The 57671-nt window shown below is 38.1% G+C and carries 48 protein-coding genes, 1 tRNA gene and 1 pseudogene; 20 read left to right on the top strand and 30 right to left on the bottom strand.

Features of this window, described 5'->3' with window-relative positions:
• Nucleotides 1-325: 325 nt before the first annotated feature.
• The 18 genes and pseudogenes from ACH2AZ_RS07120 to wecC form a co-directional block, all read right to left on the bottom strand.
• Nucleotides 326-568 carry a hypothetical protein gene (locus ACH2AZ_RS07120; protein WP_394907272.1) on the bottom strand — a complete coding sequence of 81 codons (243 nt, stop codon included), beginning with the start codon at nt 566-568 and terminating at the stop codon, nt 326-328.
• A complete protein-coding gene (locus tag ACH2AZ_RS07125; RefSeq protein ID WP_394907273.1) occupies nt 565-1158 on the bottom strand; it encodes an acetyltransferase in 594 nt (197 codons plus the stop codon). The genes ACH2AZ_RS07120 and ACH2AZ_RS07125 overlap by 4 nt, the downstream gene beginning before the upstream one ends.
• 198 nt (nt 1159-1356) lie before the next feature.
• Complete coding sequence (locus ACH2AZ_RS07130) at nt 1357-2400, bottom strand: GNAT family N-acetyltransferase (RefSeq protein ID WP_394907274.1); 1044 nt, start codon at nt 2398-2400, stop codon at nt 1357-1359.
• Nucleotides 2393-3421: a hypothetical protein gene (locus ACH2AZ_RS07135; RefSeq protein ID WP_394907275.1), complete on the bottom strand. Its 1029-nt coding sequence runs from the start codon at nt 3419-3421 to the stop codon at nt 2393-2395. Before ACH2AZ_RS07135 ends, ACH2AZ_RS07130 begins: the two co-directional genes overlap by 8 nt.
• Nucleotides 3411-3974 (bottom strand): GNAT family N-acetyltransferase, encoded by a 564-nt coding sequence (locus tag ACH2AZ_RS07140; RefSeq protein WP_394907276.1) that lies wholly within the window; start codon nt 3972-3974, stop codon nt 3411-3413. The genes ACH2AZ_RS07135 and ACH2AZ_RS07140 overlap by 11 nt, the downstream gene beginning before the upstream one ends.
• Nucleotides 3955-4617, bottom strand: coding sequence for a sugar transferase (locus ACH2AZ_RS07145; protein ID WP_394907277.1), 663 nt, complete (start codon nt 4615-4617; stop codon nt 3955-3957). Before ACH2AZ_RS07145 ends, ACH2AZ_RS07140 begins: the two co-directional genes overlap by 20 nt.
• A 137-nt stretch (nt 4618-4754) precedes the next feature.
• Nucleotides 4755-4826: pseudogene (locus ACH2AZ_RS07150) on the bottom strand (four helix bundle protein); the annotation flags it as partial.
• 15 nt (nt 4827-4841) lie between these two features.
• Entirely contained in the window at nt 4842-5105 is a 264-nt protein-coding gene (locus ACH2AZ_RS07155) for a GIY-YIG nuclease family protein (RefSeq protein WP_394907278.1), read from the bottom strand.
• 12 nt (nt 5106-5117) lie between these two features.
• A complete protein-coding gene (locus ACH2AZ_RS07160) occupies nt 5118-5282 on the bottom strand; it encodes a four helix bundle protein (RefSeq protein WP_394907279.1) in 165 nt (54 codons plus the stop codon).
• Between the two features lie 32 nt (nt 5283-5314).
• Entirely contained in the window at nt 5315-6484 is a 1170-nt protein-coding gene (locus tag ACH2AZ_RS07165; protein WP_394907280.1) for a glycosyltransferase family 4 protein, read from the bottom strand.
• Entirely contained in the window at nt 6484-7815 is a 1332-nt protein-coding gene (locus ACH2AZ_RS07170) for a polysaccharide pyruvyl transferase family protein (RefSeq protein WP_394907281.1), read from the bottom strand. The genes ACH2AZ_RS07165 and ACH2AZ_RS07170 overlap by 1 nt, the downstream gene beginning before the upstream one ends.
• Complete coding sequence (locus ACH2AZ_RS07175; protein WP_394907282.1) at nt 7812-8717, bottom strand: glycosyltransferase family A protein; 906 nt, start codon at nt 8715-8717, stop codon at nt 7812-7814. Before ACH2AZ_RS07175 ends, ACH2AZ_RS07170 begins: the two co-directional genes overlap by 4 nt.
• On the bottom strand, nt 8714-9802 hold the full coding sequence (locus tag ACH2AZ_RS07180) for an EpsG family protein (RefSeq protein ID WP_394907283.1): 1089 nt from the start codon (nt 9800-9802) through the stop codon (nt 8714-8716). Before ACH2AZ_RS07180 ends, ACH2AZ_RS07175 begins: the two co-directional genes overlap by 4 nt.
• Entirely contained in the window at nt 9795-10901 is a 1107-nt protein-coding gene (locus ACH2AZ_RS07185) for a glycosyltransferase (RefSeq protein WP_394907284.1), read from the bottom strand. The genes ACH2AZ_RS07180 and ACH2AZ_RS07185 overlap by 8 nt, the downstream gene beginning before the upstream one ends.
• A 1-nt stretch (nt 10902) precedes the next feature.
• On the bottom strand, nt 10903-11952 hold the full coding sequence (locus ACH2AZ_RS07190; protein WP_394907285.1) for a polysaccharide pyruvyl transferase family protein: 1050 nt from the start codon (nt 11950-11952) through the stop codon (nt 10903-10905).
• A gap of 5 nt (nt 11953-11957) precedes the next feature.
• The gene (locus tag ACH2AZ_RS07195; RefSeq protein WP_394907286.1) at nt 11958-12950 is read right to left on the bottom strand and encodes a glycosyltransferase family 2 protein; all 993 of its coding nucleotides are present in this window, start codon (nt 12948-12950) and stop codon (nt 11958-11960) included.
• Between the two features lie 17 nt (nt 12951-12967).
• Entirely contained in the window at nt 12968-14488 is a 1521-nt protein-coding gene (locus ACH2AZ_RS07200; protein ID WP_394907287.1) for a lipopolysaccharide biosynthesis protein, read from the bottom strand.
• 14 nt (nt 14489-14502) lie between these two features.
• Nucleotides 14503-15711, bottom strand: a complete 1209-nt coding sequence (gene wecC / locus ACH2AZ_RS07205) for a UDP-N-acetyl-D-mannosamine dehydrogenase (protein WP_394907288.1) — start codon at nt 15709-15711, stop codon at nt 14503-14505.
• A 1355-nt stretch (nt 15712-17066) separates the two neighbouring features.
• Here wecC and ACH2AZ_RS07210 point away from each other — a divergent pair.
• Entirely contained in the window at nt 17067-17462 is a 396-nt protein-coding gene (locus tag ACH2AZ_RS07210; RefSeq protein WP_394907289.1) for an HU family DNA-binding protein, read from the top strand.
• A 1563-nt stretch (nt 17463-19025) separates the two neighbouring features.
• The gene (locus tag ACH2AZ_RS07215; protein ID WP_379048150.1) at nt 19026-19187 is read left to right on the top strand and encodes a DUF1328 domain-containing protein; all 162 of its coding nucleotides are present in this window, start codon (nt 19026-19028) and stop codon (nt 19185-19187) included.
• A 42-nt stretch (nt 19188-19229) separates the two neighbouring features.
• On the opposite strand, the gene ACH2AZ_RS07220 is transcribed toward ACH2AZ_RS07215, so the two are convergent.
• Together ACH2AZ_RS07220 and ACH2AZ_RS07225 are read right to left on the bottom strand one after the other, a co-directional pair.
• Nucleotides 19230-19409 carry a CPXCG motif-containing cysteine-rich protein gene (locus ACH2AZ_RS07220; RefSeq protein WP_394907290.1) on the bottom strand — a complete coding sequence of 60 codons (180 nt, stop codon included), beginning with the start codon at nt 19407-19409 and terminating at the stop codon, nt 19230-19232.
• 10 nt (nt 19410-19419) lie between these two features.
• Complete coding sequence (locus tag ACH2AZ_RS07225) at nt 19420-21345, bottom strand: ABC-F family ATP-binding cassette domain-containing protein (protein WP_394907291.1); 1926 nt, start codon at nt 21343-21345, stop codon at nt 19420-19422.
• 67 nt (nt 21346-21412) lie between these two features.
• On the opposite strand from ACH2AZ_RS07225, the gene ACH2AZ_RS07230 reads away from it, so the two are divergent.
• Entirely contained in the window at nt 21413-21814 is a 402-nt protein-coding gene (locus ACH2AZ_RS07230) for a DUF983 domain-containing protein (protein WP_147861068.1), read from the top strand.
• Here ACH2AZ_RS07230 and ACH2AZ_RS07235 read toward each other — a convergent pair.
• Nucleotides 21780-22826, bottom strand: a complete 1047-nt coding sequence (locus tag ACH2AZ_RS07235) for an NAD(P)/FAD-dependent oxidoreductase (protein WP_394907292.1) — start codon at nt 22824-22826, stop codon at nt 21780-21782. The genes ACH2AZ_RS07230 and ACH2AZ_RS07235 overlap by 35 nt on opposite strands.
• A gap of 1518 nt (nt 22827-24344) precedes the next feature.
• Here ACH2AZ_RS07235 and ACH2AZ_RS07240 point away from each other — a divergent pair.
• On the top strand, nt 24345-24578 hold the full coding sequence (locus ACH2AZ_RS07240) for a hypothetical protein (RefSeq protein WP_394907293.1): 234 nt from the start codon (nt 24345-24347) through the stop codon (nt 24576-24578).
• 1850 nt (nt 24579-26428) lie between these two features.
• Here ACH2AZ_RS07240 and gldN read toward each other — a convergent pair.
• The 6 genes from gldN to topA form a co-directional block, all read right to left on the bottom strand.
• Nucleotides 26429-27328, bottom strand: coding sequence for a gliding motility protein GldN (gldN, locus tag ACH2AZ_RS07245; protein ID WP_394907294.1), 900 nt, complete (start codon nt 27326-27328; stop codon nt 26429-26431).
• A gap of 19 nt (nt 27329-27347) precedes the next feature.
• Nucleotides 27348-28904: a gliding motility protein GldM gene (gldM, locus tag ACH2AZ_RS07250; RefSeq protein ID WP_394907295.1), complete on the bottom strand. Its 1557-nt coding sequence runs from the start codon at nt 28902-28904 to the stop codon at nt 27348-27350.
• 37 nt (nt 28905-28941) lie between these two features.
• Nucleotides 28942-29589: a gliding motility protein GldL gene (gene gldL / locus ACH2AZ_RS07255; protein ID WP_379048123.1), complete on the bottom strand. Its 648-nt coding sequence runs from the start codon at nt 29587-29589 to the stop codon at nt 28942-28944.
• 62 nt (nt 29590-29651) lie between these two features.
• Nucleotides 29652-31031, bottom strand: a complete 1380-nt coding sequence (gene gldK, locus ACH2AZ_RS07260; RefSeq protein ID WP_379048120.1) for a gliding motility lipoprotein GldK — start codon at nt 31029-31031, stop codon at nt 29652-29654.
• 111 nt (nt 31032-31142) lie between these two features.
• Nucleotides 31143-32303, bottom strand: coding sequence for a formimidoylglutamase (locus ACH2AZ_RS07265; RefSeq protein WP_394907296.1), 1161 nt, complete (start codon nt 32301-32303; stop codon nt 31143-31145).
• 15 nt (nt 32304-32318) lie between these two features.
• Nucleotides 32319-34874 (bottom strand): type I DNA topoisomerase, encoded by a 2556-nt coding sequence (gene topA, locus ACH2AZ_RS07270; RefSeq protein ID WP_394907297.1) that lies wholly within the window; start codon nt 34872-34874, stop codon nt 32319-32321.
• A 262-nt stretch (nt 34875-35136) separates the two neighbouring features.
• Between topA and miaB the strand changes: the two genes are divergently transcribed.
• The 7 genes from miaB to groL all read left to right on the top strand — a co-directional run bounded on the left by miaB (nt 35137) and on the right by groL (nt 41777).
• Entirely contained in the window at nt 35137-36582 is a 1446-nt protein-coding gene (gene miaB / locus ACH2AZ_RS07275; RefSeq protein ID WP_394907298.1) for a tRNA (N6-isopentenyl adenosine(37)-C2)-methylthiotransferase MiaB, read from the top strand.
• Between the two features lie 94 nt (nt 36583-36676).
• Nucleotides 36677-37951 (top strand): sigma-54 interaction domain-containing protein, encoded by a 1275-nt coding sequence (locus ACH2AZ_RS07280; protein ID WP_394907299.1) that lies wholly within the window; start codon nt 36677-36679, stop codon nt 37949-37951.
• A 2-nt stretch (nt 37952-37953) separates the two neighbouring features.
• Entirely contained in the window at nt 37954-38460 is a 507-nt protein-coding gene (locus tag ACH2AZ_RS07285; protein WP_379048833.1) for an LptE family protein, read from the top strand.
• Between the two features lie 6 nt (nt 38461-38466).
• Nucleotides 38467-39318, top strand: a complete 852-nt coding sequence (locus ACH2AZ_RS07290; protein ID WP_394907300.1) for a hypothetical protein — start codon at nt 38467-38469, stop codon at nt 39316-39318.
• A 2-nt stretch (nt 39319-39320) separates the two neighbouring features.
• A complete protein-coding gene (gene secG / locus ACH2AZ_RS07295) occupies nt 39321-39674 on the top strand; it encodes a preprotein translocase subunit SecG (RefSeq protein ID WP_394907301.1) in 354 nt (117 codons plus the stop codon).
• A gap of 136 nt (nt 39675-39810) precedes the next feature.
• Entirely contained in the window at nt 39811-40086 is a 276-nt protein-coding gene (gene groES / locus ACH2AZ_RS07300; protein ID WP_379048094.1) for a co-chaperone GroES, read from the top strand.
• Nucleotides 40087-40136: 50 nt separating this feature from the next.
• On the top strand, nt 40137-41777 hold the full coding sequence (groL, locus tag ACH2AZ_RS07305; RefSeq protein WP_379048091.1) for a chaperonin GroEL: 1641 nt from the start codon (nt 40137-40139) through the stop codon (nt 41775-41777).
• A 344-nt stretch (nt 41778-42121) separates the two neighbouring features.
• Here groL and ACH2AZ_RS07310 read toward each other — a convergent pair whose 3' ends face one another.
• A complete protein-coding gene (locus ACH2AZ_RS07310) occupies nt 42122-44509 on the bottom strand; it encodes a GumC family protein (protein WP_394907302.1) in 2388 nt (795 codons plus the stop codon).
• Between the two features lies 1 nt (nt 44510).
• A complete protein-coding gene (locus ACH2AZ_RS07315) occupies nt 44511-45278 on the bottom strand; it encodes a polysaccharide biosynthesis/export family protein (RefSeq protein WP_394907303.1) in 768 nt (255 codons plus the stop codon).
• Nucleotides 45279-45525: 247 nt separating this feature from the next.
• Between ACH2AZ_RS07315 and ACH2AZ_RS07320 the strand changes: the two genes are divergently transcribed.
• The 6 genes from ACH2AZ_RS07320 to ACH2AZ_RS07345 all read left to right on the top strand — a co-directional run bounded on the left by ACH2AZ_RS07320 (nt 45526) and on the right by ACH2AZ_RS07345 (nt 54140).
• Nucleotides 45526-47451, top strand: a complete 1926-nt coding sequence (locus tag ACH2AZ_RS07320) for a polysaccharide biosynthesis protein (protein ID WP_394907304.1) — start codon at nt 45526-45528, stop codon at nt 47449-47451.
• A gap of 199 nt (nt 47452-47650) precedes the next feature.
• Nucleotides 47651-52024 carry a DNA polymerase III subunit alpha gene (gene dnaE / locus ACH2AZ_RS07325; protein ID WP_394907305.1) on the top strand — a complete coding sequence of 1458 codons (4374 nt, stop codon included), beginning with the start codon at nt 47651-47653 and terminating at the stop codon, nt 52022-52024.
• 172 nt (nt 52025-52196) lie between these two features.
• A complete protein-coding gene (trxA, locus tag ACH2AZ_RS07330; RefSeq protein WP_379048076.1) occupies nt 52197-52514 on the top strand; it encodes a thioredoxin in 318 nt (105 codons plus the stop codon).
• Between the two features lie 74 nt (nt 52515-52588).
• Nucleotides 52589-53518 (top strand): DUF58 domain-containing protein, encoded by a 930-nt coding sequence (locus ACH2AZ_RS07335; RefSeq protein WP_394907306.1) that lies wholly within the window; start codon nt 52589-52591, stop codon nt 53516-53518.
• A gap of 137 nt (nt 53519-53655) precedes the next feature.
• A tRNA-Asp gene (locus ACH2AZ_RS07340) sits at nt 53656-53729 on the top strand.
• 147 nt (nt 53730-53876) lie between these two features.
• Nucleotides 53877-54140, top strand: coding sequence for a GIY-YIG nuclease family protein (locus tag ACH2AZ_RS07345; RefSeq protein ID WP_394907307.1), 264 nt, complete (start codon nt 53877-53879; stop codon nt 54138-54140).
• Between the two features lie 585 nt (nt 54141-54725).
• Here ACH2AZ_RS07345 and ACH2AZ_RS07350 read toward each other — a convergent pair.
• A complete protein-coding gene (locus ACH2AZ_RS07350) occupies nt 54726-55397 on the bottom strand; it encodes a DUF6252 family protein (RefSeq protein ID WP_394907308.1) in 672 nt (223 codons plus the stop codon).
• A 134-nt stretch (nt 55398-55531) separates the two neighbouring features.
• On the opposite strand from ACH2AZ_RS07350, the gene ACH2AZ_RS07355 reads away from it, so the two are divergent.
• The 3 genes from ACH2AZ_RS07355 to ACH2AZ_RS07365 are packed head-to-tail and all read left to right on the top strand — an operon-like array spanning nt 55532 to nt 57378.
• Entirely contained in the window at nt 55532-56074 is a 543-nt protein-coding gene (locus ACH2AZ_RS07355; RefSeq protein WP_394907309.1) for a 30S ribosomal protein S16, read from the top strand.
• 17 nt (nt 56075-56091) lie between these two features.
• Nucleotides 56092-56616 (top strand): ribosome maturation factor RimM, encoded by a 525-nt coding sequence (gene rimM / locus ACH2AZ_RS07360; protein ID WP_394907310.1) that lies wholly within the window; start codon nt 56092-56094, stop codon nt 56614-56616.
• A gap of 39 nt (nt 56617-56655) precedes the next feature.
• Nucleotides 56656-57378, top strand: coding sequence for a tRNA1(Val) (adenine(37)-N6)-methyltransferase (locus ACH2AZ_RS07365; protein WP_394907311.1), 723 nt, complete (start codon nt 56656-56658; stop codon nt 57376-57378).
• Nucleotides 57379-57671: the final 293 nt, after the last annotated feature.

The raw sequence follows: 57671 nt of genomic DNA on the forward strand, positions 1-57671 counted from the left end.
TGTATCCGACGAGCGCAGCGAGAGGAATACACCGTAAAGAAAATGAAAATTAGGACATAGCAAGATTGATGAATTGTAAGAAAGTAAGTTATGAAAATATAAATAAGTTCGTTACTTTTCGACTTGTTCTCGATACTTCACATTTTTGTTCTATCGTCCAAAAATCCGAAACTCGAACTGACAAGGCAGGTTTTAAACGCCCTGTTACTTCGAGTGGGCCAGCCTAGCCAACAGGCATTTTTAATGCCGCAGTTGGACTTGCTGGGTTGTATCGAGAAGTGGTTTAGTTGGAACTAAAAAAGTAAAGGATTAAAAAACTCAGATTTTAAGGCTTGCAAACCTTACAAGCCGTATAACCCGCTGCTTTAGCTTCAGCCTTAGTGGTTTTAATCTTACTGCTTTTTAAATATCTACAACCGGATTTATGGTACTTCTTACCGGTATTGGTAATATAAACTACTTCGGTAAAAGGCTGTATGCGCTCTACTTTTACCGGTAAACTGACCGCCGAAAAACTCGGACTTAAGGCACTGACTAAAAATAGTAAAAGGAATAAAAAATTTTTCATGAGGAGTGGTCTTTTTTAATGATACGGCCTGGGTTGCCCACCAGGGTTACCCCATCGGGTACGTCTTTAATAATCACGGTTCCGGCTCCAATACGGCAGTTTTTGCCGATGCTTATGCCTTGTATCACCTGCGCCCCTATACCGATATGCGTTCCCGAACCTACCTCAACACCTCCGGCCAAAGCCGCATTGGGTGAAACATGAACAAAATCGCCTAAACGACAGTCGTGCTCAATTACCGCAGCGGTATTGATGATGGCGTGCCGACCGATATGCGTATCGGCATTGATCACCGCAGCGGGCATCACTACCGTGCCTTCCCCTATTTGGCAACTGGGAGAGCAAATGGCACTGGGATGTATAAGCGCTGCCGCATAATCAACTGCTAAAGTCTGACTCAATCGTCTGCGGGTTTCATTATCTCCAATTCCCAAAATAAGCGGATGCGCTTTTAAACGTTCTGGACTTGGGCTATGTACAGGAAGTCCCATATGGGAAGTGATGCTTGTATTATCATCCAGTAAATACCCCAATTGCCTCTGCTGTTGCGCATAAAGCAGATCTAAAATCACCTTGCTGTGGCCGAACATTGAGAAACCCGCGTATTAATCAAATAATTCAGTTGTTATTTAGTTAATTTGGATTTTTCTTGCGTAAGAAATATTGGTTTACTAGTCACTATCTACCATAATGTTAGATTACACAATATACCTTTTTTTACAGAGTTAGTTAATTCATAATTCGAGAGCAACTATAACCCACCTCCTTCAAATATGCATTTTAGTAACCTATTTAGCCCTATATAACGGAAAAAAATTCGGATAATCTTCCGGTTTTAGATTTTTCTCTGCTACTAAACTATTATAAACTTCCTCATTAACTATCAAATTCCAAACTTTAAATTGATGAAAATCTTTGGAAAAACCGGATTTAAAACGAAATAACGAATCTTCATCGCTACCACCAACGCCACCGCCTAAATTCAGATAATTTAAATTCAAATCATTGCCTAATAAGCGAGCCTCATTTATAATCAATTTCATGGGATGATCACGCATAAAAATATTTTTTGTGCCTGATAAGTGATATTGCATGATAGTATTTGTATAAGTAAATATACCACCCACGGCAGGTTCTCCTTCTTTAAAACCCATCAGTAAAACAGAATTAAAGCACTCATTATTCAAAAAATTATGGAAATACTCAAAATCGAAATAGTAGCTCTTAGCCGCTTTCACTCTATCCATTGTTTCGTGATATATTTCCACGAAGTTTTCAATGAAATTATCATTATTTCTAATGACTTTAACCTCATACCTTTTTTTCTTCTTTAATTGATTAATTTGATTCTTAGTCGATTTCCCATATTGGCGTCTTTGAATAGTCGGATCTGCTTTTAAATTAATCCCTACGACTTTATTGAGGTTTCTTACTACTCCAAAACCATTAAAAAATTCAAAATTATTTATATAAGGATGTAATCTTGAAAATACCGAGATTATTTTGTTTTCACGACAGTAGTTTAAAAAGCATTTTTTAAAAAAAGTAATTATCCTTTCAGAAAGCTTACTAAAATCTTTTGAAGCTATAGGACCTCCATAACCATAAACTGAATTGGCATCAAAATAATTCGTAGAGGGAATTGGGCTAACAATTAATGGTAAGCAAATATATTCATCAAATGACCTAACGACAATTAGAATCGATTTTTCATTTTGCTTTTGTTCAATTTTATGGTAACAAGCCGTATGGTAAAAATCATAATTTACGCATCCATTTATATATTCATTCCATATTGGATTATTTACTTCAATAATTTCGAAATCAAACATTTGCTGTAAAAAAATTTAATTGTTTAATTATAAAACGAACATCTTCATTATCGTATCTAAAATCGGAATGTATAAATAACATTTTTTGCTCAAAAAATCTATCTTTTTTAGTTTTTTGGTTTGGCCATAATATTGCGGGATAGATATTGCTATCTATTAAAAACCCTTTCAAAGATTCTCTGGTTTTATGGTTATCACATAACAACAGTAAACCCATTTCAGAATTTTGATTAGAGGAAAGCAATTTAACCTTCCTATTAGACCGCCATTTTCTTTTAGCAAGTTGTATGTTAGATTGTGTTTTCTCAAGCAAATTTTTGTAGTTAAATTGAAAAATCATTTTCTTTAATATATCGGGAATAGCACTATCCGGTTTAATTAATTCAAATAATTTTTCAGATTCAATATATAAGCTCCTAAACATTTTTTTTTCAATATTTTCATCTTTAAGAAATTTTGATTTTAAAAGCATTGCTGTAAGCTTTTGTAAAACGATTTTATCTGAAAGGTTATCTACTTCAAGGTCTACACTCAAGTCTTTATTAGGATCATAGCAAAACCCACCGGCGGGCAACGGCAATTGTTTACGTAGTGAACCAAAACAATAATTAGCGCTAGATGTTTTAAAGCTCAATAGATTATGTGTAATGTCTTCAATGATGATAGATTTTTTTAAAAAAGACGTATCTAACTTTGAAATACCAAAAAAGTTTACGCTAATAAAAACTGATTTTTCGTCGTCTTCCCAGTCTAAGCTTCTATGTATAAAAGGATTGTAATTATAATAATCAACTTCTATCGGAAGATTTCTGCAAAAATCCACTACCTCGTGACAGTAATAAGAAGGAAAACCAACCTTACACCACCCAAATTTTTCTATACCATAATTTAGTAAATTATAAAGCGCAGCTCTGCCAGATAAAAATAAAGAAAGGTGCTCTTCATTAAATATAGAATACTCAGCATTAATTACATTACTTTGATAGTAATGAAAATCTGAACCAAATTCTTTACTTATCATTCCAGTAGTCTGTTTTGTCAATCAGCTTGTTATAGCCTTCTCTCGTAATACCTACAACAACCTGATCCCACCATTGATTTTTCCTAAAATAATGATTTTTTTTAACTCCTTCGACTACCCAGCCACATTTTTTTGTGTAAACTCCAATAGAGGCTTCATTATAAGAAATCATAGAACCATTCAACCTCATTAATCCTAACTCTTCAAAGGCATATCTATTCATTGCCATGATAGAATCGACACCATAACCCTTGCCTCTAATGTCAATATCACCAAGCAACATACCGTGAAAAGCATTCTTATTTTTCCAATCAATATCAACAAGATTGGACATACCTATTAGTCCTAAGTCGTTTGTCTCAATCGCAAATCTTTGGTTATTAGAATTTAGAGATAAAGATTCAAACCACTTTTCCTGATCTTTCATACTAGATGGAAAATGCCACCCCCCCAACATATAATTAATATTAGGATCATTTGACCATTTATGAATCAACGTTAAATCTTCTTTTTCAATTGCCCGAAGCAACACCTTATTTCCTTTTATATTCATTAGTTTTATTTTTAAAATGATTAGAACTTAAATTTCTACTCAAACCTATATCGTCAACTTCATCAACCGTTTGTCCTAAGACAATATCATTTGATTTAAAAAAAATTGTTTTAATTGTCCAAATTAAAATTTTTAGGTCTAATACAAAAGATAAATTGTTAACATATATTACGTCGTTTTTCAATCGTTCACTAAACTTCAACAAATTTCTACCTTTAACTTGAGCTAAACCTGTGATTCCTGGCTTAACATCATGCCTTAATTTCTGTTTAGGCGAATAAATTTCTAAATATTCTGGCAACAAAGGTCGCGGTCCTACCAAACTCATATCGCCTTTTAAAACATTTAGCAGTTGGGGAATTTCATCTAATGAAGTTTTTCGTACAAATTTCCCAATTCGGGTAAGACGTTCTGCATCGGGTAATAACTTACCTCCCGCATCGCGTTTATCGTTCATCGTTTTAAATTTGATAATGCTAAAAATTCGCTCGTTCTTTCCAGGCCGCTTCTGTACGAAAAATGGTTTTCCATTGTTCGCAAGCGCTAAAGCAAGTGTTACCACGATAAAAATCGGACTCAGAATTAGCAAACCCACTAAGGCGGCGAGGAAGTCAAGAAGGGGTTTGATTGCGTTTTTATACATGTTTTACTGGTTGACTGGTTTTGGTTTTCAAAATATTTAATCAAGTTTACTAACTGCTTTCCTATTTTCTGATTCTCCTTTTTTAATTCCGTAGCTATTGCTTCAGACAAAAAATTAAGGTTTTCAGCAATAATCAGTTACGTTTCTAATTCCGAATTACTACCTAAAGCTATATATAGAAAATGATTTCGTTCTTTAACTCCTTTTCTGGAATAACCCTCTGTTTAACCTGTGAAATACGATTTAAGTCTTTTTTTTAGAAACATTTTACCATAATATGCTTTGAGATATTTCTCTCTTTTTAACGCATCTTTTTGAGATAAACAAGCTTCAAAATAAATTAGCTTTAAAGGTCTGCGATTTTTTGTTGATACTACGGAACCTTTATTGTGCTCACTTAATCGTAAATTCAAATCTTTCGTATAACCAGTATAGTTTTTACCTTCAAGTTCGCTTTCCAGAATATAAACATAGAAAAAATTTTCCATAATGATTTGAATTTATTTCACAGGTGAAGAGTTCGACGGAACAGAAACAGCACTTTTTCTTAATTGAGAAGTTAATCCATAACGTTCAGTAGAAAAGAAATGTTGAGTCTTTTGATAAAGTCGAGTAACAAAATTAATGCTATTCTTCCAAACATCTAAATCTTTATGTGTCTTCATATTTACTGGTTGACTGGTTTACTAACTACTCACTACACGTTACTTATCTCCACCAACCCCTCATATTCCTCCAACAGCGCCTCCCAAACCAACTTTTGCTCATACCTTTTACAAATCATTGGTCTTGCATTTTTTTGTAGATGGGTATAGAGGGTTCTATCGTTCATTATTTGCAACATGGCGTTTTGCAAAGCTTCTGTATTTTTTGGTGGAATGATAAGTCCGTTTTCTTGGTTTTTGATGATTTCGTTGCTCCCGTTTATATCCGTCACTATACTTGGTAAATCCATTGCACCGGCTTGTAAAACTACATTGGGGAAGCCTTCGCGATAACTGGGAAATGCTAAGGCATCACTAATTGCAAAAAAAGATCGTACATCTTCTTGATAACCTACTGAAATGATAGCCGGGTTTGTTTCTATTTCGTGAAGTGTTGATTGTTGTAGAGGATCTAATTCTGTTTCGAATGGTCCTACTAATAACAATTTTATCTCTCGACTCCGCTCGAGAGGACATAGGTTTTTAAATGCATCTACTAATTCGTTAATTCCTTTATCGCCTACTAAGCGCCCAACAAAAACAAAAACAAAATCTTCTTGTGCTATGCCGTATTTCTTCCGTAAAGCTTGTTTTTTTATGCTGGTGACTTGCTGTGGAGAAAAGTGCTGGGTATTGATGCCACAAACGCTTCCATTAGCCAGTACTTTCAAAGGTTTGGTTGTAATTTTATAGTCTATTAAATCTTGTTTAACTCCTTCTCCCTCTGGATAAACATGGGTTGCAGCTCTACATAAAAGACGGTCCATTTGTATTAATAACTTCTGCATTGCTCCTGCCTGCGTGGGAAAAATTAGACCAGTAAACGTATGCAAACGGAATGGCACGCCCGCAATCCTTGCCGCTAACATAGATAGCAAGCCTGCTTTAGGAGTAATAGAGTGAACTATTTGTGGCTTTTCTTTACGAAACAGCCTAATCAATTTCCATAAAGCTATTAAATCTTTAAGTGGACTGATACCTCGCTGCATGCGAACAGCTTTTACCACAACGCCTTCTCTGCGTTCTATTTTTTGCAATAAATCCAGTGGCGGTGACGAAACACCCACAATCTCAAAGTATGAAGACAAAAAATGCAACTGACCCTCAAGTAATTTATCAAGAGATATAGGTACAGTAGCGGTGCGGATGAGTTTAGGTTTCATTATTTATAAGGGTATAAGCCTTTAATATCAGAAATTATTCTTTCTCTACTTTCATTTACTATATTTATGAAATTAGATAAAGAATCTGTAATATTATCATAATTCTCAATCGCATCATCAAAAAGTTCAATTAAATTCACGGTAGTGACGTCTTGAATTTGAATTACGTATTTATCTAATCCAAAATCATTCATTATTCCTTTTGCTTTATTTCCTCCATAACCTATTGCAATTGATGGAACTTTAGAAGTTAAAGAGAAAATTATAGAATGAAAGCGGGTTCCCACGTAAAAATAAAAATTTGAATAAACTGCTTTAAGTACATCACAAGACAGATTCTCATTTATCCAAACGACATTTGGATGATTAAATTTTTCGAGTAAATCTAAAATTGCATTTCTATCATCTTCATGTGAATTTGGCCCAAGTGATTGATTGCATAATGCGACTTTATATCCCTTTTCTGAGATACTCTTAACCAGGTCAGCAACAGATTTAATATAATTTTCATATAATTCTTCTGGATTATTTAAGCCCGGGAATCTCCATGGTCGAATTGTAATTCCAACTATCTTATCTTCAACTGATAAATTATATTTCTTTAAAATTTTAAGAGCTTCAACTTGACTTCCTTTCTGTAAAAAGAAGCCTAAATCCATTTCCACAGGTATTTTTTTATTCAACAATTCACCCAGACTTTCTGCTGAAACATTTTCTCTTGCATAAATCAAATCTAACTTGTTAAAAACAGAACGTACTTGTTTTGCTACAGTTAAACCTTTAAAAGGACCAAATGAATTAGGTAAGAACACAACTTTCTTATTCATTTTTTGCGCTAAGCGCACATAAAAAAGGAAGTACCACATTAAATATGGAGCAGTTTTCTCACCATAAGCATGAATGAAGCCACCTCCTTTTACAAAAACAGCATCTGCTTCAGAAAACTCTTTTATCGTACTGTATACCTTTTTTGAAAAAAGCTTTTTAACCAGCGATAGATCATTAGCAATAGAAATAAGAAATTTCGTGTTTAAGAAATCTAAACTCGCATTTTTAACTTGTTTTGCTAATTCAATTTTTGATTCCCGAACATGCTCGTCACTCTTATGTCTACCTCTTCGCGGGTGCTGAAGTATGTTTTCAATCATTTCATAACCGTGCTCCTTTGATTGTGAGCATAAAAGATTTTTCTCTTCTTCATTATCCCCAGAGTTAAGAATGAATATTTCATTGTAAAGACCAGTGTCTTTTACAAGTCTATGACTTTCCCATACCAGAGCTTGATCTCCTTTATTTAGGTCACTAACACCTGGAACAATTATTGCTTTCATTTTTTATTTAGTTTAGTATTTATACTCGTCTTTTTGGTGGCAGTTAGGTATAGCTTTAATAGAACCCCAAAGGGTATAGCAAAAAATGTGGTTAACTTAGCAGGGTTTTCTTTAAACAATCTATAATTTCTGGCCATCAACATGGAGGAAACATAATGAATGGCGTTTTTAAACTTCATTTTAAAATTTAATGCAAATTTCATTCTTGTTTTACGATAATGTGCGAATGATTTCGGACTTTGCTTATACTGATTTATCAAATTGTTTGACAAACCATCTTCTTGATATTCTACTACACAAAGCACTTCGTTAAATGCCAAATACCTATGGTCTTGCTCGATATAGAAATATAAAAAACTTGTAATGGGAAACTTTTCACCCTCAAATTTTGGATAGGGTAAATATTTATTAAATACTGATCTATTATGAACAAACTTTTTATCCCCATATATTGCATTTGCTTCGAGATCGGAGAACTTACAATTCCAATTATCATTCGGAAATTTATCGCCAACAATTTCGCCATTAGGATATTGATCCAAGCCAATTAAACCAGCACAATTATCTGACCCGTATTTGTGCCATAATATACTTATTTTTTCAATTGCATCAAGAGGCATATAGTCGTCGGAATCTATACAAACACAAAGCGGAGTATTCATGAGATGATGAGCAGTATTGTGAGCCGCAACCATACCTTGATTTTCTTGTGAATGGTAATCAATATTAATTTTACTTTCAGTTTTCCATTTTTTTACAAGGTTAAAAGTATCATCCGTTGAGCCGTCATCTATAATAAGCCAAGTGAAGTTTTTTAGGGTTTGCTCACACAAGCTGGCATAAAGTTGAGGCAATAAGTGAGCTCTATTAAAGGTTGGCGTGAATACGGTAATCAAACTCATAAAATTACATTTAAAGTATAGGTAAATAAAAAATATAGTAATATAATATGCGCTATTAGCTTTGACCTTACAGCGTTATCCATTGAGTACTTTAGAATAGGATAGATGACAATAACTCCCATTAGAAACCAAGATAAATATGCAAATCGATTAGAGAAACTAGCTTCAATGATAAGAATCCAAACGCCATTTGCGACAAGGTAGGTCTTATATAATTTTTCAAATTGCTGATTCTGCCATTTTTTTCTAATTAAAAAATACCACCCAACAATTACAGGTATGGCACTGTAAAACAAAAAATCCCAACGAAAACCACTACTGCTAAAAAGTTGATCAAAACGATCATCTGTCAAATAACTCAATCTTTCATCGAAACCTAAATTTGCGAACAAGTTTTCAAAAAAATTACCCCCAACAAGCGAAAGAGGTATACATAAAACCCAAAAGTACAATAGTTTCCTACTCGTAATTTTAGAGTAAGCAAATAGATAACCAAACGTAGGTAGTAACATAGATTTATGAAAACCTATCGCTATGATTAAAAACAAAATTTGGTGCCAAAATTTGTTTCTAGTTAAAGCGAAAATGAAGATAGCACTAGCTAAACCGTTTCTTATACCATTTGTGCCGTAACTCCAAAATGAAAACGAAACAATAAGCATCAAAAATGCGTAAAACCAGTAATTACCAAACCATTTCTTAGAAAGTTTATAGAGCGGGTAAACATAGATAAGGGTACAAATAAAAAAATAACCCGTTAAATTTGTAATCTGTGAACAAATTAATGTAAATAATTCAAATAAGTAATCCGAACCTTTTTCTAATCGTACGAAGTTCCCATGTTGATATTTTGTAAAATTAAATCCATATCCACGCATATCTACGAAGACAGCATGATTAGGCCTCAAACCCATATAAAGCAAAACAAACATCAAATTAAAAATACCAAAGTATTTTAAAAAAATGATATTTCTTCTATTATTATAACCAAACGAAAAAAGATGCAATAAAACCAAAAGTACATTTACGAACATCAAGTGATAATACAACGGTGTATATTGCTGTATGGGTATAAAATCAAACATGAGAAAAACTTAAGTAAAGGTCACTTAAAAGCTTAGCACTTGCCTCTATATCGTAACCGGTCTTTTCAATTTTTATTAATCTTTCATCGTCTGTGTAGCTGTTATCCTTATTTTTCACTTCTAGACATTTCTCTACCCACAGGTTTAATGATTTGTCTCCTGTTATAGGTAATCTATTTATTAATTCCAGCCCGAGATCTACTTCATCAGTTACAGTATTAGAAATTATTGCAGGTAACCCAATCGCTTGCGCTTCAATTAAACTAACTGGCAAGCCTTCAAAAAGAGAAGGCATAATTAAGACATCGGCTTTTACCATTAGTTCTGGTATATCGGTACGTAAACCTAATAGTTTTACCTCATTACCAAGGTTATAATTAATAATATTTTCTTGTATTTCATTCTTCAAGCTTCCTTTTCCAGCAAAGTTCATAGTGAAATCAAAACCTTCTTTCTTTAGTTGTTTGGCAAGTGCCAATGAAAAGGCATAGTTTTTAACTTCCTCAAGACGTCCCACTTGAAGTATATTTAATTTTGAGTCAGATGTATTATTAGTAATTTCTTTCTTTTTTATAGCTAAAAACGCTTTAACATCAACAGCATTTGGCAGGTATAATATTTTCTCATTGGTTTTGAATAAATACTTTGCCGCACTTCGACTGCATCCAATACGGTAGTTAGCAAAATTGGCTATTAAAAACAACATGGAAGCCTCATAAATTTTATGTCGTAAACCAGTGTTATCACCATTTCTTATACTATGCGCATGAGCGATGCGATTAGGGACACCAGCCAATTTGGCTGCAAAAAGATTGAGCCCGCTATTCAATAAAGTATGACTATGCACAATTTTATACCCTCTATTTAACTTAAAAAAGGTAACGAGTTGCCTGAACTGTTGAATGGGATTGGAGGCTAAAATGCGATGTATCTTACCCCCATATTTTAAAATTTCTTTCTCATAATCACTTTCCTTCGTTGTAAAAAAAATAAAATCAAATTGAAATTTACTTCTATCTATATTCCTATACAAATTCATGATCATAGTCTCAGCTCCGCCACGATCCATACTACCAGTAATGTGCAGAATACGTTGCATACTATAAAACTTCCTTTATTGGTTGGTATTTATGTGATAAATCGGAAATAACACCTACATCGAAGTTATGTTGCGCTAAAAAATCTATTATTGCACTCTCAGAAAATGAATCAATTAAATTGATGTTCTTATTTTCTTTAATCCAATCATAAGTCTCTCTCACTTTATGATTGTTATTCTGAAAAACCAAGCACGGTGTATTGGTAATATAGCAAAAAATCATTCCATGTAAGCGATCGGTAACCACTAGCTCTGCGCCCTTAAAGGCATCCCATATCTTATTTAATTCTAACTCTCTTTCTTTAACACTTAACTTATTTCGTTTTATATGCGTATCATAAAAAGTAACCTGAGTAAACCTCTCCTTAATACTATTTAAAATAAAATTAGATTGTTCAGTATTTAAATTTTTCTCTTTATCGCTACGCATGCAAATTACAGCACCTTCCCTAGTCATTTTAGGGTGTTCTTTATTTAAGCTGATGACAATGTCTGGTGTCAACATTACATTGGCTTCGCTAAAATGTTTTTTCATTAGTGCAGAAGAAGTTTTCTCCCTAGCAATGAAGTGTAAATCGGGATGCTTGTTGTAGACCTCTTTTGCTACTTTCAATGCCTCCTGCCCTCTTTTATTTTCACCGAAATCAAAGGTTTGAGGAAATGAAATAAATCTATTTTTTGGAAAAAAACTTACGGCTAGCTGGCGAATAAACTCAATTTGATCGTATAGATCTCCTAAATTTCCACCACCTACACTTGTTACTATATCACCAGGTTTAATGTTCTGTTTAACAAAATGTAAACCTTCTAGACTTTGACTGATGGGAATTTCAACTACTTTAAAATCAGCTCTTAAATTTTCCCTTAAAAATTTTGTTTGGGCGTAAGTTATCGCTACATCACCCAGATTACCGTAATCTGCAGCTAAGAAAATAAAAGCATACTTTTTATTTTCTGAAAGTTGCGTCCCCTTAAAATAATCAAGCGGCTTAAATTTTTGAAAAAATAAGCGAATACGGTATTTAATTCTGAAGTTTACTAATTTTTTCAACATAATTATTTTATTAACCGGGATAAAAGAGCAAGTAAATATGCTTGTTTATACTTTATAAGAAATTTAATAACTAAATCTTTCTTGTTTTTGGGGTCAAAATTAGTTATATTTTCTTTCGTAAAGGAGTGATAAAGCATTTCTTTAATAAGATTCTTTTTTTCTAGGAAAGTTAAATTATTTTGATAATAGAACATATTATGTATACAATACCTTATACCGCTGATATGGCTTTTAGCAAGAATAGCTTTGCTATTTTTAAAATTCCATTCTCTAAATAAATCTTGAAGTACGTAATTTCGTCTTAATTTTAATGCGAAGGATTCAGAGTGATATTGCTTAATTAAGGTAGCGCTAGGGCGGTTAAGATAATGATAGTATGCCTTATTTAAAAAATGAATCTCATCCAGCTTATGATATAGCTGCGTATTAAATAAAATATCTTCAATCAAAGATGTACCTTTTTCGAAAATAATATTATTAGAGGTTAAAAAGTCTCTCCTATACATTTTATTCCATGCATAACCTAATAAACCTAAAATATTGGCGTTTAGTTCAAGATTGGATTGTGATTTTCTTATAATATCGGTGTTTGGCAACACATCAAAAGAATTCAAAATACCTCCATTAATATCTTCATTATCTTGGGTATAGCCAAAAATCACAAGGTTGATTTTCTTATATTCCAAAAAAGATATACCATCTTTTAACAAATCAGGTTCAATCCAATCATCACTATCCATAAAGTAGATAAATTCTCCCTTGGCCCTTTCCATACCATAATTACGCGCATCTGAAAGCCCTCCATTTGTTTTCTCAAATATTTGGATCCGCGAATCGTCAAAACTCTCGGCAATGCCTTTGCTGTTATCTGGGGAACCATCAATTATAATCAACAATTCAAAATCTTTAAAACTTTGATCTAGAACAGACTGAATACTTTTAGCAACGTATTTTTCTACATTATAACAAGGAAGGATTATTGAAACTTTAGGCACTTTTGAAATGATAATTATTAACGATTTATAAGTTTTTTCCCTAATGTTATTAGGCTGTTTTTTTCCGTTTTTGTAAACCCAAAAAACCAGATAGCTGTACTTAATACCAATACACTGGCTGCACTAGAAAATACAAGTACTGCATAATCACTATCCTGAGTAAAATATTGATTCTTTAAAATGTATAGCAAACATGCTATTATCGAGATAATCAATATGGTCCCGTAATAAAGATTGTGCTTTTGGGGTAAAACACCCGTTTTGTTCAGAACATATTTAATTCGATAAATATATCCCAAAAAATTCAAAACCACCTTGACTAGCATAACATATACAGGACTATAATCTAAATACAATATTAAATAGGCAAAAGGTAAATTTAATAAAAGAATAACCCCTATTACAATTTGATAATTTTTAATATTTCCGATAGCATTTGCAGACATCCAAAAAGGTCCAGCCAAGGCATCAATCAAAGCAAAAACTAAAATCAATTTACTAAATTCAATCGCATATTCAGGCACTACTCCTAGCCAAATATTGAGCACTTGTTCCATATTCATCAATAATGGTAACACCAGAACTAAAAGTAGAAAGTAAGAAACTTTAGAGGTTTGAAAAAGAAAATTAATATGAGCTTGAATATTTCCGCTTGCATAGGACTGGATAGCCTGAGGTTTAAATGCAATTTGAAGGTTAGATATAAAAGTAAACAGGGCAGCATTAATTTGATTAGCGATACCCATCGTGGCGTTTATAAAAACACCCAAAAACAAATTCAAAACTATAGCAACTCCCTGATTAGATGACAATAAAGCTACATTACCAAACAAACTCCAACCCGAAAATGATGCCATTTCCCTCCATAAATTTTTATCTTTTTGAAAGTAAAAAAGAACATCTTCGTTAAAGTTTCGCTTGGCATATTTATAATTAAATAAAAGTATTAATCCTGCTAAAAAACAGAGTAAAACGGCATACATTATAAGCTTGTCTGCACCAAAATAAGAGAGAGAAAACACCAAGGCTAGTTTTAAAACAACCTCGATTACACTTAAAATGGCGAAAAACCTCATCCGTTCATAAGCAATTATCATTGCGTTAAACGGTATTTTTAAAAAATTTAAAACTGTTATAAGTAGGGTAAATTGATAAACATAGTTTGCGGCTTTAATTCTAGAAGCTGGTATATTTAATTTATAGTTTAAAAACCAAAGTCCTATACTCTCGGCTAAAACCAGAAATAATATAATTAATAGAAATTGGATTTGTAAACTTGCACTAAACAACTTACTAAGAGTTCCATTTTTATTCTTAGCTAATTCAACATTAAAAAATCGTTGAATAGTGCTATTCATAGCGTTGTTTAGGAAAGTAAACATAATTACCACCCCTGCAATGAGATTAAAAATACCAAAGTCTTCTATCCCTAATTGTTGCAGAATAATTCTCGAAGTATAAAGTGATACCCCCAATACCAGAATCATTCTTACATACAAGAAGAAAGTATTATGTGCGATGGTTCTAGTATTTATCAAATCTATAAAACTCCTTACTCCCTCACCCCACAAAAATCCAATACCACTTGTTGGGGGTTAAGGTTTAGGTTTTTAAATTCTTGATGTGCCACCAGTAGGGCGACGATATCGGCTTGTTGGGCAGCCGTTTGGTAGTCGGTTATTTTAAATACCTGGTGGTCTTTTATATTGGGTTCTACAATAAAGTAGGTTTCGTCTTGGGCTTCTTGCAATACCTTTTGTACAATGTACTTGGCCGGTGACTCCCGCAGGTCGTCTATATTAGGTTTAAACGCCAGTCCCATTAAAGCGATGGCCGGTTGACGCCCGTGCTTTAGCTGAAAGTCGTGCTTGGCTTGTTTGATTTGCTGGGCACACCAGAAGCTTTTATAATTGTTGATCTCCCGGGCTTTGCCTATGATTTGCGATTCCATAGGAAACTCGGAGGTAATAAAATACGGGTCTACGGCAATACAGTGTCCGCCTACCCCACAGCCGGGTTGCAAAATATTCACCCTAGGGTGTTTATTGGCCAGTTGTATGAGTTCCCACACGTTGATATCGGCTTTATCACAAATCAGCGAAAGCTCATTAGCAAAAGCGATTTGCACATCGCGGCTAGCATTTTCGGTGAGTTTACACATTTCGGCCGTACGTGCGTTGGTCGCATGCAAGTCTCCTTTCACAAACTGCCGATAAAAAGCCATGGCTTTTTGGGTACTCGCCTCATCTACCCCACCAATCACGCGGTCGTTGTGTACCAACTCGTGCATCACATTGCCCGGCAGTACGCGTTCGGGACAGTAAGCGATATGTAGGCTCTGCGCCAGTTCGGGACGCTCGGCGATGATGAGCTGCTGCATTTTTTCGGTTGTTCCCACCGGTGAAGTGGACTCGATGATATACAAGTCGCCCGGTTTAAGCAGCGGAATAATACTACGGGTAGCTGCTTCTACATATGAGATATCGGGTTCGTGATTCCCTTTAAAAGGCGTAGGCACCACAACGAGGTAGGTATCGGCTGCTTGAGCTTGGGTACCGGCTTTAAAATAGCCGCTGTGCACTGCCTGTTCTAGCACCTCTTGCAAGCTAGGTTCTACAATATGTATTTTCCCTTGGTTGAGGGTTTCTACCACCTTGGGATTGATATCCACGCCCCATACGGGGATTTGATTTTGAGCGATCAAAGCCGAGGTAGGCAGGCCGATATAGCCCAAACCGATTGTGGTTACAGCAGGTTTCACAAATAGGGTGTTTTTGGTTTATTTTCAGGCTGCTAAGATAGTAGGTTTAAAGGAAATCGAAAGTGTTTTTTCGGCTTTTCTGTTTAACGGTAGTGATTAGGTTTTTAATTGAAAATAAATCCCTAACTTTTCGACTGCACCTCGATACTTCGCATTTTTGTTCTATCGCCCAAAAATCCGAAACTCGGTGTGACAAGGCGTGGCTATTTTATAAAAGAATAAATAGGCATACCATTTTAAATCGGCCTATCGAAAATAGCGCGTAAAATTGGCAGTGCAGTTCCATTAGTTTACATTGCAACAGATAAGAAGAGTAATATCCAGCAGCCCACGTAAAAAAGCGATTCAAAGCAGGGCTTTGTAATCTTTTTCTTCAGTATAACTTGTGTTTTGCGTAGACATTAGGCAGGACAATAGAATTAAAGATAAATTATATACTGCTATCTACTTAGCGCGACCCTTAGGGAGTCCCGAGTATTCGGGAAAGCCTTGGAGCCAATTTAGCAAAATACAAGTGGTTTTCAGCAAAGCTGAAAAATACCTCAGAAAAAGTGTACTTTCTTTTGTTTCGTTTTCTCCTGTATCCGACGAGCGCAGCGAGAGGAATACACCGTAAAGAAAATGAAAATTAGGACATAGTAAGATTGATGAATTGTTAGGATGTAGGTTTTGAAAAAGAAAATAAACTCACTACTTTTCGACTTTACCTCGATACAAGAGTTTTTGCCTATCGTCAAAAACTCCCACTCGGTATGACAAGGCTTGGTTTTATACTACTACGTACTTAGTGTGACCTTTTGGGAGTCCCGAGTATTCGGGGCTTCGATACACGGGTGTTTGCCTATCGCCAAAACCCGCACTCAGCGTGACAAGGCAGGTTTTTTCACCAAAAGAATAAATAGAAATACAATCCAAACTCGGCCTTATTCTTTAGCCTAATTCTAAGTAAGAACAGTTTCTTCAAGCCTATATAAAACATTTTTACTTGTTCTTGATTGATTTATAGCGCTATTTCACTCCTTTGGTCCATTCAGACATTGCTTTATAATCACCTGAATACCAGTCAGTAGGGAATCTTGCGAGTAAACTCGGAAGATTTTCGGGTAGACGCATAAAATTCTGTTTAAAACTCAATGAATTCTGCTTTAAACTCGTAAAATTTAAACCGGTATTCTTTGCTTAAGTCTCTAGTTTAGCGCTAAGTAAATAAAAAAGAAATAGGATGACTTAGCTTTAGAACAACCACCGAGAGACCGAGTAAGAAGCAGTTTCGACCTTTGCTGCCACCACAGCTTACCAACGGTAAGCGCTCTCCCGACCGCAAAAGGTGTATTTTAATTAAAACACATTTTATTATGAGTAAAAATATACTCGCAAAATTAAAAATTAGAACACGTAAGAACCCTCAAGATCCAACGGCTGCGCCGCTGTATTATCTACAGGCCGTAAGCACTGGTACCTGTGATCTTGACCGACTTGCGTATCTAATTTCCAATCAGTCAACCGTGCGTGAACCCGATTGCTTAGCCGTTTTACACGCTTTTGTACATAATATGCTCGATGAGTTAGAGCAAGGGCGTATTGTAGAATTAGGACGCTTGGGCAATTTTCAAATTGGCGTAGGCTCAACCGGTAGTGTTTTAGCCGAAGACGTAAGTTTAAGCAATATCAAGCGTATAGCTTTAAACTACCGTCCCAGCAAACATGTGAAAAAGCGCATTAACAGTATGGACTTCAGTCTAACCGAATAAAGCGCTCACCGCAGCAAGCGGAAGTTGAATAAACCGCTTGGTCCAGCTTGGATCAAGCGGTTTATTTGGTCAAAAAAGCCAAATTTCATCAGCATGATTCATGCAAATCATGCGCATGATTCATGAAAAACATGCTGAAGAATTAAAAAATCATGCTGATGATTTGCATGAACCTTCAGCATGATTTTTAAAAACCACTTCTTTCAATTTTTTTTACATTTTCACCCTCCAAAACAAGCTTTTTCAAGCCCAAAACGGCCTCAAAACCCTAAAAAACCGACTGTTTTTGCTCAAAAAAGCACTAAAACGCTAGCAAACACCCCAAAAAAGCAGGATAAAAAACAAATTCAACCGATGAAATACAGTTGCTCTTCTCTCGAAATGTCGGTTTTTACCTCCAAAAATCAACAAAACCGTAGGTGAAACGGCAGGTTTTAAACCGAATTAGTGCGACCTTTTGGGAGTCCCGAGTATTCGGGATTACTTCGAGTGGGCCAGCCTAGCCAACAGGCATTTTTAATGCCGTAGTTGGACTTGCTGGGTTGTATCGAGAAGTGAATGAAACTACACCCCTCACTCCCAATCAAAATCCAACTTCAAACCAAATGCTACAAATTCTTTCTGTTCATTTTTGCTTGATCAAAAACGAACCAAAAAATCAAGAATAGTTGAGGAAATTGCTTAAAGCTGAATCCTTCAGCTTTAAGCATCTCTCGTTCCTTATCGCTGCATGCTCTTTTTCGCTATCGCGAAACGCACTTCCGCTTGTCACTCGCTATTTCTGAAACTATTCGGGTTTTTATTTAAAAAATAATAAGTAGAGTTACTAATATCCAGCAGCCCACATCAAAAAGCGTTTCAAAGCAGAGCTTTGCAATCTTTTTCTTCAGTATAACTTGTGTTTTGCGTGAAGAATTGGCGAAGCCTTGGAGCCAATTTAGCAAAATACAAGTGGTTTTCAGCTTGCCTGAAAAATACCTCAGAAAAAGTGTACTTTCTTTTGTTTCGTTTTCTTTATACAAGTAAAGAAAATGAAAATTAGGACATAGAAATATCTATGTTTTGTAAAAAAGTAGGTTATGAAAAAGAAAATAAACTCGTTACTTTTCGACTGCACCTCGATACAAGGGTATTTGCCTATCGGCAAAAACTCCCACTCGGTGTGACAAGGCAGGTTTTAAACGCCCTGTCACTTCGAGTGGCGCTGCTTAGCCAACAGGCATTTTTAATGCCGTAGTTGGACTTGCTGCGTTGTATCGAGAAGTGAATGGATTGAAACTATAAAAGTACTCACTACTTTTCGACTCCACCTCGATACTTCGCATTTTTGTTCTATCGCCCAAAAATCCGAAACTCGACATGACAAGGTAGGTTATAAAAGCCTGATTACAAAGTCTTAACGACTTTTAACAAGTGTTAGCTTATTTTGTTAAAAGCAGCCCAAATAAGAATTTATTAAGAATAACGCAAGTATTGTATTTGTACTTTAGTCAAAGATTAAAGCAATGACGTCAATTTTTTTTAATCTGTAAATCAATTAACACAAACTAAAAACTGAATATTATGATACGTTGGATTGTTATTTTTTTAATTATCGCCTTAGTTGCGGCTGTTCTAGGTTTTGGAGGTATTGCCGAAGGAGCTGCTGATATTGCCCAAATCATCTTCTATATATTTATAGTACTGCTAGTAATTTCGCTGGTGATGCGCCTATTGCGTAAATAATAAATCATATCGGGTGCTAATAGTATTCTATTGGCATCCCTTTTATTGCTCGATACTACGGGCATTGAGTTGCACTACCTGCTGATTTTCACAGCTAACCGATAATTCTATAGGGTTGCAGCAGATCTCACAATCTTCAATATAAGTCTGACTCTGTGAAGGGTCTACCAACATACTGATTTCTTCCCAACAATACGGACATTGAAAAAAATGTTCTTCCATTACTTAGGTGTTAATCGCCTTGTTTTTCGTCTATTTCTAGTTGCACCGCTTCCCAATCGTTCATCAAAGCTTGCAAGCGTTTTTTCTTTTTTTCATACCGGTCAAAAAACTGCGTATCTGCCACGGTTTGGTCATAATCGGTTGCTAAAGCCACATCGTCTTCTTTGATCTCCCGCTCCAATTGGTTGATCTTAGATTCTATATTACTCAATTTATTTTGTAATGACTTTAATTGCTTTTGCTCAGCATAGCTTAATTTTTCTTTTGAGGCTACCGCTTGCGCGGATTTTTTCTCGGGCTGACTTTTCTTTTCTACTTCACGAAGGTTTTCTACCTTACGTTCAGCCAAATAATCGTCTATATCGCCCAAATATTCTTTGATCTGATGGTCTTTAAACTCCAATACTCGCTGGGTGAGTCCTTGCAAGAAATCTCTATCGTGCGAAATTACAATCAGCGTACCTTCAAATTGAATCAGCGCTTCTTTAAGCACCTGTTTCGATTGTATATCCAAGTGGTTGGTCGGCTCATCCATTACCAGCACATTGAGCGGTTGCAACAACATTTTGGCTAAAGCCAAACGGTTACGCTCTCCACCCGAAAGTACCTTTACCTTTTTTTCGATATCATCACCACGAAACAAAAAGGCTCCTAGAATATCGCGTACGCGGGTGCGGTTTTTCTCGTTGGCCGCATCGATCATAGTTTGGTGTACGCTAATATCACCATCTAGGTATTCGGCTTGGTTCTGGGCAAAGTAACCGATTTGCACATTGTGTCCCAGTTTGAGTTCGCCCTCATAATCGATTTCTCCCACAATGATTTTGGCTAAAGTGGATTTTCCCTGACCGTTTTGGCCTACAAAAGCCGTTTTACTATTGCGCTCTACAATCATTGAGAAGTCTTTAAAAACTTGATTATCGCCATAAGACTTGCCCAATTGCTTGGCTTCTAAAATGATTTTACCCGGATTTACCGATACCGGAAACTGCAGGTTCATCACACTATGGTCGTCTTGATCTACTTCAATCCGATCGATTTTGTCGAGTTTCTTGATAAGCGACTGCGCCATAGAAGCTTTGGAGGCTTTGGCTCTAAACTTTTCGATCAGTTTTTCGGTTTGCTCGATTTCCTTTTGCTGATTTTTTTGTGCTGCCAACTGCTGCTCTTTGCGTTCGGCGCGTAGTTTAAGGTATTGGGTGTAAGGCTTGTTATAATCGTAGATACTGCCTAAACTGATTTCGATGGTACGGTTGGTCACATTATCTAAGAACATCTTATCGTGCGAAACAATCACCACGCATCCGCTAGTGGTTTTTAAAAAGTCTTCTAACCACAAAATGCTTTCGATATCCAAGTGGTTGGTCGGCTCATCCAATAGCAACACATCGTTGTTCTGCAAAAGCAATTTAGCCAGTTCTATACGCATACGCCAACCTCCACTAAAGCTTTCGGTAGGTTTATCGAAATCGCTTCGGCTAAAGCCCAGCCCCTGCAACACTCTTTCGGTATCGCCTTGGTAATTGTAACCGCCTAGCATTTCGTATTGCTGCTGCACGTCGTTCACCGCCACCATCAGCTCGTGATATTCTTCGCTCTCATAATCGGTGCGTGTAGCCAATTGGTGGTTGATTTCTTCCTGTTGGCGCTCTAGGGCTTTGATTTTAGTAAACGCCTGGTAGGCCTCTTCAAGTACACTGCGTCCCGCCTCAAAATCTATATCCTGTCGCAAGAAACCGATTTGTAAATCTTTGGTTTTAGCCAGTTGGCCCTCACTGGGTTCTAAATCGCCAGCCAAAACTTTGAGCATAGTCGATTTCCCAGCTCCGTTTTTACCGACTAGACCCACGCGATCGCCGGCATTTAAACGATAGGAAATGGACTCAAATAGGTATTCCCCCTGAAAACTGACACTTAATTGATGGATATTTAGCATTTGTGTAACCTTTGTAACCTTAATTATGGCAAAGATGACTAATTTTGTAGTGCAAAAAAAGAAAGCTATGAAATTTCTAAAAGGATCGAAGCTGTACAGCATATTCACGGGTACCTGCCCGGTGTGCCAAGAAGAAAGTATGTATAAAGATAGTAACCCCTATCATTTAAACAAGGTTTTTGAAATGCAGGAGCATTGTGGGCACTGCGGAACTAAATACAAAATAGAGCCTTCGTTTTTTTATGGTGCCATGTATGTGAGTTATGCTTTGGGAGTAGCCTTTTCTGTAGCTGCTTTTATCATCAGCTATGTGTTTATCGGCAGCAGCCTGATGACCAGTTTTTACGTGATAATAGGTACGCTAATTGTCCTGATGCCGATTATTATGCGTTGGTCGCGCAATATTTGGATCAATTTCTTTTTAAGCTATGACCCTAAGGCTGTCGAGAAGCATAAAAACGCTCAATAGCCAATTCGCTAGGTAGGGGCTGTTGTTTTTCGCTATAGGCCACTAACATACGTCCCATTTCGGGTGCGTACAAAATTCCACGGCTGCCAAAACCATTGAGCACATACAATTGCTCGTGCTTTTGATGCCTACCCATAACGGGTTTTCGGTCGCCCAATGTAGGACGTACGCCTGCCAGCTGATCGACAACCTTAAAATCGCAGTTTATAATTTGCTTTAGCTTTTTTATGATTTCGCTTTTTGCGGATGCGCTGGGTTGCTCATCTTCAAATTTACGCGCATAAGTAGCCCCCACTTTATAGCGATTATCGCCTAAGGGAATGATAAAATACCCGGCCTTTACCACTTGCTCTAATTGCAATTGCGGAGAATGGATAATCAAATACTCGCCCTTATTGGGTACAATAGGTAAATCTTTGAAATAGGGATTGTTCTTGATTTGTGCCCCTTCACAAAACACCAGTTTATCGGCTTTTATATTAGCATATTGCACTCCGTCTTCGCGGATTGCTAACTGCTGGTAATCGAAGCTGGCAGCCGTATAAGCCTTTTGTTGCTGCAATTCATTTTTTTGATTTTGGAGTAACTGAGCGATATTCAATAAACCCGTGCCTTGGGTTTGGCCCGCTTGGTGTTCCGCTTGTAGACTGTTAGGCAAGATTTTGACCAACTCACTAGCCAGAAAAGCTTTGGCTTTTGGGCGTTCACAAGCCATAAACCAATCGTTTTGCTCTTGTTTATTTTTAAAAGGCCTCAAGAACGGCATAGGAGTAAACGGATTCGGTTCGAAAGACTGGTACACTTTAATTGCCTGCTCATACCAGTACTCCCCTTTCCAACTCATATTGAATTTCTTTAATACAATCGGATTTACGAGTCCGCCAGCCACCAAGGAAGCCGGATTTTTAGCTGCATCGATTACGTGAAACGACCGCTTTGCTTCTTTAAGCGCTTGATGTACGGCAAAACCTGCCAGGCCGTAGCCTACAATGAGGTAGTTTACTTTTTTCATAGGACAAAGGTAGGATTTTGTCTTGATTATTATGCGTTCTTATTAATCAGGGATTTTGTTAATAGTTTTTTGATTCAAAGAATATAAAAACAACAAGCAGGTTTATATTTATTAAACACGGCCTAACTAAAATAGCGCGTAAAATTGGCAGTGCTTTTTTTATTCACGTAGATTCAGAATTAACAATATCCAGCAGCCCACGTCAAAAAGCGTTTCAAAGCAGAGCTTTGCAATCTTTTTCTTCAGTATAACTTGTGTTTTGCGTGAAGAATTGGTGAAGCCTTGGAGCCAATTTAGCAAAATACAAGTGGTTTTCAGCTTGCCTGAAAAATACCTCAGAAAAAGTGTACTTTCTTTTGTTTCGTTTTCTCCTGTATCCGACGAGCGCAGCGAGAGGAATACACCGTAAAGAAAATGAAAATTAGGACATAGAAAGATTGATGAATTGTAAGAAAGTAGGTTATGAAACAATGAATAAATTCGCTACTTTTCGACTTGTTCTCGATACTTCGCATTTTTGGTTTACCACCAAAAATGCGAAACTCGAACTGACAAGGCAGGTTTTAGAATTATTTTACCCACCAGCAGCCTAATTCAAAAGCGTTTCAAAGCAGCGCTTTGCAATCTTTTTCTTCAGTATAACTTGTGTTTTGCGTGAAGAATTGGCGAAGCCTTGGAGCCAATTTAGCGAAATACAAGTGGTTTTCAGCTTGCCTGAAAAATACCTCAGAAAAAGTGTACTTTCTTTTGTTTCGTTTTCTTTATATAAGTAAAGAAAATGAAAATTAGAACATAGAAAGATTGATGAATTGTAAGAAAGTAGGTTATGAAACAATGAATAAATTCGCTACTTTTCGACTTGTTCTCGATACTTCGCATTTTTGGTTTACCACCAAAAATGCGAAACTCGAACTGACAAGGTGGGTTTTAGAGTTATTTTATACACCAGCAGCCCACGTAAAAAAGCGTTTCAAAGCAGAGCTTTGCAATCTTTTTCTTCAGTATAACTTGTGTTTTGCGTGAAGAATTGGTGAAGCCTTGGAACCAATTTAGCAAAATACAAGTGGTTTTCAGCTTGCCTGAAAAATACCTCAGAAAAAGTGTACTTTCTTTTGTTTCGTTTTCTTTATACAAGTAAAGAAAATGAAAATTAGGACATAGTATTTTCAATGAATTGTTAGGGTGTAACTATTGAAAACAAGTTAGATCAAGTAAATATCGGTTGTTTTAGTCCCTTGCTAGTGCGCAATTGCATCGCGTTTTCTTAACCACATTGCAATCAATGCCTAAATCTTCACTTCATCATTCAAGTATAAAACTAAAACTCACAAAATAAAGCCCTTCTGCATCTCGAACTTGTAATTACGGCTCCTATTTTAAAAATAGTATTTTTTTATCAACCTGCTAATAGGTAGAAGACCACAGGCGGCAATCGTGCGGGAACGTAGGGAAAGCATTGCAACAGTAAAAAATAATATAAAAATTAAAGAATAGGATTTAATTCGTAACTTTGATATTATGGATTTAAGTTTAGAAAATAAAAAAATTGAATTGATTCAATGGTTGTCCACATTAAACGACAAGTCTTTGATTGATCAACTAATGAAAATAAGGGATAAAGAAAAAACCGATTGGTGGAATGAAATTTCTGCTGCTGAAAAAAATTCTATTGAAAAAGGAATTCAAGATGCAGACAATGCAAAATTAACTTCTCACCATAAGGTGAAAGATATATATGAAAAGTGGTTATAAAATTCTATGGACCGATCACGCCATTTCTGAACTTAAAGCAACCATAGAATATCTTGAAGCGAATTGGACTGAGAGAGAACTAAGAAAATTTGCCGCAAAATTAGATCACACTATCCCCCTCGCTGGTGCGCGATTGCATCGCGTTCTCCTTACCCCATTTCAATCAATTGCTTACATTTTCAATTCCTAAATCAACAAAAAAATTAACACCTCGTTTCCAATCAAAATCCAACTTCAAACCAAAAGCTACAAATTCTTTCTGTTCATTTTTGCTTGATCAAAAACGAACCAAAAAATCAAGAATAGTTGAGGAAATTGCTTAAAGCTGAAGGTGTTCAACTTTAAGCATCTCTCGTTCCTTTTCGCTGCATGCTCTTTTTCGCTATCGCGAAAAGCACTTCCGCTTGTCACTCGCTATTTCTGAAACTATTCGGGTTTTTAATTAAAAATAAATTCGCTACTTTTCGACTTGTTCTCGATACTTCGCATTTTTGGTTTACCCCAAAAAAGCGAAACTCGAACTGACAGGGCGTGTTTTGGAATTATTTTACACACCAACAGCCCAATTCAAAAAGCGTTTCAAAGCAGCGCTTTGCAATCTTTTTCTTCAGTATAACTTGTGTTTTGCGTGAAGAATTGGTGAAGCCTTGGAGCCAATTTAGCGAAATACAAGTGGTTTTCAGCAAAGCTGAAAAATACCTCAGAAAAAGTGTACTTTCTTTTGTTTCGTTTTCTCCTGTATCCGACGAGCGCAGCGAGAGGAATACACCGTAAAGAAAATGAAAATTAGGACATAGAAAGATTGATGAATTGTTAAGATGTAGGTTTTGAAAAAGTAAATAAACTCACTACTTTTCGACTGCACTTCGATACACGGGTGTTTGCCTATCGTCAAAAACCCGCACTCAGTGTGACAAGGCAGGTTTTAGAGTTATTTTACACACCAGCAGCCCACGTCAAAAAACGTTTCAAAGCAGAGCTTTGCAATCTTTTTCTTCAGTATAACTTGTGTTTTGCGTAAAGAATTGGTGAAGCCTTGGAGCCAATTTAGCAAAATACAAGTGGTTTTCAGCTTGCCTGAAAAATACCTCAGAAAAAGTGTACTTTCTTTTGTTTCGTTTTCTTTATACAAGTAAAGAAAATGAAAATTAGGACATAGTATTATTTATGAATTGTTATCATGTAGGTTTGGAAAAAGAAAATAAACTCGCTACTTTTCGACTAGCTCTCGATACACGTTCTTATGGCTCTCGCCATAAAATCGCACTCGAGCTGACAAGGCAGGTTTTAGAATTATTTTACCCACCAGCAGCCTAATTCAAAAGCGTTCCAAAGCAGAGCTTTGCAATCTTTTTCTTCAGTATAACTTGTGTTTTGCGTAAAGAATTGGTGAAGCCTTGGAGCCAATTTAGCGAAATACAAGTGGTTTTCAGCAAAGCTGAAAAATACCTCAGAAAAAGTGTACTTTCTTTTGTTTCGTTTTCTTTATACAAGTAAAGAAAATGAAAATTAGGACATAGAAAGATTGATGAATTGTTAAGATGTAGGTTTTGAAAAAGTAAATAAACTCACTACTTTTCGACTAGCTCTCGATACACGTTCTTATGGCTCTCGCCAAAAACCCCCACTTGGTGTGACAAGGCAGGTATTAAACTACTAAGTACCTAGTGCTACCTTTTGAGAGTCCCGAGAATTCGGGATCTCGATACTTCGCATTTTAGTTCTATCGCCCAAAAATCCAAAACTCAAATGATGACAAGGCGTGGTTTCAAAACAATTTAAAGACTTAAGTACGTATCAAAAAAAAAGCATCCGCGTTGGCGGATGCTTTTTTTTATTTTAGAAACGGATTAGTAATTCCACATATCCGATTCAAAGTTACGTATAGACTCTTTGATACGATTTGATTCTAGCAACTGCATCAAGGTATTGTCTGCAATGTACTCATCTACTTCACGGTCACCATAAACGTTATCTTCTTTGTAAACCATGGCGTCGAAACGTCTTGAGTTTAACAAATGATCAAAGGTAAGCGGGTGTGCTGTGTTTTTAGCATTGAATACATAATTGCTATGCAACTGCTTTCTGATTTCGGGATAGTATACCCAGAACAATTCTACGGGTACCACCTCTAAATCTGGATTCTCCTGCTGCTGCAATTTGTTTTGAGCAGAGATTACCACTGGAGCGATAGCCAACAAGCGGTATTTTAACTCGCCTTGTCTTTTATCGAAATACCAGTATCCTCTAATCTTATAAGCGTGAACATCAGCTGGCTTGATTTCGGCCATTGAGTAATGCCACTCTTCTAAAGGCTCTCCTGCATTTTCGGCTGCGATACCCGCATCGTTCAATACCTTTACAGACAAGTTGGTCTCCAACTGGTCCATCGGATATTTCTGATGAAAGTAAGAATCCATATACATGGTTACCTGGTCGGTTTTCACCGCGTCGATAATCACCTCAAACAAAGATTTTCTTCCTTGGCTGGTCTTATCTAAAGGATAAAGCAAAGGGAAGTTCACTCGCTGATTCAAATCTATGTATTCCCAAGTTGTTTTTGCCCACAAGATATCTCTATCGTCTACATAACCGTAGTCTAAAGGTTCCTGGTTGGCATCATTCTGCACTTGAGCCTGACTTTTCTTCCCGATCTCTTCTGGTGATTCTGCATTTAGGATGTTCAGCTGCGCAAAACTCGCAAAGCTAAATCCTAGTGCAGCTAACATAAATAAACAACTCTTCTTCATATACGTTTTTAATTTAATATTAATCTTGTAGTTCTATAATTAATGGATTTACTCGTTGTAATTTATACTTCGAGTTACCGGCTACTTTAGCCTGGATATCAAAAATCTGAACTACCGAACCTCTTTTTGCCGAGTTCAAGGCTGCTTTTGCAGCGGCATTTAAACGGTTACCGTTAACTTGTACTACTGGTTTACCCATTACCTGGAATTTAAATCCAGATACATTTAAATTCAAGTCGAAATCAAAGTCTGGTAATTTGGCTGCGATCGGTGATACTTCAACCGCACGCTTACTCATACGAATAGCACCATTACCACCATCTTTAGCTCCGATAACTCCTAATGGACGTGGAATTTCTTTGATACGGAAAACCTTGCTAGAAGATACTGATTTACCTCCTGGTAAAGTTCCAGACACGTTAATTTTAACCTCTCTTGCTTTTACGTTGGTTACATCCATCACATAAGCTCCAGCTCCGCTTGCTGGAGATAAACCAGGTGCTTGAGCATTTACCTGTGGTACACCAGGAATAGAGATGGTCATTGGGTTTTTAACTCCACGGTAAACCACGTTCATCTTATCGGCTGAAATCACAGCTGAGTTAGGTTCAGGAATTACGGTATAAGCGCTCTTTACAGGAATGCTTACAATCGAATCTCCTTCTTTAAACTGCAACTCTCCTTTGATTTCTTGCTGCCCTACATTTCCGGCTGGGAATTCTAATTCTACCTGACCGGTTTGGTTTTCTAATTCTTTGTTGTTGATTACTACTTTATCAAAAGTAAGTGAGTTATCAAAACGACCCAATACTACTTTACCTTTAAAGCTCTCTCCACTGAAGAATGCTGTTTTCTCGGGTACCACAATTGCCTCGTAATTACTCATCGATAATTGCGAAGTCATTTGACCTTGCAACATAGCCGATAATACTTGGCTTTCTGTAGTTTTAATATCCGCTTGAATCTTAGTTAATTTAGTTACCGATGCGATTAATGGGAAACCAACATAGTGGTAGTTTACCCAGTGCTTCTTAATTCCGTCACGTGTAGCCACTTTATTATCGTCACCACCGGTTGAGAATTTATCGGCAACATCTTTTTTGATATCGTCATAACCTTCTCCTAATTCTCCTATAACCGTTTGGCGATAAGCGATGATTTTATTCATCAACTCCTCCCCTTTAGGTTGTAGTTTTCCACCTTTCCAGAACAACTCATCGAAATAAGCTGTTTTGTCCATAGTTTCGTAATCTTTAGGATCTTTTACTCCTTCTAATGCACCGGCTTTTAATTCACCGATGAAGTTATACAAGTCTGATGAAGCTGCGCTAATTTTAGCCGCTTTTTCTTGTAAAGGCTTGTATTGTTTAGGTTGTTCTGAAGCTTTTTCGGCTAGACCGGCCATAAAGTTGGCATTACGAGCGGTAGCCGCTGTATTGGCCTCATTAAAGCTTTCATTGATTGAACCAAAAGCAGACAATACTTCTTTTGACATATTTAGGGCCATCATTGCGATGAAAACCAAATACATCAAGTTAATCATCTTCTGCCTTGGGGTTTGTTTTCCTCCTGCCATAGTTAAATTTTGTAAATATTAATAATTCAATTTGGACTTAGGCGTTAGGACGCATTGCCGTTAACATTCCTCCGTAAACATTGTTTAAGTTTGATAGGTTGCTAGTTAAGCTTTCCATTTCAGACTTTAACTTCACCGCGTTATCTGCTACCGCTTGGTTTACTTCGGCTTGCTTGCTAGTAGATTCTAATTGTACTTTGTAAAGGTTGTTTAAAGATTCCATTTGAGATGCCGCTAAGGTCATTTCTTCGCTGTATTTCTTTTGCGAAGCAATAGCGTCTACTGTTGGAGCCATATTTTTTGCCGCACCTTCGAAGTTTTTAATGCTTTCTCCTAAGCTTGCCATTAAAGCTCCATCTATCTTAGCTTCTTTCAACATATCGTCTAATTTCTTAGAAAGTGCACCTTGCGCATCTTTAGGATCTTCTACTAAGGTATTTCGCTTAGAACCTGAAGAAGCACCTCCTGCCAATTCTGGGTAAACCAAAGACCAATCTAATTCATCATCTACTGGTTCGAAAGCTGAAATAGCGAATACTAATGCCTCTACTACAAGACCAAGGATTAACATCTCGTTTCCAAAAGGCCAGTGCATAATTTTAAATAGTGCTCCTAAGATTACTACCGCTGCTCCTAGACCATAAACCATATTCATGATTTTCTTTCCTTTTTTTGACTTTGCCATAATTTAAATTTTAGTTGTTTAAGTTAAGTTTAATTAAAATTGAGTTTGTTGTTTGTTTGTTCTTATCTCGGTGGCTGATTCAAGTCTAAATCATTACCTAAATAATCTTGTACTGTTCTGAAACCGATATAACTTCTTGCCGAATCTGCATACTCGTAATCTCTCGAGCTTACTTGTAGGAAATAGGCTACATCTTTCCAAGAACCTCCGCGTACTACTTTACGCTTGTTGTTTTTATCGTTTACGTTCGGGTTCATCGACGAGTAGTAGTCGTATGAATCGTCTGAGTAAGATGAGTTTACCCACTCGGCCACGTTACCGGCCATATTGTATAAGTTAAAATCGTTTGGCTCAAATGACTTGGCTTCTACGGTATATAGCGCCTGGTCTGCTGCATAATCTCCACGCAAAGGCTTGAAGTTTGCCAAGAAGCATCCGCGATCGTCTTTTGCATACGGCCCACCCCAAGGGTAAGTAGCCGATTCAATTCCGCCTCGAGCAGCATATTCCCACTCCGATTCAATTGGCAATCTATAGGTATTCACGTTATGCAAACCTTTTTCTTTACGGTAAGCATTATGCTTTAAAGTTCTCCAGTCACAAAATGCTTTGGCTTGTTTCCAAGAAACACCCACTACTGGATACTCATCATAAGCCGCGTGCCAGAAATAATCGTTATGCATAGGCTCGTTATACGAGTAGCTAAAGTCACGGATCCATACTGTGGTATCTGGATACACCTCAACTTCTTCGGTTTGAATGAAGTTGGAACGGTCGCCACGAGAACGGGCCGCAGCATCCATATCCATAGTTTTATAGCTGTATTTGAATTTAGTTACATCCATAAGACGCTCGCCGTTGTACGACTGGTCTTGAGGCAAGTACATTTCGTCCATTACATAAACGTAAGACTCGTCTGGATACTCATCGGTTTTCCAGATGATATCTACATCCCAGTTCAAACGCTGGTTATTAGGGTCGTAGTGTTTTGAATACTGCTGGTAAGGCGTTTCTTGTGCCTGACCTCCTTTTTTATTGTTGGCATTTGCCGAACCTTTAAAGGCGAAATCGGCAATACTCGCGGTTTTACCACCTTGGCCACCGCCGCCACCGCCGGCTAGCTCTGCCTCCTCGGCAAGTCGTTGTCTGATGATCGAATCTCTTACCCAATGTACAAATTCACGGTATTCTGAGTTCGTAATTTCGGTTTCGTCCATATAAAAGGATCGAACGGTAACCGTTTTGGTTGGGGCATTGTTCAAGCCAGCCACATCATCGTCAGATTTACCCATAATGAATGAACCACCGGGTACCAGTGTCATTCCGTAGGGCTTCTCTGCATGCCACTGCTTTCCTTTTACTCCAACTAATTGACCTTTGTCTCCTCCGCCACAGCTGGCTAAGAATGAAACTAAAGCAAGAACTGAAAAAACTTTCTTCATAACTATATCAGGTTAAGATAATCTAATTTTAAGGGCGTAAACCTATTTAATAATTTCCAAAAAAACAATTTTTTATTTAAAAAAAAGTTAAAATTGGTGACAAATTGCTGACTATAACTCGTTTTTTATTCTTGCTTTCCACCAAATGGCTGGTAATTTTTGGTTGCAAGCGCTCTCATAGTCTTCATAAGTACATGGCAATAACGTCGTATTTTCTAATTTATTGTTAATTTTTTTTGCAATTGGTACCTCAAGCCACCATCTACCGGTAAGCTGACTCTTATAAAACGTTAAAACATCGGTATCTACCGGGACTTGGTACTTGATAAAATCTTTTTTAGCGCTGGGTGAATTTTCATCCTTTCGGTACACCACCCCTTCGATAAAATACCACATAATTTGGGCTACAAGGGTATTGGCCGCTTGGCAATTGGGCAAATCGTCTAAATGGTAAAGCCCCATACTCGAAACTTGATCTCCCAAACCAGCGTAGCGGGCAATGGCGCAAATCTCCCGACCGTTAAAGCCGTTGGCCGTCATATTGGGCGCTGCCAAATGAGCGGGCTCGATGGCATTTACATCGATACTAGCCATACTTGCGTTTCTAAATACCGGCTCTACTCGCTCGATTTGTTTACAGACCTCTCCTAAGCGATAGGTATCAAAATAAAGCTTCTCTAGCAAGTTGATCTCCTCTTGTGCATTGTAAAAGGTTTGGTAACCTATATTGGAATAATGATACAAGTTGAAAGGCTCTTCAACCACCATCTTTCCTACATAAGAATAGGGCCCAATAGGGGCGGCGGTATCACCCAAGTCGAATTTTGCATCTACATTCACATAATGCACCATTTGCCCATGGTTGTCATAAGCTCGGTATTGGGCATAGGCCAAATCTTGGCTACCGCCTAATATCAAAAGAATGGTGTTTTGTTCTAGGCAATGCGCTAAACATTCTCGCAAGGCAAAATAGGTATCTTGGGGTGTGGCACCGGCTCGAATATTACCCAAATCGGCTAGTTGTAGGGGCCAATTGCCACGGTGCATATGGTAAAAAGCTTTACGGATGGCTTCCCAGTTTTCAAAATCTGGGTTTTGCGCTTGTGTAGTGCGCGAATCTTTTACACCCAAAATAGCCACTTGCACATTTTCTAAATCGGGAAAAGCGCCAGCCTCCCGATAGGCCTGTATTTGCAAGCCTATACTCCCCTCGCCCAAATCTAAGGTTTCAAAAAAAGTTTCGGGCAAGGGAGTAAAAAATGATGTATTCATAAATTATTAATCGGCTTAAGATTTTTTGGTCGTCTTCTTTGTCGTCGTTTTTTTCTTGGCCGTAGTTTTCTTTTTGGTAGCGGTTTTCTTTTTAGCTGGAGCCTTCTTTTTTGTAGTCTTTTTCTTTCCACCTGCCTTCTCAAGCATCGCCTTCACTTCTTCTAAAGTAAGGTTTTCGGCATCGGTGGTTTTAGGTAATTCTACTTTGGTCTTTCCTTGGCTTAGTTTAAAACGACCCCATCTGGCTTTCTCTACCTTTATTCCTTCTTCTTCCCAGTGGTGAATCAGCTTATCGCGTTCTTTTTTCTTTTTGTCTTCGATTAGCTCGATAATATCGGATTCACTCAGGTTATCGAAATCGTATTTCTTATTTACATTGATAAAAATATTGTTCCATTTGATATACGGACCAAAACGACCTACTCCTTTTTGCACGTCTTTACCCTCATAAGTATAAATAGGCGCATCGGCTTTTTCTTTAGCCTTGATCAATTCCATCGCACGTTCAAACGTCACATCTAGCGGATCTTCGCCTTTGTCTAGCGAAACAAACTTTTTCCCATAACGCACATACGGACCGTAGCGACCGTTATTCACCTCAACCGCTTCTTCTTGGTATTCACCCAATTTCTTAGGCAACTCAAACAAGGCCATAGCCTCTTCAAAGGTAATACTGTTTAAGGTCTGATCGGGTCCTAGGCTTGCAAATTGCGGTTTCTCCTCATCTTCAACCGAACCGATTTGCACCATGGGTCCGAATCTTCCTAATCGAGCACTTACAGGTTTACCCGTTTTGGGGTCTTTACCCAGTACGCGTTCTCCTACTTCGCGTTCGGCATTTTCGGCTACATCTTTTACGGTAGGATGAAACTCCTGATAAAAAGCCTGCATCATCTCCGTCCACTTCTCATTACCTTCGGCAATATCATCAAAATCCTGCTCTACTTTAGCGGTGAAATTATAATCTAAAATATTACTAAAGTGCTGTACTAAAAAGTCGTTCACCACCATACCTACATCGGTAGGGATAAGCTTACCTTTATCTGATCCTACCATTTCGGTTAGGCTTTTTTCGCTGTACTTGTCTTTTTTCAGCACCAGCTTGGCATAGGCACGTTCTCTACCCTCTATACTTCCCTTCTCAATATACTTTCGGTTTTGGATAGTCGATATGGTGGGCGCATAAGTTGAAGGTCTACCAATACCCAATTCTTCTAGTTTTTTAACCAATGAAGCCTCGGTATAGCGGGCGGGTGGGCGGGTAAATCTTTCTGTTGCGCTGATGTAGTTATTTTCGAGTTCATCGTTTACCTTCATCGCTGGTAAAAGACCTGCTTGCTCTTCTTCTTCATCATCGGTTCCCTCTAAATAAACTTTTAAGAATCCGTCAAATATCAAGATCTCACCATTCGCCGTAAATTGCTTATCGTGCTTATCGGCATCGATTTTCACCACAGTACGCTCCAATTTAGCATCGCTCATTTGCGAGGCAATGGCACGTTTCCAAATGAGTTCGTATAAACGTTGTTGGTCTCTTTCTGCCGGTACGCTATGGTTTTCAAAATGCGTAGGTCTTATCGCCTCGTGCGCCTCTTGAGCACCTTTGGCTTTACCTTTATAATTACGCGGTTCTAAATATTCTTTACCGTAGGCGCTTTGAATCTCTTTTGCAGCCCCTTTTTTAGCCTCATCAGACAGGTTTACGCTATCGGTTCTCATATAAGTAATATGTCCGGCTTCGTATAAACGCTGCGCCATATTCATGGTTTTACTCACCGAAAAATACAATTTACGCGCGGCTTCCTGCTGCAAGGTAGAAGTGGTAAATGGCGGTGCTGGTTTTTTCTTGGCAGGCTTTTTAGTGAGGTCGGCTACCACATACTCAGCGCCGATATTTTGTTTTAAAAAGGCCTCGGCCTCTTCCTTGGTGTCAAAGTTTTTCGGGATTTTGGCTTTAAAGCTTTTGCCTTCTAGGGTTGCGAATTCCGCATCGATACGGTAACTGGCTTTGGTTTTGAAATCGATGATTTCGCGTTCGCGTTCTACGATCAAACGTACCGAAACCGATTGCACACGTCCGGCCGAAAGTCCTCCCTTTACCTTGCGCCACAATACAGGCGAGAGCTCATAGCCCACTAACCGATCGAGCACCCTTCTTGCTTGTTGGGCATTCACCAGGTTGTAATCGATTTCTCTAGGGTTCTCTATAGCTTTGAGAATAGCATTTTTAGTAATTTCGTGAAAAACAATACGCTTGGTCTTACTCGGCTTTAAATCCAATTCCTCTGCCAGGTGCCAAGCAATAGCCTCTCCTTCGCGGTCTTCATCACTTGCGAGCCAAACGGTTTCTGAAGCCTCGGCTAGTTTTTTCAAGTTGCGCACCACATCTTTCTTATCTTTGTTAACCACATATTTGGGCTTGAAGTCTTTTTCTACATCTACCCCCAATTCTTTGGTAGGCAAATCGGCAATATGCCCGAAACTAGAAGCTACTTTATAGTCTTTACCCAAAAACTTTTCAATGGTTTTGGCCTTCGCTGGTGACTCTACTATTACTAAATTTTTCGCCATGCTTTCGTTTATTTGTATTTGCAAAAGTAGGAGAAATTTTTGATTTCTTTTTTCTTTACCGATTTTTAGTCCGCTTAAAGCGAAATAGAAACCAGTCTCATACGCCTTATCACAAAGCTTTTCGGCCTCAAAAAGAAATAAAAGCGCTTACTTGAATTTGACTGGAGGATGGTGGAATTGCATTTTATTTATTGCTGCCAGTTTGTCAGTAAATGAATTTACCCGTATCTTTGGCGTTCAAATTTGATTAATAGCATAGAATATGGAGAAGGTGATCGACGAAACCCAGCAAGGCAGCGCCTTGGTTATGGAGCCCAACAAAGATAACAGCCGAAAACTTTTTATTGAAAGTTACGGTTGCCAGATGAATTTTAGCGATAGTGAGATTGTAGCTTCCATCTTAGCCAAAGAAGGTTTTAACACCACCGATAAATTAGAAGATGCCGATTTGGTATTGGTGAACACCTGCTCGATTCGAGAGAAAGCAGAGCAAACCGTGCGCAAACGTCTTGAAAAATACAACGCGGTAAAACGTCATAATCCCAGTATGAAAGTAGGGGTTTTAGGTTGTATGGCCGAGCGCTTAAAGAGCAAATTCTTAGAAGAAGAAAAAATAGTAGACCTGGTGGTAGGTCCAGATGCCTATAAAGACCTACCCAACCTCATTGAAGAAGTGGAGGCCGGCCGCAATGCCGTAAATGTAATTTTAAGCAAAGAAGAAACCTATGCCGATGTTTCACCGGTGCGCTTGCAAAGCAACGGGGTTTCTGCTTTTGTATCGATTACCCGTGGTTGTGATAATATGTGTACCTTCTGTGTGGTGCCTTTTACCCGTGGTAGAGAACGTAGCCGTGACCCTCAAAGTATACTCGAAGAGGTAAACGACCTAGCGGCACGCGGTTTTAAAGAAATCACTTTACTAGGCCAGAATGTAGATAGTTATTTGTGGTATGGTGGTGGTCTAAAAAAAGATTTTGACAAAGCCAGTGAAATGCAAAAGGCTACAGCCGTAAACTTTGCCGGATTATTAGATCAGGTAGCGAAGGCTCAGCCTAAGATGCGTATCCGCTTTTCTACCTCTAATCCGCAGGATATGACTTTAGATGTTATTGAGACCATGGCTAAACACCAAAATATTTGTAAGTACATTCACCTGCCCGTACAAAGCGGTAGCGATCGTATTTTGAAAAAGATGAACCGTTTGCATACACGCGAAGAGTATTTTACTTTGATTGATAATATTAGAAAAATCATACCCGATTGTGCGATTTCTCAGGATATGATTGCGGGATTCCCAACTGAAACCGAAGAAGATCATCAAGATACGCTTTCGCTGATGGAATATGTGAAATACGATTTTGGTTTTATGTTTGCTTACTCGGAGCGCCCCGGAACGATGGCAGGTAGAAAGATGGAAGATGATGTACCCGAGCCAGTAAAAAAACGAAGACTTCAAGAAATCATCGAGTTGCAACGCGAACATTCGTTGCACCGTACCCAACAACATTTGGGTAAGATAGAAGAAGTGCTTATCGAAAAGGAGTCTAAAAAATCTGACTTACATTGGAGTGGTAGAAACACCCAAAACACTATGGTGGTTTTTCCTAAAGATAATTATAAAGTAGGCGACTTTGTAAAGGTAAAGATTGAAGATTGTACCAGTGCCACCTTATTAGGAACCCCAGTTGGATATTCTGACAACAATTAAAAATCGGGTACTCGCCTGCCGAGTACCTTATTCAATTTTGCCTCAAAGGCCTATCTTATTGGCGGTTTTTACCACCGATTTAATACCTTAAAAAATGGAATCATTACAAGCAACCAAACAGCGTTTTGAAATAATCGGCAACGATGCCGGGCTCAACCGAGCTATAGAAAAGGCTATGCAGGTAGCTCCTACCGATATTTCGGTATTGGTAACCGGTGAAAGCGGTGTAGGTAAAGAGAGTATTCCAAAAATCATACACTCGCTTTCTCATCGTAAACACGGTAAGTATATCGCCGTAAACTGTGGAGCCATACCCGAAGGAACAATTGACAGTGAGCTATTTGGTCACGAGAAGGGTGCCTTTACAGGGGCAACCCAAACCCGTAGCGGTTATTTTGAAGAAGCCGACGGCGGGACCATCTTTTTAGACGAAGTAGGCGAATTGCCTTTGACCACCCAGGTGCGCTTATTGCGCGTACTCGAAAATGGTGAATTCATTAAAGTGGGTTCTTCTAAGGTGCAAAAAACCAATGTACGCATTGTAGCAGCAACCAATGTGAATATGTTTGAAGCCATTAAAAAAGAAAAGTTTCGGGAAGACCTGTATTATCGTTTGAGCACGATTGAGATTCACCTTCCCCCTTTGAGGGAAAGAAAAGGCGATATTCATTTATTGTTTAGAAAATTCGCTTCCGATTTTGCTTTAAAATATAAAATGCCCAGCATACGCTTAGATGAGGCTGCTGTAAATACTTTAGTCAAATATCGCTGGAGCGGAAATATACGTCAGTTGCGCAATGTAGCCGAACAAATATCGGTATTAGAACAAAACCGAAGCATCGATGCGCAAACCTTGGCAGAATACTTACCTCAAGCAGGAAGCAACCTTCCTGCCGTGGTAGAAAACAAAAAAAGCGAAAGCGACTTTAGTAACGAACGAGAGATTTTATATAAAATCTTGTTTGATATGAAGAGCGATTTAAACGACTTAAAAAAGCTTACCTTAGAACTCATGCAGAGCGGTAATAGCGCCGATTTAAAAGATGAGCACGAAGGGCTTATCAATAAAATATACGGTCAAAGCAAAGAGCAAGAAGCTTACGAGGAAGAGTTTGATGAGCAGATGGAGATATTGCAATTGGGAAATGAAAGCAACAAAACTCCGACAGAACCGGTAAATACAGCACCCGATCCTTATGATTTTGCCGAAGAGATTGAAGAAGAGGAAACCCTGTCTTTACAAGAAAAAGAAATCGAACTGATTAGAAAGTCGCTCGAACGTCATGACGGTAAGCGCAAAGCTGCGGCTGAAGAATTAGGCATTAGCGAACGCACCTTGTACCGCAAAATAAAACAATATAAATTGTAATGATGCAGAAATTTTTAAAGCTTTGTTTGGTATGTGCAAGTCTGTTGACTTTGCAAGCCTGTGGTATTTATAGTTTTACGGGTGCCGATACCGGAGATGCCGAAAGCTTTCAGGTAAATTTATTCCAAAACACTGCCAGTTTGGTAGAGCCTGGAATAGAACGAAGTTTTACCAATGCGCTACAAGACCGTATTCAAAACCAAACCAGCTTGAGTTTAACCAATACGGGAGGAGATTTGGTATATGAAGGAGAAATCACACAATATTATATTGCACCGATGACGGCTACCAGTAGCAATACCGCTGCCGAAAACCGACTGACCATTGCGGTTAACGTACGTTTTTATAATAACTTAGACCCAGAGAAAGATTTTGAAAAGCAATTCTCTTTCTATTGGGATTATCCTGCCAACCAACAATTGGTAGGAAGCACCTTGGATACCGCACTCGATGAAATCTTTTTAAGGCTTACTCAAGATGTGTTTAATGCCTCCTTAACCAATTGGTAATCGAAAATGATAGATAAGGCTACTTTTAATGCACAATTAGAAAAAGAAACTACCGATAGTCTCCCTTCTAGTCAATATGCCGAGCTATTGGAAGAATACCCTTATTTTCAAGCTGCACGTGCTTTGTACCTAAAGGCTCTTAAAAAGGAAAATAGTTTTAGCTATAACCATGCTTTAAAAGTCACAGCAGCTTATACCGAAGACCGAGGTGTTTTATTCGACTATATCACCTCACCGGTTTTTAAGCAATTGGAAAAGGCGCGACAGATCAAAATCCGCTTAAGCGAAGAACTGGAATCAGATTTATCGCTAGCCCCCGAAGAAGCCAGCAAGGTATTTGATCCCGATCTATTTCAACCCGAGAAGGCAGAAGAGCCTAAAGCAAGCGAGCTGGAGGACTCAAACGCCGCAGATCAAAACCAAGCTCCTGTTACAGAAGATGTATTGGAAAGCGGACGCCCACTAACTTTTGACCGCCAAGAGACCCATAGCTTTAGCGAGTGGTTGAAACTCACTCAAGCTCAACCTATTGATAGAGCTGCTGCCAAAGCAGAAGTGTCAGCCAGCAGCGAATCATCGACTGTACCTCCTAAGAAATTTGAATTGATCGATAAATTTATTGCGAGTAACCCAAAAATAATTCCGTCTAAAGAACCGGTAGGAAAGCCCGAAGGCCTGCAGACTACCCCTTTAAATACGGACTTAATGACTGAAACTTTGGCGCGAGTTTACTTGGAACAAAAAAATTATTCTAAAGCAATTCAAGCTTTTAAAATATTAATTTTGAAAAATCCCGAAAAAAGTAGTTTATTTGCAGACCAGATTCGAGCAATCGAAAAATTACAAGAAAAACATTAGATATGAGCACATTTGGAATATTTTTAGTTTTAATCGTTATCGTAGCCTTTTTATTGGTAGTTGTTATTATGGTACAAAACCCTAAGGGAGGCGGACTTTCTTCTTCTTTTGGAGGCGGTGGCGGCCAGCAAATGGGTGGTGTTAAGAAAACCACTGATTTTTTAGATAAGAGTACGTGGACATTAGCTACGGTTTTATTGGTGCTTATCTTACTTTCTAACGTAACCATTATGGGTACAGGAAGTGCCGAAGAATCTAGAATCATAGGCGGCGATCAAGAAGCTACTCCAATTGAAGCTCCTGTTCCTAACCCGACTACACCAACTACAGAAAACACCACAGGCGAGCAGAACTAAGCCTTACTTTATAAAGTTTACCAATGCCATCTGTCACTTAAAAATGACAAGATGGCATTTTTTTTTGCCCTTATTAGACTGGCATACTTTTGGGAATAATGCTGAGCAGAAATTAATAACATTAAAACAAATACATATGGCATTAACATTTAAACCCTTAGCAGACCGCGTGGTGATAGAGCCCGTAGCTGCCGAAACGAAAACCGCTTCTGGTATTTACATTCCTGACTCTGCAAAAGAGAAACCACAGCAAGGAAAAGTAATCGCTGTAGGAAAGGGAACCAAAGAACATGATATGACCGTTGCAGAAGGCGATATGGTTCTTTACGGAAAGTTTTCTGGAACCGAATTAAAGCTTGACGGTAAGGATTATTTAATTATGCGTGAGACTGAAATTTTAGGAATACTCTAATCTGTTCACCTCTTTAAAACTTGTATTGAAACAATTAAAAAAAAAGAATTATGGCAAAAGATATAAAATTTGATATTGAAGCACGCGATGGTATTAAGCGCGGTGTAGATGCATTGGCCAATGCAGTAAAAGTAACTTTAGGTCCAAAAGGTAGAAACGTTATTATTTCAAAATCTTTTGGTGCTCCTGTAGTAACCAAAGATGGTGTTTCTGTAGCTAAAGAAATCGAATTGGAAAATGCGCTTGAAAATATGGGCGCTCAGATGGTGAAAGAAGTTGCTTCTAAAACCAATGATTTAGCCGGTGACGGTACCACAACGGCAACCGTATTGGCGCAGGCAATTGTAAAAGAAGGTTTAAAAAACGTAGCTGCAGGTGCAAATCCGATGGATTTAAAACGCGGTATCGATAAGGCCGTTGAAGCCATTACCAAAGACCTAGCTGAACAAACCAAAGAAGTAGGAAGCTCTTCTGAGCAAATCAAACAAGTGGCTTCTATCTCTGCCAATAACGACGAAGTGATTGGTGAATTAATCGCTCAGGCTTTTGCCAAAGTAGGAAAAGAAGGAGTTATTACCGTTGAAGAAGCTAAGGGTACCGATACTTACGTAGATGTTGTAGAAGGAATGCAATTTGATCGCGGGTACTTGTCGCCTTACTTTGTGACCAATAGCGAAAAAATGACTACCGATTTAGAGAACCCTTATATCTTGATTGTAGATAAAAAAATATCTACTATGAAAGATTTAATGCCTGTACTAGAGCCAGTAGCACAAACTGGTAAGCCTCTATTAATCATTGCTGAAGATGTAGACGGTGAAGCTTTAGCTACTTTGGTAGTAAACAAATTAAGAGGATCTTTAAAAATCGCAGCGGTTAAAGCACCAGGTTTTGGAGACCGTAGAAAAGCTATGCTAGAGGATATCGCAATCTTAACTGGAGGAACTGTAATCTCTGAAGAACGCGGATTCACTCTTGAGAATGCAAGTATCGATCAATTGGGTACAGCAGAAAAAGTGAGCATCGATAAAGACAACACAACGATTGTAAATGGTGCCGGTGATGATGAAATGATCAAAAACCGCGTAAACCAAATTAAATCTCAGATAGAAACTACTACTTCAGACTACGATCGTGAGAAGTTACAAGAGCGTCTTGCTAAACTTGCTGGTGGTGTAGCCGTACTTTATGTAGGTGCAGCCTCTGAAGTTGAAATGAAAGAAAAGAAAGACCGTGTAGACGATGCTTTACATGCTACTCGCGCAGCCGTAGAAGAAGGAATTGTTGCTGGAGGTGGAGTTGCCTTAGTACGCGCTAAAACCGTATTGGCTAACCTAGAAACCATTAGCTTAGATGAAACTACGGGAGTACAAATTGTAAACCGTGCTATTGAAGCACCGCTTAGAACCATCGTAGAAAACGCAGGAGGAGAAGGTTCTGTAGTGATCAACAAAGTGCTTGAAGGTAAAGATAACTTTGGATATGATGCCAAAACCGAAGAGTATGTAGATATGCTAGAAGCTGGTATCATTGACCCTAAAAAAGTTACTCGTATTGCTTTAGAGAATGCAGCTTCTGTAAGCGGTATGATCTTAACTACCGAGTGCGCTTTAATCGATATCCCAGAAGAGGATAACGCTGGAGGCGGAATGCCACAAGGTATGGGCGGAGGAATGCCCGGTATGATGTAAACCAATTATCATATCTTATAATACTCAAAACAGCTCGTCTTTCGACGGGCTGTTTTTTTTATGCCTCGACCTTTTGAGCCTAATATAATTTTAACCTTGTACCAAAACGAATCTGACCAATATAATGCAAGAAAGTGGCAGCTTTTCTATCCTTAATCCGCAGTAATCGAGCAATTGATGCACTTCTTTTGGGTGTGCCGTGGTTAAATCGTTTAACTCTTCTTCAATAAACTAGGTAAATCAGTTAAACTTTATTTAGATATAAATGCAGGTTCAAAATCATAGGCAAAAAAAAATTCCCCTTGTGAGGGGAATTTAAAGTATACTTGGTAGGATTAAGGAAATTAAAACAAGCCCCACTTTTTCTTTTTGGCCACTTCTTCGGCGTGGTAACCATAACCGTAGCCGTAATTATAACCATAGGCTCCATCGGCTTTTACATCGTTAAGTACCAGACCCATATTCTTAATTTTATCATTGCGTTTTAATTCCTCTATATGTTGAATCAATTTACTATCGGTATAATTGGCACGGATCATATACAAGGTAGCATCGGCATGTTCGGCTATCAATAAAGTATCGGTAACTAAAATGGTAGGTGCGGTGTCTACTACGATATAGTCATACTTTTGCCTGGCTTCGTCTAACAGACTTTCAAAACGCCCGTTAAGCAATAGTTCAGCCGGGTTTGGTGGAATCTCTCCAGACAACACCAAATCTAAGTTGGCATGTTCAAAAGCATTTTTCTGAACCAATTCTGCTAAACTAATATCTTTGCGGTATAAATAATCGGTTGTACCGGCCAGGTTTTTCTTCAAATTGATATAGGCATGCAACTGCGGATTCCGTAAATCACAACCCAGCAACAACACCTTTTTACCTGTAGAGGCCATTGAAATGGCTAAATTAATCGCCACAAAGGTCTTCCCTTCTCCTTTAGTGGTCGAGGTGGTAAACACTACTTTACCGCCTTCCTGCTCCCGCTCCACAAAGAAGTTTAAATTGGTTCTTAAAATCCTAAAAGCTTCAGCCAACACACTATGATCGTTCTTTTGAATGAGTCGGTCAGCGGTTTTTAACAAAGTAGGCACTTCACCTACAATTGGTATTTGTGGTAACAAGCGCTTCACTTGGTTTTTATGGTGAATTTTGGTATCCAATAAAAACAAAACGTATAAAATACCAAAAGGCAATAAGAGTCCTAACACCAATGCCCCCAACAAAATAATTTGCTTTTTAGGCGCTACCGGTTGGGGTTGAGTATATGCCCAATCTACTACCTTAATCACCGGCGAAGTAATAGCATAACTCAAGGCCGCCTCTTCTCTACGCTGTAATAAAAACAAGTAAAGTCTTTCTTTAATTTCACGCTGACGGGTGATGTCTCTGATTTGTTTCTCTTTCTCAGGAATACTCCCTAGCTGCCCAGCCGAAACGCTTTCACGTTGCCTAATGCTGCGCAAAGCGGTTTCTAGCGAACGGATATAAGCATTTACACTTCCGTTTAGATTGCCACGCAACTGATTGATTTGCTGGTTTAAGTTAACCACCATAGGGTTTTCTTCGGTTCCTGAAACCAAATAGCGTTGGCGCTCGGTCACCAAACTGTTGTACTGCTGGGTAAGCGCATTTACATTTTCATTGTCTATTCCAATATTGGCAGGTAATAAATCAAAAGCCGACTGATTTTGCAGTGTTTCTTGGAAATCACGCGCTACCAGCAACTGGGTTTCCATCTCGTAACGTTTTTGTTCGGCCCCAGCTTCTTTACCAAATAATTGCTCGGCACTAGACTCTACGGTTACCACATTATTATCGCGTTTGAAATTTACCAGACCCGACTCAACTGTATCTAACTCTCCTTCTAAAAACACCAAACGCCGTTCAACAAAATCCTGAGTACGTTTTGAAACCAAGCGCTTGTCTTCTATACCATCTTGATTGAATACTTGAATTAGCCGATCTAATATGGCTTTATTCAACTCTTGATTAGCGCCTTTGATGCCTAGTTGCAATACGTGACTCTTATCGCCTACTGGCTCTATACTGATTTGCTGGGCTAGGTTTTTTACTTTATGGTTCATCGCCGTGTGCCAAAAAGACATGTTGGCAATGGGTTTGGGATCTTCTCCTACGCGCTTATCAGTGATTAACAAAGTGAAATCGCCGTACTGGAGGGTATCACCAAAGCGCCCCTTTTGTTCGCCTATAGATTCTGCACTCAGCTTAAACTCATTATTCCCTAGGCTCGCTAATTGTATGCTTGGGGAGTTACCTACCTCCTGCTGAGTACTATCGGGAATCCAATTAACGTGAAAAGGTGCATCTGGACCAAAAACCAGAAAAGACTTGATGGTTCCTTTGGATTGGTAAGTGGTATTAAGATCAAGACTTTTAACCACTTGCTCTAGAATACGTCTCGATTTAAAAATTTGCATTTCATTTTCGAGATTTACCTTGGTCATATTAAACAAGGTACGCGAGCCCGAAAGTCCGGAAAGGTCGAGCCCACCATCATCGTTTTCATCGAGTACTTTAACCTTGGCCGTAGTTTGGTAAATACTAGTTGAATACCGCAAATAAATGAAAGCCCCAATTACAAAGACTAACACGCTGGCCAGGAACCAAGGCCAGTAACGCAAGTATTGAAAAATAATCGCCTTGATATCTTCACCGTTTTCCAGATTCGGATCTGTAGCTTGATTTTCTTGAAAAGCTTGAGGTTCTTTCATCTTATCTAAATATTAATACCGCTGAACTTAAGAGAATTGAAAACACAGAAAGCAGGGTTCCTAAATTACCTACTATACCAGCCGATTTTACTTTGGCGGTATTTGGGGTAACATAAAGAATGTCGTTTTGTTTTAGGAAGTAATAAGGCGAGTTCATCCAATCGGTTTGAGTTAAGTCGATGCGTTGATGCACACGCTCGCCATTGATTTCGCGGACCAATAAAATATGGTTACGATCGGCTTGGATGGTTAAGTCACCCGCCATCCCTAATGCTTGTGGAATACTGATGTTTTCATCGGTAATACTGTAAGTCCCTGGAGCTTTAACCTCACCTAAAACGGTGAACTTAAAGTTAACCAAGCGTACCTTCACCTGTGCATCTCGCACAAATTTTTGCAAACGCAACTCAATCACCTCTTTAAGTTCTTGGGTGGTGAGACCAGCTGCCTGAATATTCCCTAAACCGGGGTAATCAATGGCTCCATCTTTATTCACCAAATAACCCTCTAGCAATACGGCCGGACCGTTTAAATTGGTTGCGCCCATAGCTTGAGTTTTCTTAAACTTAAAAGGGGTTAAACTTTCTTCGTTTAAAGCGGTTACATCGATCTTTAAAATATCGTTTACTTGGATGTATTTTTCGGTATATAAATCCAAGGTTTGCGCAGGTGTATGCTGGTCTATATTCTGCATATATAAGATGTCCTTTTTACTGGTACAAGCGGTCAAGCAGAGAACCCCAACAAAGAGTAGTAGTAATTTCTTCATGCGTGCAAAGATAATTAAGTTTTGCTACTATAAAATTAAGAGCACTTATTATTTACAAACGCTCAATTTATAAAAACTTTTAGTATTATTTGTATTTTCATCAAGATTAAACCTATTTTTGTCCCATAAATCAATTCGATTAACCTAAGAAAACGAGCAGGTTAGCTTGTTTTTTTTTGAAGGATAAACAAATTTTAGCCATACATAAGAAACAAAAAGTGCTTTTCCTTAGCAACGCCCTCTTTATATGAGAACACTTTTACCCAAAATAAAAATCAAGCTGCTACGGCTGTTAAAACCTCTAGTGCAAAATTATGTGCCCAGGCGGTACATTTTATTTATTGACAGCCTATTGGCTTTCATCGCATTAGAATGCTCGTTCTTTCTAATCAACAGCGTTCAAGGCAATACCCAAGTTCGATTTGTTTTATCTTGGGAGTTAGCGGTGATGCTAGGAGTTCAAATACTTAGCTTTATCTTACTAAAGTCCTATTTTGGATTGGTTCGTTTTTCTAGCTTTCGCGATGTCATCACCCAATTAAAAGTAACGGCATTAGCGGTATTTACCATTTTGATCATCAACCGTATTTATTACTATTATGACGCTCAAAAACTCATTTTAGATGCAGGGGTAATCGTTTACGGGTTTATCAGTTTTTCTCTATTGTTTTTCTTTCGCGTATTGGTAAAGCAAGTATATAAAAGCATATATCCAAGCAAAAAGAATAGCGTCAAAGCCTTCATATACGGTACCGATTTAAAAACCTTAACCACCACCGAGGGTTTATTATCAGACCACTCTGAGCATTTTCGTATTGCGGGATTCATTCATTCGGGAAAAGGTGCCTTGGTCAATCGCATTCATAACCTCCCCATTTACAGTCTAGCTGAATTGAAGCAGATTTCAAAAGAAGCTTCTGCTTTAATTATTACCGAAGAAAAGCTGAAAAAACTGCAGCTGCGTCGTCCGCATTTGGTAGATGAATTGCTCGAATTGCAATTGACCATTTACAAAATAGCACCGCCACAGAATCTAGAAGACCGTGTAGATTTTAAAAACTTAAAGGAAGTAAAAATAGAAGATTTACTGCAGCGTAATCCTATTAAAATCAACAATCCCAAACTCAAAGAACGCTATACTGGAAAAACAATTTTAGTAACAGGAGCGGCCGGTTCTATTGGTAGTGAAATTGTGCGACAGCTCATTCCGTTTAACCCAGGACACATTGTTCTGTTAGATCAAGCTGAGACCCCTTTGCATGAAATTTCTTTAGAACTTAAAAAAAATCACCCACAACTCAGTTTTAGTCAGGTGATTGCCAATGTGCGCAATCAAGCCCGATTAGCCGAAGTTTTTTCACAATACAAACCTCAAGTGGTTTTTCATGGGGCAGCCTATAAGCACGTACCCATGATGGAAAACAATCCTATTGAAGCGCTTTCGGTAAATTTCTGCGGCACTTGCAATTTAGCCAATTTAGCTGGCGAATACCAAGTAGAGCGTTTTGTATTTGTAAGTACAGACAAGGCGGTTAACCCTACCAATATTATGGGTGCTTCAAAACGATCGGCCGAAATTTATATTCAGGCGCAAGCCAAAAAACAAAAACAAACCACCTTTATTATTACCCGATTTGGTAATGTATTAGGTTCAAACGGTTCGGTAATACCACACTTTAAAAAACAAATAGCCGCCGGTGGCCCCGTAACGGTCACCCATCCTGAAATCACCCGTTACTTTATGACGATTGATGAAGCATGTCAATTGGTGTTGGAAGCTGGAGCTATGGGTAATGGCGGAGAGATCTATGTATTTGATATGGGAAAACCCATTAAAATTATCAACCTAGCCAAGCAAATGATTCGCTTAAGCGGATTGGTGCCCAATGAAGATATCGCCATCACCTATACCGGATTAAGACCAGGAGAAAAACTTTACGAAGAATTGCTTGCTGATAAAGAAACTACATTGCCCACACACCACGAGAAAATACTCATTGCCGAAGACACCAATTATTTTAACAAAACCAGTGGAGTAATGCTACAAAAATTTAGTCAGCATATTATTTCTAATGATATTCACCTTGCATTTACAACGCTTAAAAGCTTGGTACCCGAATATGAATGCCATCAACAAGAAGAGCAGCTGAACAAAAAACAACAAGCCAGTTAAAAGTATTTTTTATTCTATTTAAGCACGCCTAGCGTATTAGGCCTAAGCCTTGGCTTATGCTATCATCCTTGAATTAAGTATGTATTAACGCGGCGCATAGAACTTACTTTTTTGTTTATAAAAAATTGCTTTATTTTTTTTCGAAGCCCATAAATAAATGTAAGTTTAAGCCAAGATTTTAGCTCTCAACACCACCGCTATGTATTTAATTTTTGATACCGAAACAACCGGTTTACCCAAACGCTGGGATGCCCCCATAACCGATACCGACAATTGGCCTAGAGCCATACAGATCGCGTGGCAATTGCACGATGAACGCGGGAATCTAATTGAACAAGAAGACTTTTTAATACAACCCGATGGATTTGACATTCCGTTTGATGCAGAAAAAATTCACGGGATTTCTACTCTACTTGCCCAAGATCAAGGAATCGAGCTAGAAGAAGGATTAAAACGTTTTCAAACAGCACTCGGGCAAACCAAATTTTTGGTGGGTCAAAATGTGGGTTTTGACATCAATATTATGGGAGCCGAGTTTCATCGCCTAGGCATAGAAACACAGCTTACTCAACTTCCGGTTTTAGATACCTGTACCGAAAAAACAGCTCAATTGTGTCAAATTCCAGGCGGACGTGGAGGAAAGTTTAAACTTCCTACTTTAACCGAATTGCATGAGCATTTATTTGGAGAAGCCTTTAACGAGGCACATAATGCAACAGCCGATGTTGAAGCTACCACACGTTGTTTTTTAGAATTAATACGACTCAAGCAATATAGCCTTGATGAGTTGCATGCCCAACCAGGGTATTTTGAAGCTTATACCACCGCCAATCCACAGCCAATAAAAGGTATTGGTTTAAAGCATGTAAATTTAAAAAAGGCTTCGGCTCAATTGCGCAAGCAGCAAAAACAGCAATCACCCGATGCCGGTATTAGTCAGGCTCAAATCAAAGAAAACCTAGCCGAGCTAGAGGCCGTTTCTTTTACCCACCTACACAACCACAGTCAGTTTTCTATTTTGCAATCGACCATGAGTGTGCAAGACTTGGTAAAAGCAGCAGCCAAAGAAAATATGCCTGCGGTTGCCCTAACCGATCACGCCAATATGATGGGGGCCTTTCATTTTGTAACGGCTATAGAGAATCATAACGCCAAAATAGCGGCAGAAGCATCCGGCGAAAGCCAAGAAAAACCCTTAAAACCTATTGTAGGCTGTGAATTCTTTGTTTGCGAAGACCACTTAGATAAGAGTAGAAAAGATAACGGTTACCAAATTGTTTTGCTTGCCAAAAACAAAAACGGTTACCACAATTTAGCCAAGCTATCTTCTATTGCGTACACCCAAGGGTTTTACTATGTCCCGCGAATCGATAAAAAGATAATAGAGCAATACAAAGAAGATGTTATGGTACTTTCGGGTAACCTTTACGGAGAGGTGCCCGGAAAAATACTAAATGTAGGTGAAAAACAAGCCGAAGAAGCTCTTATTTGGTGGAAAGAAACTTTTGGAGAAGATTTTTATATTGAGGTAATGCGCCACGGACAAGAGGATGAAAACCGTGTAAACGATATTTTAATCCCTATGGCCAAGCGTCACGATGTAAAGCTTGTAGCCACCAACAACACTTATTATGAAAAGAAAGAAGATGCTAATGCTCACGATATATTACTTTGTGTAAAAGATGGTGAAAAACAATCGACCCCCATAGGTCGAGGACGTGGCTATAGGTATGGTTTGCCCAACCAAGAATATTATTTTAAGAGCGCCGAAGAGATGAAAGCCCTCTTTAAAGATATACCCGAAGCCATAAGCAACACCCAAGAGATTGTAGATAAGGTAACCCCCTTTGGTTTAGCTCGAGACGTATTGTTACCTGCTTTTGATATTCCCGATGAATTCAAAGATCCACAAGATGAGATAGATCATAAAAAACGTGGAGAAAATGCTTATTTGCGTCACCTCACCTACCAAGGCGCCAAAGAACGTTATGGTGAAATTACCGAATCAATAAGCGAGCGACTTGATTTTGAACTATCGGTAATTGAAAAAACCGGTTATCCCGGATATTTCTTAATTGTAGAAGATTTTATTCGTGAGGCCCGAAACATGGACGTTTCGGTGGGCCCGGGACGAGGTTCGGCAGCCGGTAGTGCAGTAGCATACTGCCTGAAAATTACTAATATAGACCCTATTAAATACGACTTGCTTTTTGAGCGTTTCCTAAACCCTGATCGAGTGAGTATGCCCGATATTGATATTGATTTTGATGATGAGGGTCGCGGTCGTGTGATGGACTATGTAATCAATAAATACGGTGCCAACCAAGTTGCGCAAATAATCACTTACGGTACTATGGCCGCCAAATCGTCTATTCGAGATACAGCAAGGGTATTGGATTTACCTTTATCTGAAGCCGATAGAATTGCCAAGCTGGTACCCGATATGTCTAAGCTGTATAAAATATTCGCTTTAGACGAAAAGGGAGTTGCTAAAAAATACCGCAGTGAGGATGTAGAAAAAATAAAATCGCTCTTTGATATTGCCGCCGGTAACGACTTAGAGGCCGAAACCGTAAACCTAGCGCGCACCTTAGAAGGATCGGTTAGAAACACCGGTATTCACGCTTGTGGGGTTATTATCACCCCAAGTGATATCACCAATCACGTTCCCGTTTCGCTAGCCAAAGATTCCGATTTATATGTCACCCAATTTGATAACTCGGTGGTTGAAGATGCTGGCTTATTGAAGATGGATTTCTTGGGATTAAAGACGCTTACGCTGATCAAAGACACGGTAAAAATTGTAAAAGGAAGACACAATATAGATCTCGATCCAGAAAATTTTCCGCTTGACGACCAAAAAACCTATGAACTGTTTCAACGCGGAGAAACCATTGGGGTGTTTCAATATGAATCGCCTGGGATGCAAAAGCATATGAAGAACTTGAAACCCACAGTGTTTGAAGATCTCATTGCCATGAACGCTTTGTACCGCCCAGGACCTATGGAGTACATCCCTGATTTTATCGACCGTAAGCACGGGCGGCAGGAAATTACTTATGACCTGCCCGATATGGAAGAGTACCTGCAAGAAACCTACGGAATTACGGTTTACCAAGAGCAGGTGATGTTGCTCTCGCAAAAACTAGCCAACTTCTCTAAAGGTGAAGCCGATAAATTGCGAAAGGCGATGGGGAAAAAGATTTTTGCCCAACTCGAACTCCTAAAGCCTAAATTTATGGAGGGCGGTGCATCTAATGGACATCCGCAAAAAACGCTTGAGAAAATTTGGAAAGACTGGGAAGCCTTCGCTAGTTACGCCTTTAACAAGTCGCACTCTACTTGCTATGCCTGGATCGCTTACCAAACGGCCTATCTGAAAGCGCATTACCCGGCCGAATATATGGCAGCGGTTTTATCTAATAATATGAATAACATCAAAGACGTAACCTTCTTTATGGAAGAATGTCAGCGTATGAAATTAGCCGTATTGGGTCCAGATGTTAATGAATCCTACTATAAGTTTTCGGTAAACAAACAAAACGCAATTCGCTTTGGCATGGGAGCTGTAAAAGGAGTAGGCGCCGGAGCGGTAAAAACCATTGTAGACAACCGTAAAAAAGATGGTGCTTATAGATCTATTTTTGATATGGCCAAACGCATCGATTTACGAGCAGCCAATAAAAAAGCCTTTGAGAACCTAGCCTTGGCTGGTGGGTTTGACAGTTTTGGCGGCACGCATAGAGCACAATATTTTCACGACCCAGGAGACGGTATTAGTTTTTTAGAAAAGGTTATTAAATACGCTGCCAAGTTTCAAGAAAATCAAAATTCTGCTCAGGTGAGTCTGTTTGGTGAAGCCAGCGAAGTACAGATTCCCGAGCCTGAGGTGCCGCCATGCGAACCTTGGGGTACCATGGAGAAATTGAAAAAAGAACGCGAGGTGGTGGGAATTTACATTTCGGGACACCCACTAGATGATTTTAAGTGGGAATTAAAATATTTTTGTAATGCTTCGCTGAACAAATTAGAACACTTAGAATATTATGTAAATAAAGAACTCTGCATAGGTGGAATTGTAAGTGGCGAAGTTCAACATCGCACAAGTAAGACAGGTAAAGGTTGGGGTATTTTTACCATTGAAGATTATGACGGTTCTTATGAATTCAAAATATTTGGTGAGGAATATCTTAAGTTCAGGCATTTTTTACTACCCAATAACTTTGTGTTCATCCGTCTGTTTGTAAAAGAAGGCTGGACCAATCGGGAAACCGGAAAAAAGGGAGATCCGCGAATACAATTTAATATGTTTAAACAGCTTCAAGACGTATTGCCCGATTTATCAAAGAAAATTAGCATACAGCTTGACATCGATCAGTTAAACAAAAATACCATCGACTATTTAGATCAACTCACCACGACCTATGTTGGTGACAAGCATATTAATTTCATCGTTTATGAACTGAAAGAAAAAATTAAATTACAAATGCCCAGTCGGAGTCGAAAGCTAAGCATCAATAGAGAATTGCTTGACAGTTTAAAGACAAAAGATATGCATTTTAAAGTGCATTAGCAGTCAAGCTGATTTACTTTGAACAAAAAGATATAAAACTCCGCCTATGGCTTTGTCCTTCAGCTTTTGAGTATTGATAAAGCATATACGACTATTGGAAAATCTAATTTAGAAGGTGTAGGGAAAACATAAAAATATTGACTAAATTTGTAGAACAACAAAAATATAAATTATGGCATTAGAACTTACAGACGCAAATTTTGAAGAAAAAGTATTAAATAGCGACAAGCCCGTATTAGTTGATTTCTGGGCAGCATGGTGTGGACCTTGTAGAATGGTTGGACCTGTAATTGATGAAATCAGTAAAGAATATGAAGGGAAAGCAGTTGTTGGAAAGGTAGACGTAGATGCAAATACAGAGTTTGCTGCTAAGTATGGTGTAAGAAATATACCTACCGTTTTAGTTTTTAACAAAGGGGAATTAGTAGGAAGACAAGTAGGAGTTTCTCCAAAAGATACTTACACTAAAGCAATTGACGAGCTTTTATAATTTTTATCTTTAATTCATAAAAAAGGTTTAGCTTATCGGCTAAACCTTTTTTATTTTTATTAAATTGTTGGGCTATGAATTTACAAGAACAGATACAAAACGGGCCCGGTTTTGGGCGTCTAGATTTGCTGGCTAAAAAAGTAGTTGAAGGCTTTATATCGGGGCTACATGCGAGTCCGTTTCACGGCTTTTCAGCCGAGTTTGCAGAACATACGCTTTACCATCCTGGGCAGAGTACGAAGCACATTGATTGGAAACTCTATGCCAAAACCGATAGGTTATACACCAAAAAGTATGAAGAAGAGACCAATTTGCGTTGTCACGTAATCATTGATCAATCGAGCTCCATGCACTATCCGACTTTAAAAAAGCAAAGTTTAAGCGAGTACAACAAAATTGGTTTTGCAGCCTTAGCCACGGCATCTTTAATGCAATTATTCAAAAAACAACGCGACGCTATGGGGCTTAGTCTTTACAGCGATGCCTACGATTTTTACCTGCCTGAGAAAGGAAGTGAACGGCATTTTCAACTGCTTTTACATCAATTGGAGCAAATGCTTACCCCTAGCTCAAGCCGCAAAAAAACCGCCACCTATGAGGTTTTACATCAAATTGCCGAAAAGGTAAAACGTCGTTCCTTGATATTTCTCTTTACCGATTTATTACAAGCCCACGAAGATCAAGAACAACTCCTGGCTGCTTTACGGCATTTGAATCACAATAAACATGAACTCGTTGTGTTTCATACTTTAGAAGCCTCAAAAGAAATGGATTTTGATTTTGAAGATACTCCTAAGAAATTTACCGATGTAGAAACCGGTGAGGAATTGGCGGTTTACCCCTCTCAATTACAGGAAGCCTATCGCCAACAGATGAAAAGTTACCAGAATCTGTTTAAACAAATGTGTTTAAAAAACAAGATACAGTACCAAACTGTAGATATTCAAAAAGATCTGCATAAAATACTGATTACTTATTTAATTGAACGACAAGGCTTTAAATGATTTTATTGAAAAAAATACAAAAAAAGCTGTGTTTTTTTTTGCACGAACCATAAAAGCACTTATATTTGCACTCGCAATTGCGCTGAAGCTTTGAAGAAGCGCAATACAGACAAGACAAAGTCTAAAAAATGAGTTACGGTCTGGTAGTTCAGTTGGTTAGAATACCTGCCTGTCACGCAGGGGGTCGCGAGTTCGAGTCTCGTCCAGACCGCAATAAAAAAAGCTTCAATTTTCATTGAGGCTTTTTTTTGCGAAGTTGTGTTGTGTATGTCAAGCGATTGTTTGGCATCTCGGTTTAAGTAGTTAAACCAATGAAGAGCTTTTCCTTTCTTTTAAGGAGAGGCTTTTTTTAGTTTTTATGATCAAATATTTTGTTTATATAATCTACTCGAAGTCCTATGATAGCTACTATCGTGGATATTCAACGCAACCAGAAAAACGTCTAAACCAACACAACGAAAACAAAGGCCGATTCACCAAAAATAAAGGACCCTGGGTTTTAGTTTTTCTACAATCTTTTTCTACTAAACGAGAAGCTTTGATTCGAGAAAGAAAAATCAAGAAGTACAGTAAATCTCAAAACATACAATTAATAGCATCAACAAAAAATGAACTGATATAGAATACCTGCCGGTCATCCCCAAGTAAACTTGGGGACGAGTTCGAGTCTTCCCCTAAAGATTTGGCGACAATAAAAAAAGCTTCAATTTTCATTGAGGCTTTTTTTTGCGAAGTTGTGTTGCGTATGTCAAGCGATTGTTTGGCATCTCGGTTTAAGTAGTATACCAATTTAATTTTATAATGTTTTCCAGAAAACGCAGTTGCTTTTTTGTTCTATGACGCTATGAATGATTTGCATAGCTTTTGCTATGGAAATTATGAATAAGAAAATAGAACGGAAAATGAACAAGTTTGAAGATGACATTATATTGTTTAATTGGTATGTAACCAATGAAGAGCTTTTCCTTTCTTTTAAGGAGAGGCTTTTTTTAGTTTAGGGCTGATAAAGTTAAAAGTCAACTTTTAAGGGGATCAAGGACATTTTGGATCAAGAACATTTTCAGGGTTTTTAAGCAAATAATTTTTCGAGACGAAATAAGAAAAATTCGAGTTTTCTTACTCTTGTTAATTATACTTTTCAGACTATTATAAACACAAAAAAAACCTCCAAATGGAGGTTTTTTAATTTTTATAAATGTGCAGTATTTTACTGAGCCGAACAAGGCAGCGCATCAATTTTATCTTGAATACTACCATCTTCATCCCCACAAGCTGCTTTTTCTTGCTCTAAGGCCACCGCATACTGTTGGCAAATGGCGGAGTAATTTGGATTATTAGGGTTGGTGTTTTCAAATAACACCCTAGATTGGTTTGATGTGGTTTGCGCTTCTTCGCAGGTAACGCTAGGTTCTGGACCTGGCTCTTCTCCTCCTCCTACACTAGTAAAAGGAACCTCAAAGAAATAACCCTTAGAAAAGTTTAGCGTATCCCCATCTATTTCAGAAATGGCATTGAAGTAAAACTCACCAGATACACTTCCATTTTCGTTACGGGTAATGCTAATCATTCCCTCACCGTTAGCTTCTGAGGTGGTAAAGAACTCTCCGTCAAAAGTCATAAAACTAGCCGAATTTCTACCTTCTGGTGTTATCAAGTAATTACCAACTTTAAAATTCTCTGTGTTTAAAGTAATGGTTTCATCGGCTGTGTTCCCCACAATTTGCAGTGAATTATCGGTAGCTACATCAGCATAAGAAGTAGAGGTTCTAAAAAAGACGCCTTCTAATTCTCCTTGAATAGAGGGAGCATTAGATTCTACATCATCGCCACAGCTCACTAAAAACAAAGCCATTAAATTAAGTAAGAAAAATTTTTTCATAAGTTTAAAGTTATTGGGTACACCTGCAAATTTATAATAAAAATTAAGAACTAAATTAATCGCAGAAAAAAAATATCTCGTATCTTTGCCAAATTATTAATAATCGAGGTCGAGAACCTCAAAATTTAATTTTTATGTCAGTAAAAATAAGATTACAAAGACACGGTAAAAAAGGTAAGCCTTTTTACTGGATCGTTGCAGCAGATGCACGTGCTAAAAGAGATGGTAAATACTTAGAAAAAATTGGTATTTACAACCCGGTTTCTAATCCGGCTACTATCGAATTAAACGTAGACAAAGCTGTAGAGTGGCTTCAAAACGGAGCTCAACCCACAAGCACAGCAAGAAACATTCTTTCTTACAAAGGTGCTTTATTAAAAAACCATTTAATGGTAGGTGTTCGTAAAGGTGCTTTAACCGAAGAAGAAGCAGAGAAGAAATTCAACGCTTGGTTAGAAGATAAAGCAAACCGTATCGATGCCAAAAAAGATTCTATCTCAAAAGCCGACCAAGAAGCTAAAGCTCAAGCGCTTGCTGCAGAAAAAGAGGTAAATGAGAAGCGCGAAGCAGAAGCAAAAGCCGCTGTAGATGAAGCCGAAGCTGCCGCAAAGGCTGCCGAAGCAGAAGCTCAGGCCGAAGAAGCTAGCGAAGAAACAGAAGAGACTAAAGAAGATTAATTTTACTTGCTTACGGTATGCGTAAAGAAGATTGTTTTTATGTAGGCAAAATCGTAAGTAAATTTAGTTTTAAGGGAGAGGTACTGGTTAAACTAGACACCGATGATCCCGAAAGTTTTCTTGAAATGGAATCAATCCTTGTAGAAAAACACAAGCGATTGATTCCATTTTTTATTGAAAAATCCTCCCTACAAAAAAGTCAGCTGCTACGCCTCAAATTAGAAGACGTGAATAACGAGGAAGATGCCGATGCCTTACTAAAAAAAGAAGTTTACCTCCCTCTAAATTTTTTACCCGAATTAAAAGAGGACCAGTTTTACTATCACGAAATCATTGGTTTTGAGGTAATCGACAATCAATTAGGGCCTATTGGTAAGATTACGGGTGTAAATGATACCACCGCTCAAGCCCTGTTCGAGATCTCCTTTCAAGGTAAAGAAATCTTAGTTCCTATTCACGATCATTTCTTGAAGCAGGTAGACAAAGTCAATAAAAAAATACATCTAGAAACTCCTCCCGGTTTATTAGATTTGTATTTGTAATTCGCTTTAAGCGGATTTATTAACTTAACCGCAAAGCGTATGAACCCCGAAAGAGCATTTAAATTTAAAGCATTTAGTGTAGCGCAAGACCGCTGTGCTATGAAAATTGGCACAGATGGCGTATTGCTGGGTGCTTGGGCAAGCATTTCCCAAAATCCTTTTTCTGTACTCGATATTGGGGCAGGAACTGGTGTCATCGCTTTGATGCTAGCACAACGAAGCAACGCAGAAATCATAGACGCCATTGAAATCGAAGCAAATGCTTATGAGCAATGTGTCGATAATTTTGAAGCCAGTGACTGGAACGACCGACTTTTTTGTTATCACGCTAGCTTAGATGAATTTGCAGCCGAAATAGAAGACACCTATGATTTAATTGTGAGTAATCCACCGTTTTATGAAGAAAACTACAAATCAAAAAATACCTCGCGCAACCAAGCCCGTTTTACAGATGCTCTTCCTTTTCAAGAGTTATTAAAACACACTTCCCAATTACTTTCAGAAGAGGGTATTTTTTGCACCATTATTCCGTTTAAACATTTTGATGCTTTCCTCGCTTTCGCGGAATCAGAGCAACTGCATCTACAAAAAGTAACTTTTGTAAAAGGCAATAAAGACAGTCCCATCAAACGCTGTTTGCTACAGTTTGGTTTCACCTCAGAGCAAACACCAGAAAAAGACGAGTTGACTATAGAGACCAAAAGGCATCAGTACACCCAAGCCTATAAAAAGCTAGTACAAGATTTTTATTTGAAAATGTAAGGCAAGAGAAGTTTAGTTTACTGTTTTGTGTTTTATATGGCAGATTTATTTGATTTATTTGCTGTTAAATAAAGATTCTTTATATGCGTTTTATAACAAATTACTTTAGAAGCAAAAAATGAATTTGGTTATTGCTTCTGGCAGGAATACTTTTCTGTCAGTTTTTTATAATAAAGGCAATATGGCTTAATATGGGTAAAAGCTACCTTTATGATTTTGAAATTATAAAATCAAACCTAGATTTTCGCCTATGTTCTTCTTATACCTATATTTGAAGAGCTAGCATTTTGCGG

Origin of the sequence: uncultured Mesonia sp., assembly GCA_947499595.1 — a bacterium.
In the GTDB taxonomy this organism is placed as follows: Bacteria; Bacteroidota; Bacteroidia; order Flavobacteriales; family Flavobacteriaceae; genus Mesonia; species Mesonia sediminis.

Coding starts and splice junctions, on each gene's coding strand:
- ACH2AZ_RS07120 (WP_394907272.1), bottom strand. CDS start 568: ATGAAAAATTTTTTATTCCTTTTACTATTTTTAGTCAGTGCCTTAAGT.
- ACH2AZ_RS07125 (WP_394907273.1), bottom strand. CDS start 1,158: ATGTTCGGCCACAGCAAGGTGATTTTAGATCTGCTTTATGCGCAACAG.
- ACH2AZ_RS07130 (WP_394907274.1), bottom strand. CDS start 2,400: ATGTTTGATTTCGAAATTATTGAAGTAAATAATCCAATATGGAATGAA.
- ACH2AZ_RS07135 (WP_394907275.1), bottom strand. CDS start 3,421: ATGATAAGTAAAGAATTTGGTTCAGATTTTCATTACTATCAAAGTAAT.
- ACH2AZ_RS07140 (WP_394907276.1), bottom strand. CDS start 3,974: ATGAATATAAAAGGAAATAAGGTGTTGCTTCGGGCAATTGAAAAAGAA.
- ACH2AZ_RS07145 (WP_394907277.1), bottom strand. CDS start 4,617: ATGTATAAAAACGCAATCAAACCCCTTCTTGACTTCCTCGCCGCCTTA.
- ACH2AZ_RS07155 (WP_394907278.1), bottom strand. CDS start 5,105: ATGGAAAATTTTTTCTATGTTTATATTCTGGAAAGCGAACTTGAAGGT.
- ACH2AZ_RS07160 (WP_394907279.1), bottom strand. CDS start 5,282: ATGAAGACACATAAAGATTTAGATGTTTGGAAGAATAGCATTAATTTT.
- ACH2AZ_RS07165 (WP_394907280.1), bottom strand. CDS start 6,484: ATGAAACCTAAACTCATCCGCACCGCTACTGTACCTATATCTCTTGAT.
- ACH2AZ_RS07170 (WP_394907281.1), bottom strand. CDS start 7,815: ATGAAAGCAATAATTGTTCCAGGTGTTAGTGACCTAAATAAAGGAGAT.
- ACH2AZ_RS07175 (WP_394907282.1), bottom strand. CDS start 8,717: ATGAGTTTGATTACCGTATTCACGCCAACCTTTAATAGAGCTCACTTA.
- ACH2AZ_RS07180 (WP_394907283.1), bottom strand. CDS start 9,802: ATGTTTGATTTTATACCCATACAGCAATATACACCGTTGTATTATCAC.
- ACH2AZ_RS07185 (WP_394907284.1), bottom strand. CDS start 10,901: ATGCAACGTATTCTGCACATTACTGGTAGTATGGATCGTGGCGGAGCT.
- ACH2AZ_RS07210 (WP_394907289.1), top strand. CDS start 17,067: ATGAGTAAAAATATACTCGCAAAATTAAAAATTAGAACACGTAAGAAC.
- ACH2AZ_RS07215 (WP_379048150.1), top strand. CDS start 19,026: ATGATACGTTGGATTGTTATTTTTTTAATTATCGCCTTAGTTGCGGCT.
- ACH2AZ_RS07220 (WP_394907290.1), bottom strand. CDS start 19,409: ATGGAAGAACATTTTTTTCAATGTCCGTATTGTTGGGAAGAAATCAGT.
- ACH2AZ_RS07225 (WP_394907291.1), bottom strand. CDS start 21,345: ATGCTAAATATCCATCAATTAAGTGTCAGTTTTCAGGGGGAATACCTA.
- ACH2AZ_RS07230 (WP_147861068.1), top strand. CDS start 21,413: ATGAAATTTCTAAAAGGATCGAAGCTGTACAGCATATTCACGGGTACC.
- ACH2AZ_RS07235 (WP_394907292.1), bottom strand. CDS start 22,826: ATGAAAAAAGTAAACTACCTCATTGTAGGCTACGGCCTGGCAGGTTTT.
- ACH2AZ_RS07240 (WP_394907293.1), top strand. CDS start 24,345: ATGGATTTAAGTTTAGAAAATAAAAAAATTGAATTGATTCAATGGTTG.
- gldN (WP_394907294.1), bottom strand. CDS start 27,328: ATGAAGAAGAGTTGTTTATTTATGTTAGCTGCACTAGGATTTAGCTTT.
- gldM (WP_394907295.1), bottom strand. CDS start 28,904: ATGGCAGGAGGAAAACAAACCCCAAGGCAGAAGATGATTAACTTGATG.
- gldL (WP_379048123.1), bottom strand. CDS start 29,589: ATGGCAAAGTCAAAAAAAGGAAAGAAAATCATGAATATGGTTTATGGT.
- gldK (WP_379048120.1), bottom strand. CDS start 31,031: ATGAAGAAAGTTTTTTCAGTTCTTGCTTTAGTTTCATTCTTAGCCAGC.
- ACH2AZ_RS07265 (WP_394907296.1), bottom strand. CDS start 32,303: ATGAATACATCATTTTTTACTCCCTTGCCCGAAACTTTTTTTGAAACC.
- topA (WP_394907297.1), bottom strand. CDS start 34,874: ATGGCGAAAAATTTAGTAATAGTAGAGTCACCAGCGAAGGCCAAAACC.
- miaB (WP_394907298.1), top strand. CDS start 35,137: ATGGAGAAGGTGATCGACGAAACCCAGCAAGGCAGCGCCTTGGTTATG.
- ACH2AZ_RS07280 (WP_394907299.1), top strand. CDS start 36,677: ATGGAATCATTACAAGCAACCAAACAGCGTTTTGAAATAATCGGCAAC.
- ACH2AZ_RS07285 (WP_379048833.1), top strand. CDS start 37,954: ATGCAGAAATTTTTAAAGCTTTGTTTGGTATGTGCAAGTCTGTTGACT.
- ACH2AZ_RS07290 (WP_394907300.1), top strand. CDS start 38,467: ATGATAGATAAGGCTACTTTTAATGCACAATTAGAAAAAGAAACTACC.
- secG (WP_394907301.1), top strand. CDS start 39,321: ATGAGCACATTTGGAATATTTTTAGTTTTAATCGTTATCGTAGCCTTT.
- groES (WP_379048094.1), top strand. CDS start 39,811: ATGGCATTAACATTTAAACCCTTAGCAGACCGCGTGGTGATAGAGCCC.
- groL (WP_379048091.1), top strand. CDS start 40,137: ATGGCAAAAGATATAAAATTTGATATTGAAGCACGCGATGGTATTAAG.
- ACH2AZ_RS07310 (WP_394907302.1), bottom strand. CDS start 44,509: ATGAAAGAACCTCAAGCTTTTCAAGAAAATCAAGCTACAGATCCGAAT.
- ACH2AZ_RS07315 (WP_394907303.1), bottom strand. CDS start 45,278: ATGAAGAAATTACTACTACTCTTTGTTGGGGTTCTCTGCTTGACCGCT.
- ACH2AZ_RS07320 (WP_394907304.1), top strand. CDS start 45,526: ATGAGAACACTTTTACCCAAAATAAAAATCAAGCTGCTACGGCTGTTA.
- dnaE (WP_394907305.1), top strand. CDS start 47,651: ATGTATTTAATTTTTGATACCGAAACAACCGGTTTACCCAAACGCTGG.
- trxA (WP_379048076.1), top strand. CDS start 52,197: ATGGCATTAGAACTTACAGACGCAAATTTTGAAGAAAAAGTATTAAAT.
- ACH2AZ_RS07335 (WP_394907306.1), top strand. CDS start 52,589: ATGAATTTACAAGAACAGATACAAAACGGGCCCGGTTTTGGGCGTCTA.
- ACH2AZ_RS07345 (WP_394907307.1), top strand. CDS start 53,877: ATGATCAAATATTTTGTTTATATAATCTACTCGAAGTCCTATGATAGC.
- ACH2AZ_RS07350 (WP_394907308.1), bottom strand. CDS start 55,397: ATGAAAAAATTTTTCTTACTTAATTTAATGGCTTTGTTTTTAGTGAGC.
- ACH2AZ_RS07355 (WP_394907309.1), top strand. CDS start 55,532: ATGTCAGTAAAAATAAGATTACAAAGACACGGTAAAAAAGGTAAGCCT.
- rimM (WP_394907310.1), top strand. CDS start 56,092: ATGCGTAAAGAAGATTGTTTTTATGTAGGCAAAATCGTAAGTAAATTT.
- ACH2AZ_RS07365 (WP_394907311.1), top strand. CDS start 56,656: ATGAACCCCGAAAGAGCATTTAAATTTAAAGCATTTAGTGTAGCGCAA.